Consider the following 55,077-nt stretch of genomic DNA (forward strand, 5'->3'; position numbering starts at 1 on the left):
GCATGATTTCTCAACCTTCGCCGAGGAATTGTTTCGGGCGCCCGCCACATCCTGTCACGGTTCAATCACGCGCGGCAAGTGCGCTTTCCACAATGCCAGCCATCGAGATGGCTGGCCGGCATGAATCTCATCAATATGGTGCTATAGCGGAATTGTGGTGTCCTATAAGCGACATCGAAATCCTGTCGTTCGATAATCCCCTTGGACGCAATTTGCAGAGTCGCCGACAACCTGCGAGCAGCCGTACAACTGGCGGGACGCGGGATCACCAGCTGGTGGGCAGGGGCATTCCCTCGGTGAAACCGGCGGCGCTCTGCACGCCGACGATCGCCCGCTCGTGGAACTGCGTCAGGTCACGTGCGCCGGCGTAGGTGAACGCGCTGCGTACGCCGGCGATGATCTCGTCGATCAGGTCCTCGACGCCGGGTCGGGTGGGGTCCAGATACATCCGTGCCGAGGAGATGCCCTCCTCGAACACCGCCTTGCGGGCCCGGTCGTACGGGCTGTCGTCGGCGGTACGGGCGCTTACCGCGCGCGCCGACGCCATTCCGAAGCTCTCCTTGTACCGCCGACCGTCCGGCTCGGTGTAGAGGTCGCCGGGGGACTCGTAGGTGCCGGCGAACCAGGAGCCGATCATCACGTTCGACGCGCCGGCGGCGAGCGCGAGCGCCACGTCGCGGGGGTGCCGAACGCCGCCGTCGGCCCAGACGTGCCGGCCCAACTCCCGGGCCGCCGTCGAGCAGTCGAGCACGGCGGAGAACTGCGGCCGACCCACCCCGGTCATCATCCGGGTGGTGCACATCGCGCCCGGACCGACGCCCACCTTGATGATGTCGGCGCCCGCCTCGACCAGGTCACGTACGCCCTCGGCGGTGACCACGTTGCCGGCCGCCACCGGGACGCCCGGGTCCAGCTTGCGGACCGCCCGCAACGCCGAGATCATCCGCTCCTGGTGGCCGTGCGCGGTGTCCACCACAAGCGTGTCCACACCTGCCTCCAGCAGCGCGGCGGCCTTGCCTGTGACGTCGCCGTTGATCCCGACCGCCGCCGCGACGCGCAGCCGACCCCGGTCGTCCACGGCCGGCGTGTAGAGGGTGGCCCGTAGCGCGCCCTGCCGGGTCAGCACCCCGACCAGCCGACCGTCGGCGTCCACCACCGGGGCGAGCCGTCGCCGGCCGGCGGAGAGCAGGTCGAAGCCGGTACGCGGGTCCGCGTCCGCCGGAACGGTGTGCAGCTCGGTGGACATCACGTGCCGCAGTTGGGCGAACCGGTCCACGCCCAGGGTGTCGGCCTCGGTGACCACTCCCACCGGCCGACCGGCCTCGTCGACCACGATCACCGCGCCGTGCGACCGCTTCGGCAGCAGGTGGATGGCGTCGCCGACGGTCTCGGTGGGGCCCAGGGTGATGGGTGTGTCGTAGACCAGGTGGCGCTGCTTGACCCAGGCGACGACGTTCGCGACGACCTCGATCGGGATGTCCTGCGGGATCACGGCTATCGCACCCCGCCGGGCCACCGTCTCGGCCATCCGCCGCCCGGCGACCGCAGTCATGTTCGACACCACAAGCGGGATGGTGGTGCCGGTGCCGTCACCGGTGGACAGGTCCACGTCCAGCCGGGAGCCGAGGTCGGAGCGGGCCGGCGCCATGAAGACGTCGGTATAGGTCAGGTCGTGCGCGGGGGCCGCGCCGTGAAGGAACCGCACCCGGCCATCATTCCCGGCCACGGCCGTCCCCGCCCGCCTCGGTGCCGCAAACCACCCCCGCCGAGCCCTCGCAGGCAGGACGAAGTGGCAGGACCCGGGTCAAAGCAGGTCAGGAGATGGTGCAGATGGGTGCCCCGGCGGTGATCACGGCACCGACCTCGGCGGTGAGCCCGCTGACCGTACCCGGCTTGTGGGCGTGCAGCGGCTGCTCCATCTTCATCGCCTCCAGCACCACCACCAGGTCGCCCTCCGCCACCGTGTCGCCCTCGGCAACCGCGATCTTGACGATGGTGCCCTGCATGGGAGACGTGAGCGCGTCGCCGCCGACAGGTGCGCCCGTCGTGGCCCCGCCCCCGCGCCGGGTCGGCTTGCGGGAGGCGGGTGCCGCGGTGGTCGTACTCCCGCCGAAGCCGGCGGGGAGGCTGACCTCGATGCGCTTGCCGCCCACCTCGACCACGACGGTGTCGCGTTCGGCCGGCGCCTCGACGCCGCCGGCGGCGGCGGCGAACGGCGGCACGGTGTTGTGGAACTCGGTCTCGATCCACCTGGTGTGCACGGTGAACGGTTCGGCGGTGAACGCCTCGTCCCGCACGACCAGCCGGTGGAACGGCAGCGCGGTGGCCATTCCGTCGACGACCATCTCGTCCAGCGCGCGGCGGGCGCGCTCCAACGCCTCGGTCCGCGTCTCACCGACGATGATCACCTTGGCCAGCAGCGAGTCGAAGTTGCCGCCGATCACGTCGCCGGCCGAGATGCCGGTGTCCACCCGGACGCCCGGGCCGGTGGGCAGGCGCAGCGTGGTGACGGTGCCCGGCGCGGGAAGGAAGTTGCGGCCCGGGTCCTCGCCGTTGATGCGGAACTCGATGGCGTGCCCGCGCGGCGTCGGGTCCTCGGTGATCCGCAGCTTCTCGCCGTCGGCGATCCGGAACTGCTCGCGGACCAGATCGATGCCGGCGGTCTCCTCGGTGACCGGGTGCTCGACCTGGAGCCGGGTGTTGACCTCCAGGAAGGAGATCGTGCCGTCCTTGCCGACCAGGTACTCCACAGTGCCGGCGCCGTGGTAGCCGGCCTCCCGGCAGATCGCCTTGGCGCTGTCGTGGATCTGGGCACGCTGGGCGTCGGTGAGGAACGGCGCGGGCGCCTCCTCCACGAGCTTCTGGTGCCGGCGCTGCAGGGAGCAGTCCCGGGTGCCCACCACGATCACGTTGCCGTGCTGGTCGGCGAGGACCTGCGCCTCGACGTGCCGGGGCTGGTCCAGGTAGCGCTCGACGAAGCACTCGCCCCGACCGAACGCCGCGACCGCCTCGCGGGTGGCCGACTCGAAGAGTTGGGGGATCTCCTCCATGGTCCGGGCGACCTTGAGGCCGCGCCCGCCACCGCCGAACGCGGCCTTGATGGCGACCGGCAGTCCGTGGTCGACGGCGAACGCCATCACCTCGTCCGGGCTGCCCACCGGGTCCGGGGTGCCGGGGACCAGCGGGGCGCCGGCGCGCTGGGCGATGTGCCGGGCGGTCACCTTGTCGCCCAGGTCGCGGATCGCCTGCGGGGTGGGGCCGATCCAGGTCAGCCCGGCGTCGATGACCGCCTGGGCGAAGTCGGCGTTCTCACTGAGGAAGCCATAACCCGGGTGTACGGCGTCGGCGTCGGCGCGGGCGGCGATGTCGAGCAGCTTGTCGATGCGCAGGTACGTCTCGGTCGCGCTGTCCCCGCCGAGCGCGTACGCCTCGTCCGCGAGCGTCGCGTGCAGGGCGTGCCGGTCGGAGTCCGCGTACACGGCGACGCTGCCCAGGCCGGCGTCACGGCAGGCGCGGATGACCCGGACGGCGATCTCGCCGCGGTTGGCGATGAGTACCTTGCGCACCTTCGTGGCTCCTCCCGGCAGGTTACTGACCGGGAGTGTATCGGCCACCCGCGCCGACCCTAACGATCGCTCAGTGTGGGTTGCGGCACTGAAGTTAGTCAAACTTGGCTATTACGCTTGTGTGGTGTCTGCGACTCGGATGATGATTCTCGGCCTGGTGCGGTGGATGCAGCCCGTGCACGGCTACGACGTGCGCCGCGAGCTGTTGAGCTGGAGCGCCGACAAGTGGGCGAACGTGCAGCCCGGCTCGATCTACCACGCGCTGCGCAAGCTCACCGAGGAGGGGCTGCTCCGTGCGGTCGCCACCCAGCAGGTCGGCGCCCGTCCGGCCCGGACCACCTACGAGGTGACCCCCAAGGGCGAGGACGAGTTCGAGACGCTGCTGCGCAACTTCTGGTGGAACCTCAGCGAACCCTCCGACCCCTTCGCGGTGGCCTTCTCCTTCCTGCCCGCCATGCCCCGCGCCGAGGCCGCGGCGGCCCTGCGCAACCGCGCCAACCTGCTGCGCGCCGGCGTCGAGTCGATGCGCGCGTCCCTGGAATCGGACTGGGTGCGTAACCGCAAGCCAGTGCACGTGGGTTGGATGTTCGAGCTGTGGGCGGCGCGGGCGGAGGCGGAGATGGGCTGGTGCGAGCGGATCGCGGAGCGGATCGACTCCGGAGTGTCGTACCTGCCTGCTGAGCTGGAGAACGTCGACGGTTGGTCGGGGTGGAAGGACGGGCGCGAGGTCCCCCGGCCGACCACGTCGGAATAATCAACGTTGACTAAAAAAGCTATATCGCGTTAGCCTGCTGGCGGCACAGCGGGGGAGTGCGCCGTCCGGCGTCGTCCCACTCGACGGCCGGCACGACCGGCCCGACCGACCAGGAGCAGAAATGATCGAGACCAGGGGGCTGCGGAAGTCGTTCCGCTCCCGCGCGGGTCGAGAGACGAAGACGGTGGACGCCGTACGGGGCGTCAACCTGCAGGTCGCCGAGGGTGAGATCTTCGGCTTCCTCGGCCCCAACGGCGCCGGCAAGACCACCACGCTGCGGATGCTCGCCACGCTCATCGAGCCGGACGGCGGCGAGGCCACCATCGCCGGCGCCGACCTGCGCAAGGACCCGGCGGAGGTGCGGCGTCGCATCGGCTACGTCCCGCAGGGCGGCAGCACCTGGGACGAGTCCACCGCCCGCGAGGAACTGGTCCTGCACGCCCGGATGTACGGCATCGGCAAGGCCGACGCGCAGCAGCGCGCCGTCCGCGCGCTGGAGGCCTTCCAGCTCACCGAGTACGCCGACCGCAAGTGCAAGACCTACTCCGGCGGCCAGCGTCGGCGCGTCGAGATCGCGCTCGGCATCATCCACGAGCCGAAGATCGTCTTCCTGGACGAGCCGACCACCGGCCTCGACCCGCAGAGCCGCGCCCACATGTGGGACGAGATCCGGCGACTGCGCAGCGACGGCATGACCGTCTTCATCACCACGCACTACCTCGACGAGGCCGACGCGCTCTGCGACCGGATCGCGATCATGGACAACGGCGAGGTCGTCGCCGAGGGCACCCCAGCGGAGCTCAAGCGGGAGATCTCCGGCGACGTCGTGCTTGTCGGTCTCGACCTGGCCGCCACCCCGCAGGCCGCCCAGGCGCTCGACGGCGAGTCGTACGTCAACAAGCTGGAGACCGCCGACGAGGGCGGTCTGCGCCTCTACGTCGACGAGGGCGCCACCGCCATTCCCCAGGTGCTGCGCCGACTCGACCACGCCGGGCTGGAGCTGCGCTCGATCGAGCTGCACCGGCCCAGCCTGGACGACGTCTTCCTCACCAAGACCGGCCGCTCGCTGCGCGAGTCCTGACCACCGGAGAGACGACTCATGAAATTCGCCCGTGACACGTGGCTGATCTTCCAGCGGCAGATCCAGCTTCTGCTGCGCAACCCGGTCTGGGTCTTCGTCGGCGTGTTCCAGCCGGTGATGTACCTGCTGCTCTTCGCCCCGCTGCTCAAGCCGGCCCTGAACGCGCCCACCCAGGCCGCCGCCTACAAGATCTTCGTACCGGGTCTGCTGGTGCTGCTGGCCATCTTCGGCGGCCTGTTCCAGGGCTTCGGTCTGATCGCCGAGCTGCGCGCCGGCGTCATCGAACGGTCCCGGGTCACCCCGATCAGCCGGCTCGCCCTGCTGCTCGGCCGCTCGCTGCGCGACGTGGTCTCGCTCATCGTGCAGGCCGTCATCATCACCCTGCTGGCGCTCCTGTTCGACCTGCGGGTGTTCATCGGCGACCTGCTGCTCGCGTACCTCATGCTCGCCCTCATCGCGCTCATGACCTCTGCCGTCTCGTACGGCGTCGCACTCAAGGTCAAGAGCGAGGACGCGCTGGCCCCACTGATGAACACCGTGGCGCAGCCGGTGCTGCTGCTCTCCGGAATCCTGCTCCCGCTGACCTTCGCGCCGGGCTGGTTGCAGGGCATCGCCGACTGGAACCCGTTCTCCTGGGCTGTCGACGGCACCCGGGCGCTCTTCGCCGGTGACCTGGGCAGCGACAAGGTCTGGCAGGGCCTCACCATCACCGCGGTCCTCGCCGCGCTGGGGGTCTTCTGGGCCGCTCGTCAGTTCGCCCGCAGCGTCCGCTGACGTTTCGGCTCCTCCCCGGAATCGGGGTGTCCCTCGTTGCGAGGGGCACCCCGATCTCCGTGTGCGGCGAGGTTCAACGCACCCGGGCGAGGGTGAGGCCGTCGGCGATCGGCAGCATCACCGGGTCGACCCGCACGTCGGCGAGCACCTCGTCGTTGAAGGCGGCGATCGCCCGGTCGTTCGCGTCGCGCGGGGCGATCACCCGCCCGCCGCGCAGCACGTTGTCGACGGCGATCACCCCGCCCGGCCGCATCCGGGGCACCAGCTCGGCCCAGTAGACCGGGTATCCCGTCTTGTCCGCGTCGATGAACGCGAAGTCCAGGTGACGCTCGTGCGGCAACTCCCGCAGCGTCTCGCCGGCCGGGCCGATCCGCAGGTCGATGCGGTCCTGCACGCCCGCACGGGCCCAGTACCGCCGGGCGATGCCGGTGAACTCCTCCGAGATGTCGAAGCACGTCAAGCGCCCGCCGTCGGGCAACCCCCGGGCGATGGCCAGCGCCGACAGGCCGGTGAACGTGCCGACCTCGACCGCCTGCCGTACGTCCAGCAGCCGGGTCAGAAACGTCAGGAACGCGGCCTGCTCCGGCGCCACCTGCATGGAGGCGTGCTCCGGCAGCACCGACCTGGTCTCCTCGGCCAGATCCCGGATGATCTCGTCCGGTGGTGCGCCGTGCGCTACCAGGTAGGCGTGCAACTCATCGGTCAGCGGGATCGACTTGGTGGTCATGAACGGACGTTACCGATCGGCTCGACCGATTGGCCGCCCGGCGCGACAGTTGTCCACAGGTCCGTGATCTGCAGCCCCAGTTCGGCGAGGAGCCGACGCAGCAGCGGCATCGACAACCCGACCACGGTCCCCGGGTCGCCCTCGATCCGCTCCACGAACGGCCCACCCAACCCGTCGATCGTGAACGCGCCGGCCACCGCCAGCGGCTCACCGGTGGCGACGTACGCGGCGATCTCGTCGTCGCTGATGTCCGCAAAGTGGACGGTCGTCGAGGCGACCGCCTCCGCCCGACGCCCGTCGGCAACGTCGATCAGACAGTGCCCGCTGTGCAGCACGCCGCTGCGCCCCCGCATCCGCAGCCAGCGCCGGGTGGCGTCCGCCGGATCCGCAGGCTTGCCGAGAATCTCCCCGTCGAACGCGAGCACCGAGTCGCAGCCGATGATCAGGGTCCGCTGACCGGTCCCGGTGCTGGCCGCTTTTCCGGTCCCGGTGCTGGCGGCACTTCCGGTCCCGGTGCTGGCCGCTTTTCCGGTCCCGGTGTCTTCGCTTGCGCTGGCGGCCGGACTCAGCCGGGCCAGCACCGCCAAGGCCTTGAGCCGAGCCAGCTCCAGACACAGGTCCTCGGCCCGATCGGTCACCACAACGGATTCGTCCACCCCGCTGACCAGCACCTCCGGCTCGATGCCGGCGGCCTGGAGAGACTTGCGACGAGCAGGGCTGGCCGAGGCGAGCACGAAGCGGTGCGGCAGAGAATCAGACACCAGCCCGACGTTACCGGCTCACCACCCGACACACCGGTCCACCCGCCCGCGCCGCTCCCCGCACGGTCCCGCGCCCTTGATCGACTCGACTTCCTGGATAACGCGGTATCCCGCTCACCCGGACACCCCTATTTCAAGGAACTCGAGTCGATCAGCGACTGATCCGGGGTGGCGGATCATCGCCGCGCCGCCGACGCCGCGCCACCAGCGCCCATCCGATACCAACGGCCGCGATCGCCGCGAGAGTGACCAGGCCGCGAACTTGCGCGCCATCATCATCGCCGCCAGGCCGAGCCTCAGCCGGCGCGGTCGGGCCAGCGTCGGCCGGAGCGCTCACGGACTCAAACCCCAACGGGGGTACGTCCGCAGTCAGCGCCGCCACGAGATCGATCACGCCGTACCCGTACTCGTCGTCCCGACCAGGCGGACCCTTGTCGATGGCGGTGGCCGTGAGCCGATGCGCCACCTCCTGGGCAGGCAGGTATGGGTACTTGGACCTGATCAACGCCGCAGCCCCAGCCACGATCGCCGTGGCGCTCGAAGTGCCGGTGCCCTTCGAATACTTTCCGCCGTAGCTGGTGCTGTAGATATCTACCGCCGGTGCCGTCACGTCGACTTGCGGTCCGGTTGCAGAGAAAGCAGCGTGTCGTCCAAGACGATCAACGCCACCCACGGCGATCACGTCCTCCTCGTTGGCTGGGTATGAGAGAGGCTGATTTGGCACATTCCCGGCGGCGGCCACGATTACGATATTCGCTGCGATTGCGGCCTCTACTGCTCGGACGAGTCGGGGTGTCGACGCTCCTCCACTGGAGATGCTTATGACTTGAACATTCTTAGATATGGCGTATTCGATAGCTGCAGCAAGATCGTCTGCTTCCCCGAAATTGTCGGAGGTGGAGGCCATTATGGGGAGAATCTTGGATCTAGGGGCGATGCCGAGTGCGCCTGTAGCCCTACCGCTTGCTGCGATTAGTCCTGCCATGCTCGTGCCGTGACTGTTCGAGTCTTTGCGGCCATCTCCTGAACCCCCAGCGACAGTGTCGATCCCTGCAAGCAGGTTTTCACTAAGGTCGGGGTGAGGGTCGACGCCAGTGTCGGGCACCGCCACAACGATTCCGTCACCTTTGCTGATCATCTGCGCCTCGGCAACCTTCAAGAATGTGAGGTGCCACTGATCGCTTCGGATTGGCTCGACATCGGCTTGTGCTGGAGTAGTGATGACGGAGCATGAAAATTGTTCCGACGTAAGTCCAATTAGCAAGATCAGCGCGGTAGCTGTGACCTTAACAAGAACTGACATTACCGATTAAGCCCGATGGCTGGCCCTGGGTCAATAGGTCCGTCATCGTTTGGCGGGCGGACCACCGGCGCTACCCCCTTATCGGTCTCCCACGGATGATCGGGATCCCAACGGGAGGTGCTGTTGTTGTCTGCCTGCCTTCGGTCGTGGGGCCGAAGAGGGGCCGCCTGGGCTCCGGAGGAGGTTGTCATCCCCGGGCCGCCGCCCATTGGTGAGATTCCAAACGTTGCCGGGGAGCCGCGGCCTGATCCAGGTCGAGAACCCGCGCCTCCGCTCGGCGCTGTGCCCGCTCCGCCACCGCCAATGACGCCGCCGACTGGGTTGACCCGGCGGGGCGAGTTTTGGATTGAATTAGGTTGACCCGCGCCTATGCCTGGTATGCCTCCAATGAGGCCTCCTGGTGGCATGGGCCGACCGGCGGTCGGGGTTGTCGGGCGTTGAGCAGGATTCTCGGTTCCGATCTGCTGATTGGTGCCTAAAGGGCGCCGTGAAGTCAGGTCTCCGACAGGCCCGACCGGGATGCCGGGCGTCAGGCCCGTAGATGCTGTAGGTGGTGCCAACGGAGGAGTTCCGGGCCCAGGTAAGTTGAGGTTCGTCGAGCCCGGCATCAAAGTTGAACTTGTTCCACCGAGCACCGGGCCCACCCCTGACGGCGCCTGAACAGGCGCAAGCCCAGCGGAGGGCACGTTTCCCGCCTTCGTTGGAACGGTGGCCGGTGTCATCGGTATAGCGACGATGGGCGGAATGACTGGACCCTGAGCGCTGGTGCCGTAAGTATCCGGATCGTTCGGCTGGTGCCCGGCTCGTCGGGGCGGCGGCGGGGGTTTTTGGAGAGTGGCTTGGGCTTGTTGGAGTTCGCCGCTGAGGTTGAACATCATCGACCGCGCCTGAACATTCAGCCGTTCCAGCTCGCCGTCGGTCACCGGTGGGTCGACGACCCGGTTGCCCATGATCGCTTTCGGGTCGGCGGCCGTCGCGTCGTACGCCTGCTTCTGGTGGAGCTTGGCCGCGTACTCCTCGTGGATTTTGCGAAGCTCGGCGCGGGTGGTGCCGATGGCCTGGGTGGCGGCGGACAGCGCGGTGTAGTTGGCCGCGGCGGCGTCGTGGGTATGCCGCACCTTGGCGATCAGGTCGTCGAGCTGGGCAAGGTACGTGCCGGAGGCCGCGCTGGTTTCCGGGGGCCACGCTTCGGCGAGCCCGCGCCGGTACTCCTGGAGTCGGCCGAGGTGGATCTGGGCCAGGTCACAGACCTTGCGCCAACCGGCGACCTGTTTCCAGTGGTTGGTCGTGTCGTGGTCCTGGAGGCACGCCCACATGCTGTTGACGTCCATCAGGTGCCAGGCGGTCTGGCCGGCGGTGCGGCCGTTGCCTCGTTCGATCATGGCAGGACCACCGGCCTCTGGCTCTCGGGGCCGGTGGGGTCGGTAAGCGTCGGGGTCCGGCCGCCGGGCAGGACGGTCCCGGGGTCGGCGAGGGCCCGTTGGACGTCCACGGCGCGGGCGGCGGAGAAGGCGTCGCTGTCGGAGTACTGGGTGGCGACCCGGTCGGCGACGGCGGCGAGGTGGCCGGTCGCGCCCCGGACGGCGTACACCATGTCGGCTGTGGCCTGCTGCGTCTCGTGGTGGGCGTGCAGGAAGGTGACCAGCTCGACGAACGCGTCGCAGGGGTTGGGCACCTGCGCGGACATGTCGTCGGCGATGTACGACAGGTGGGGCGCGTAGTTGCGTTCGACCTCGGCGGCGAGCCGGTCGGCGAACTCGCGGAGCTGGCGGATGTCGGCCTCGATGCCGCCGTAGCTGTGCAGCCAGGGGGCCGGCTGGTCCTCTTCGGGGATCATCGATCCTCCCTATCCGTCACGACACCGTTTCCCTGAGTGAGATTAACGGCTGGACGCCACTCTGGCAGCCCCCGCGTGGCGGATCGGTCAGCGGGGAAGGCCGGAGGCACGCCAGGTGGCGCGACCGGCCGGGCGGCCGCTGCGGGCCCACGCGGACGTGGTCGCCGGCGCGGGGGCGGCGGCCGGGCGGGACCGCACGATGACCGCACCGACCAGAGCGGCCAACTCCTCGGCGGTGGGTACGCCGCGAACGACCCGGAACAGCGGCTCTTCGGCAGACATGCCGCCAGGGTACGCGGCCCGACGTCATCCGAAGCGCACAGTGGCGTGCCGGCGGTGTGAGCGTCGGCGGGTCCGGGTACCGTCTCAGCGATGTCGAACGCGCTTCCCCAACTCGTCGCTGACCGATACCGGCTTCTGTCGCCGCTCGGCCAGGGTGGCATGGGTCGGGTGTGGAAGGCGCGCGACGAGGTGTTGCACCGCGACGTCGCCATCAAGGAGTTGGTGCCGCCGCCCGGCCTCACCGACGAGGAACGCCGCGAGATGCGGGAGCGTTCGCTGCGCGAGGCGCGGGCCATCGCCCGGCTCAACCACGTAAACGTGGTCCGCATCTTCGACGTGCTGCGTACCGACGGCGATCCGTGGATCGTCATGGAGTACGTGGCGTCGAAGTCGTTGCAGGACACCCTCGCCGAGGACGGGCCGGTGTCGGTGGCCCAGACCATTGAGATCGGCCTCGGCGTGCTGGGTGCTCTCAACGCGGCCCACAAGGCGGGCGTCATGCACCGCGACGTCAAGCCGGGCAACGTGCTGCTGGGCGACGACGGCCGGGTGGTGTTGACCGATTTCGGTCTCGCCACGATCCCGGGTGACCCGAATGTCACACGCACCGGCATGGTGCTCGGTTCGCCCGCGTACATCTCGCCGGAGCGGGCGCGGGAGGGCACCGCCGGTCCGGAGGCCGACCTGTGGTCGCTGGGCGCGACGCTCTACGCGGCGGTCGAGGGCAAGTCGCCGTACGCGCGGCCGTCCGCGATCGCCACGCTTGCCGCGCTGGCGACCGAGCCGATGCCGCCGCCGAAGAACGCCGGCCCGCTGAAGCCGGTGCTCAACGGGCTGCTCCAGAAGGACCCGAAGGAGCGGATCACCGCCGAGGTGGCCGAGCGGCTGTTGCGCCGTGCCGGAGGCAAGCGGGCACGGGGGATCTCCCTGCTCGACGGCGTACGCCGGCCGGGGCCGAACGGTCCGCGCGAGCCGCGACCGCCGCTCGTGCCGGCGCCGCGCCCGGCGGAGGAGAGCGCGGCCCGTCCGGTGTCGCCGCCTGCGCCGCGTACCCCGCCGCCGGTCGCCGCCGCTGCCGCGACGCCCGCTGTCGACGCCACGCCGACGGAGGTCGTGCCGGCCGACGCCGACCCGACGGCGGCGGTGCCGGCCGAGCCGACCGCGAAGATCGACAGCCCGGCCGCGCCCGAGGCCGACCCGACCGCGGTGGTGCCGTCCGAGGGGGACACCACCGACGACGGTACGACGGAGGCCGACGACGAGCCGACGGCAGTCGACGGCCCGCCGGTGACGCCGGAGCAGCGCAAACCCTCGACGCCCACGTCGGTGATGCCCCCGGTGAGTCCGGCCGGGCGCGCGGCGGTGCCGGCATTCGACGGTACGAAGCCGAACAACACCCGCCGCAACGTGCTGATCGGGGCGCTGGTGGCCCTGCTGCTGATCGGCCTCGTGGTGATCGTGCCGATGCTGACCAAGGGCGACGACAACGAGACGCCGCAGGTCGCCCCGACGACCGGGGCGGCCGCGTCATCGGCCCCGGCGCAGTCCTCCGCTCCGGCCGCGCCGCCGCCCACCACGGGCGCACCGAGCGCGACGCCCTCGGCCACGCCGTCGGCCGACCCGAACGCGCTGCCGGCGGGTTGGAAACTGTACAGGGGGCCGACCTTCTCCATTCCGCTTCCACCCGGCTGGAGCGGCCGTCAGACCAGATCGGACACGGTCGTCTTCAACCAGCCCAACGGGCCCGGCATAATGCTGGTCCAGTGGACCCCCACCCCGAAGAAGGACGCGGTCGCCGACTGGAAGGCGATCGAACCTGCCCGTCGGGATCTGGTCAGCAACTACCAGTTGGTGGGCAGCATCAAGGCCTGCGACTGGTACCGGACCTGCGCCGACTGGGAGTGGCTGGAGACCCGGGACAACACCCGCATCCACGTGCGCAACCGGGGCTTCGTAACCGCCACCAACCGGGGTTTCGCCATCCGGTGGGAGATCGCGGAGAAGGACTGGCAGGCCAACCTCGCCAACTTCGACCAGGTCGTCAAGGGCTTCGTGCCCGACCGCAGGAACTGAGCACCGCCGCGAGATCCATTCGCATGTTCTTGCGTCGTTCGGGGTATCTGATCTCCAACGACGGAGGGAGGTGCGACATGGGTCACCGATACAGGAACGCCCGGCCCCGGCTGGCACTGTGGATGCTCGTCGCACTCGGCGATGTGGCACTGCTGCTGATCAGCGTTGGGCTTCCGGTACTCGTCGCGCTGTTGGGCGTCGTTGCCATCACCGTTGGTGCGGTGGGCGTCCGGCGGCTCAGCCGGCGGGACGCGCTGGTCCGCGAGGATGCTCCGGTGATGGTGCCGGTGATGAGCCGACGGCGGGCCTGACCCGTACGCGGTGGCGTGGCGGCAGCCGGACCGATTGTCGACCGTTGTGGTGACCGTCGATCCCGCTGCCGCCAACCGCCCGATCAGGTGTTGTTGGCCAACGCGATCAGCCGGGTGCGGTCGCCGTTCCAGTAGTTGCGGTCCACGTTGCCGCTGATTCCGGAGACGGCGCCGCTGCTGGTGTACTGCCAGAAGCTCCACACCGGAGCGCCGGCCGGGAGGGCGCCCGGCGTGCTCGACCAGCGGGCCAGCCAGAGCGGGTGGTTGGCCCACGGGCCGGTCCAGCTGCCCGTGCACTGGTTCCACCAGCTCGTGGTGGTGTAGATGACCGCGTACCGGCCGGTGCGGGAGCGGTAGGTGTTCAGGAAGTCCTGCACCCAGTTGCGCATCCCCGTGGTGCTCAACCCGTAGCAGTAGCCCCCGCTGTACGGGTTCGCCTCGATGTCCAGTGCGGCCGGCAGGGTGCGGCTGTCGGCCGACCAGGCGCCGCCGTTGGACGCCAGGTAGTTGGCCTGGGTCGAGCCGGCGGAGATGTTGGGCCGGGCGAAGTGGTACGCGCCGCGGATGACTCCGGCGTTGTACGAGTTGACGTAGTTCGCGTTGAAGGAGGAGTCCTTGACGCTTGTGCCCTCGGTCGCCTTGATGAAGGCGAACTGGATGCCTGCGTTGCGGACGCTCGTCCAGTTGATGGTGCCCTGGTAGTGGGAGATGTCGACGCCGGGCGTGGTGGCCGCCGCCGCCGGGCCGGCGGTCGCGACCAGTGTCGCCGCCGCGGTGGCGAGGACGGTGAGGCCGGCCGCGAGCGCGCGGCGCAACGATGATCTGGTACGGGCCATGAGGTGCCTCCAGGGACGCGGTCTATTGACGACCATCTTTGGAGGTAACTGCCCTAGATCACAAGAGTTGTTGAAGAAAGTTTCATCGACGGCCGTCGTTCCTCCCGGCGACCGGAGCCGGAACAGTCAGCGCAGGGTGGCCGGGTCGAGCTGCCAGCGGAAGGGTTCGACCATCGTCAGCGTCTCGCCGGGCTTGGCCACCTGGTCCTCGACGTAGTGCTCGCCGTCCAGCCGGAACAGCCGCAGCGAGTGATCGTCGCCGTCCTGCTCGACCAGCAGGTACCAGGGGATCCGCGCGATGGCGTAGAGCTGCATCTTGACCAGTCGGTCGGCGGCCGCGTTGCCCGGCGAGACGATCTCGCAGACGAGCGTCACCTCGGGGGCTTCCACGACCGTGCCCTCGTCGTCGGTATCGGCGACGATCACGTCCGGGATGGCGATCCGGTCAACCCCGAGCCTTACGTTGACCGCTCTAAAGACCGCGAAGCCGCCTGCGGCACGCTCGACGTGGTCCGCCAGGCGCCGAGACACCAACTGGTGCCGCTTGCTCGGGACCGGGCTCAGAAGCAGGCTCCCGTCGAGCAGTTCGATCCGGTCCGGCGTCTCACCGAGAGCGAAGTAGTCGGCCTCGGTCCAGGGGCCGATGTGGTGTTCCAAGGGAACCGGTTTCATCTGCATCACCTCAGTCCCCGCTCAGTCTCACGCGTCGCGAGCCGATGCCTCGGGAGCGACACGGAACGCCGCCGGTAGGCTCGCGCCCCATGATGTCGATCGACGGGCTGGGCGATCTGTGGGACACGCTGTTCGGCGCGCAGCCGGACCCGCCCCCGCTGCTGGTGTTGATAACCGCCGCGGTCGCGCTGGTGGTGGTGTCCACCCGGCTGCCGTGGCGGATCGCCCGCAACGCCATCACCATCGCCCACGAGGGCGGGCACGCGCTTGTCGCCCTGCTCACCGGTCGCAAGCTGCGCGGCATCCGGCTGCACTCGGACACCTCCGGCCTGACGCTCTCCGCCGGTCGGCCCACCGGGCCGGGCATGATCCTCACGCTGCTCGCCGGCTACGTCGCCCCGCCGCTTGTCGGGTTGGGCGGCGCCTGGCTGCTCGGCGGCAACCGGATCACGCTGCTGCTCTGGGTCGCGGTGGTGCTGCTGCTCGCCATGCTCGTCATGATCCGCAACGCCTTCGGCGTGGTGTCGCTGCTGGTCACCGGAGCGGTGGTGCTCGCCGTCTCGTGGTACGCCACGCCGCAGGTGCAGGCCGCGTTCGCGTACACCGGGGTGTGGTTCCTGCTGCTGGGCGGGGTGCGACCGGTGGTGGAGCTGCAACGGCTGCGCTCGCGCGGCCGGATGCCGGCCTCCGACGCCGACCAGCTCGCCGGGCTGACCCCGTTCCCGGCGTTCTTCTGGGTGGTCCTCTTCGCCCTGGTCAACCTGGTCGCCCTGGTCGCCGGCGCGCTCCTGCTCACCGGCTCGATCCTCACCGACGCCGGCCTGACGCTCTGACCTCACCGGCAGCGCTCTGACCCCGGCCGGGCCGCGCCGGACCGAGTACGGCCGCGGGGCCTACCGGCCGCCGCCCCGGGCACCGGCCGCGCGGGCGGGCAGAATGAGGCCATGCGATACGTGATCATCGGGGCGGGCGCGGTCGGCGGAACAATCGGCGTACGGCTGGAGCAGGCCGACCGGGACGTGACGGTGGTGGCGCGCGGCGCGCACCTGGACGCGATCCGGGAGCGTGGTCTGACGTTGCGGCAGCCCGACGGTGACGTGACCGCCCGGCTCGCCGCCGTGGACGGTCCGGGCGACCTGCCGCTGCCGGCCGACACGGTGCTGGTGCTCACCGTCAAGTCGCAGGACACCGAGGGCGCGTTGGCGGCGTGGGTGGACGCGCCGGTCGCCGGTGGTGGCACGGCCGGCGAGCGGCTGCCGCTGCTCACCGCGCAGAACGGGGTGGCGAACGAGCGGGCCGCCCTGCGGCTCTTCGCCGACGTGCACGCGGTCTGCGTCTGGCTGCCCGCCACCCACCTGGACCCGGGCGTGGTGGTGGCCAACGGGCACCCGCACCCCGGGATGCTCCACCTCGGCCGCTACCCGGGCGGCGCCGACGACACCGACCGGGCGATCGCGGCCGACCTGACCGCCGCCGGCTTCGTCGCGCCGGTACGGGAGGACGTGCTGCGCTGGAAGTACGGCAAGCTGCTCAGCAACCTCGGCAACGGCCTCCAGGCGCTGCTCGGGCAGGACATCCCGGACGCGCTGGCCGAGCGGGTACGCGCCGAGGGCGTCGCCACGCTCGCCGCCGCGCGCATCCCGCACACCTCCCCGGACGAGGAGAGGGCCGAACGCGGCGACCTGGTCCAGCAGCGTCCGGTCGACGGCGCGGACCGCTCCGGCGGCTCCACGTGGCAGAGCCTCGCCCGGGGCGCCGGCTCGACCGAGGTCGACCACCTCAACGGGGAGATCGCGCTGCTCGGGAGGCTGCACGGCGTACCGACACCGGCAAACGTGGCAGTGCAGCGGGCGGTACGCCGGGCGGTCCGGGAACGGATCGCGGCCGGCGCGTTCCCGCTCGCCGAGCTGGAGAAGATGATCGCCTGACCGGGGCAACCGACGGCCCCGCCCGGCGCGTGTTCCCTGCGACCGACACGGGGAGGTAGCGGGTGCCGGACGTCGACGGGTTCGACGAGTTCTACCGGGGGAGCCGACAACGGCTGCTCGGGTTCGTCTACGCCCTCACCGGCGATCGCGTCGAGGCCCAGGACGCGGTGCAGGAGGCGTACATCCGGGCCTGGCAACGCTGGTCGACGATCAGCGGGTACGACGACCCGGAGGCGTGGGTGCGGGTGGTGGCGAGCCGCATCGCGGTGAGCCGCTGGCGCAGTCTGCGCAGCCGTGCGCGCGCCTACCTGCGGCACGGGGCGACCGAGACCGTTCCGGGGCCGGGCACCGACACGGTCGCGGTGGTCGCCGCGCTGCGTCGACTGCCCGAGGAGCAGCGCACCGCCATCGCCCTGTACTACCTGATGGGGATGCCCGTCGCCGAGGTGGCGCGGGAGACCGCCGCCCCGGTGGGCACGGTCAAGGCCCGGCTCTCCCGTGGGCGGACGGCCCTCGCCGGCCTGCTCGCCGTCTCTGACCTGGAGGAGGCCACGGATGCGTGACGACGACCTGGCATTCGTCGAACGGGTCCATCGGGACCTGCGTGACGTGACATGGCCGGAGCCGGAGGAGATCCGGGCGACTGCCCGCAGGCGCAGGCGTCGCACTGCCTCGTTGGCGGCGGTCGCGGTGCTCGTGGCGGTGACGGGCCCGGCGTACTACATGAAGGACCGGCCGGAATCTCCGCCCACGGCGGCCATGCGGGTGCCTGTCGACGCCGGCCCCGTCCGGGCGGAGATCCCACTCGACTCCCTGCTGGCTGTCACCGAGGTGCCGGTGAAGAACGCCGTGCAGCTCGGCGACGCGGGCCTCGGTGAGGTCGTCCGACTGGATCCGACGTTGCAGAGGTGCGGCGATGACCGTGGAGTGCCGGCGGTGCCCGCGTACTCCCGCTACTCGCGGTCGCAGACCCTGTTGTCACCGACGAGGGACGGCAGGGCACCCGCCCGGGTCGAACTCAGCCAGGACGTGTACCGGCTCGATCCGCTGGTGAGCGCGCGACTCTTCACGCACCTGAGGGCACTGCTCGACGCCTGCCCCGAATGGCATGTCGTCGAGAACGTCGTCGCCGCGGGCGAGACGACGCCGAACGAGAGCAGGCACGCCTGGGAGACGGCGGCGAGCAGCTTCGCCGGTGACGAGTCGGTTCTGGTGCGGCACGTGCCGTTCGCCCCGCGTGGCCCGGCCTCCGGAAGGACGCTCCAGCGCTCCAGCCCGGTCGCGATGACAGTCGTGGTCCGGGTCGGCGACCTGGTAACGGTGCTGGTGCCCGACCCGGGCCTGGGCCTGGGCGACGCGGATCTGGAGGCGCTGGGCCGTACGGCCGCTCGACGACTGTGCCCCGCCGCCAACCCGGCCTGCTGACCCTTCCTGATCCGCGCAACGTCAGGGACGGTGCTGCCCCCCAGCGTCGGGAGGCGGCACTTTCCCGACGTCGCGCGGGTCAAGCGAGGAGATCAGAGCGGGATGTTGCCGTGCTTCTTCGGCGGCAGGGTCTCGCGCTTCGTGCGCAGCACGCGGAGCGCCCGGACGATCTGGGTGCGCGTCTCGTGCGGCGGGATCACCGAGTCCACATACCCGCGTTCGGCCGCCACGTACGGGTTGGCCAGGGTGTCCTCGTACGCGGCGATCTTCTCGGCCCGGACCGCGGCCGGGTCCTCGGCGCCGGCCAGCTCGGAGCGGTAGAGGATGTTCACCGCGCCCTGCGCGCCCATCACGGCGATCTGGGCGGTCGGCCAGGCGAAGTTCAGGTCCGCGCCGAGGTGCTTGGAACCCATCACGTCGTACGCCCCGCCGTACGCCTTGCGGGTGATCACGGTGACCTTCGGGACGGTCGCCTCGGCGTACGCGTAGATGAGCTTCGCGCCCCGGCGGATGATGCCGTCCCACTCCTGGCCGGTGCCGGGCAGGAAGCCGGGCACGTCCACGAAGGTCAGCACCGGGATGTTGAACGCGTCGCAGGTGCGCACGAAACGGGCCGCCTTCTCGGAGGCGGCGATGTCAAGCGTGCCGGCGAAGTGCATGGGCTGGTTGGCGACCACGCCGACCGGTCGACCCTCCACCCGGCCGTAGCCCACCACGATGTTCTGCGCGTAGAGCGGCTGGACCTCCAGGAACTCCCCGTCGTCGAGGACGTGCTCGATGACCGTGTGGATGTCGTACGGCTGGTTCGCCGAGTCCGGGACGAGCGTGTCCAACTCACGGTCCTCGTCGGTGATCGCCAGGTCCGCGGGGGCCTCGAAGACGACAGGCTCGTCGAGGTTGTTCGACGGCAGGTACGACAGCAGGGCCTTGACGTAGTCGACAGCGTCGTCCTCGTCGGTGGCGAGGTAGTGCGCGTTGCCGCTGCGCGTGTTGTGCGTGCGGGCCCCGCCCAGCTCCTCCATGCCGACGTCCTCGCCGGTCACCGTCTTGATCACGTCGGGGCCGGTGATGAACATGTGCGAGGTCTGGTCGACCATCACGGTGAAGTCGGTGACCGCCGGGGAGTAGACCGCGCCGCCGGCGCAGGGGCCCATCACCAGCGAGATCTGCGGGATGACCCCGGACGCCCGCACGTTGCGGAAGAAGATCTCCCCGTACAGGCCGAGCGACACCACGCCCTCCTGGATGCGGGCGCCGCCGGAGTCGTTGATGCCGACCACCGGGCAGCCGATCTTCATGGCGAGGTCCATCACCTTGACGATCTTCTCGCCGAAGACCTCGCCCAGCGAGCCACCGAAGACCGTGAAGTCCTGGGCGAACACGCACACCTGCCGGCCGTCGACAGTGCCGTAGCCGGTCACCACGCCGTCGCCGTACGGGCGGTTGCGCTCCAGCCCGAAGGCCGTGGACCGGTGCCGGGCCAGCTCGTCCAGCTCGACGAAGGAGCCCTCGTCGAGCAGCATCTCGATCCGCTCGCGGGCGGTCTTCTTGCCCCGCGCGTGCTGCTTCTCGACCGCACGCGCCGACCCGGCGTGCACCGCCTCGTCGACCCGGCGCTCCAGGTCCGCCAGCTTGCCCGCGGTGCTGTGGATGTTGGTCCCGGTCTCGGTAGTCACCCTGGGAATATAACGATGGTTCAGGTCGGCGCTGCTGTGCAGTACGCCTCAGTACCTCCCTCGGTCACCGCCGTAGGCTGACGGGATGCCGGGCTCCCCGTACACGAATCTGGACCGACCGCCGCTGTCGGCGGCCCGGCTGCGGCGTGCGCTTGTCGCGCCGAACGGACCGTGGGCCCGCCTGGAGCTGTACGCCGAGACCGGCTCCACAAACGCGGACGTGGCGGAGGCCGCCGCGGCGGGCGAGCCGGAGGGCCTGGTCGTCGTCGCCGAGCGGCAGAGCGCCGGCCGTGGCCGGCGCGGTCGGGTCTGGCAGTCACCGCCGCGGGCGGGAATCACCACGAGCGTGCTGCTGCGGCCCGGCGAGGCCGTGCCGGACCGCGACTGGCCGGCGGCGCCACCCACGGGGTACGGATGGCTGCCCCTGCTCGCCGGCGTCGCGTTGGTCGAGGCGGTGGCCCGGTTGGCCGAGTTGGAGGCCACCCTCAAGTGGCCCAACGACCTGCTCATCGGCGATGCCAAGTGCGCCGGCGTGCTGGCCGAGGCGGTGCCCGGCCGCTCGCCGGCCCAACCGCCTGCGATCGTCCTCGGCATCGGCCTCAACGTGACCCTGCGCGCCGACGAGTTGCCGGTGAACCCGACCGGGCTGCCGGCCACCTCCCTGCAACTGGCCGGCGCGGTGGCCACCGACCGGGATCCGCTGCTGCGGGCTCTGCTGCGGTCCCTGGCCGAGTGGTACGACCGCTGGCGTTCCGCAGGCGGGGACGCGGTGGCCAGCGGCCTGCGCGACGCCTACCTGGCGGCCTGCGCGACTGTCGGCCGGGAGGTGCGCGTCCTGCTTCCCAACGGCGAGTCGCTGACGGGCACCGCCACCGGCGTGGACTCCGACGGCCAACTCCTGGTCACCACCGCCACCGGCGAACGCGCCCTGGCCGCCGGCGACGTCCTGCACCTGCGCTGACCGCCCGGCAAGTGCAAGATCACGGACAGCGGGTGGGGCCGCGTGGTGGATGTCGTGGTGGGCTTGGGGGGTTTACGGTCTGCGCGTCAAGTAAATGGCGTTGGAGGTAGTCGTGGCGTTTCCCGAAGACGTGCTCACGAAGGACGAGCACGTCGTGCTGCACCTGCACCCGCACTGGAAGGCGCTGATCCGGCCGATCGCGGTGCTGGTGCTGGCCATCGCCGCGGTGGTGGTCGGCGTACTCCTGCTGCCCGAGAGCAGCGGTGGTTCGATCGCGCTGGCCGTGATCGGCGTGATCGGCCTGGTCGCGGTCCTCTGGCTCGGTCTGTGGCCGTTCCTGGTCTGGCGTACCACCCACTACCTGTTCACCAACGAGCGCGTGCTGCTCCAGCAGGGCGTCTTCTCCCGGGACCGGCGGGACCTCCCGCTCACCCGGATCAACGACCACTCGATGAACCAGCACTTCTTCGAGCGGCTGCTCGGCTGCGGCACCCTGACGATCGAGTCCGCCGGCGAGCGCGGCCAGTCGGTGCTCGCCGACGTGCCGGGTGTCAGCCGGGTGCAGACCACCCTCTACGAGCTGGTCGAGGCGCAGCACGACAAGCACTCGCTGGGCGACGGGGAGATGCGCGACATCCTCGCCGACATGCGCGAGGGCAAGCCGCTGCGCGACACCACGAGCTGATCGCGATCGGCCCTGACCGTCCCGGCCCGAGCGCCGGGGCGGTCAGGCGCGCTGTTCGACCCCGGGCTGCCCCGCAGCCGCCGATGGCCCGGCCTCGGCCTCGACCGGCCCGGTTTCGGCTGGTCCGGCCTTGGCTGGCCCACTTTCCGATGGTCCGGCCTCGGCCGGTCCGCTCCCCGACGGGCCGGCCTCGGCCGGTCCGCTCCCCGATGGTCCGGCCTCCGACGGGCCGCTCCCCGACGGGCCGGCCTCAGCCGGTACGCCCTCCGCCGGGTCGCTCTCGGTCGGTGTGGCCTCGGGGTTCGTCTCGACCGGGCGTAGCGCGAACCAGCCACGGAAGCGCGTACGCAGCACCTCCTGCTCGGGCCGGTTGTCCGGGCCGAGGCGGAGCATGGTGCCGGTGAGGATGACGGTGCCGAGCCCGGGGCGGGCGGACGACGGGCGGGCGCCCATCACGTCGACCCGGACGGCGAGGCGGTCCCCGGCGCGTACCGGGGCGAGCCACCGCAACTCCTCCAGACCGGGGGAGGCGTCCGCCGCCGCACGGGACAGCAGGTGGTCGACGTACGCCCGCATGAAGAGGCTCACCGTGTAGAAGCCGCTGGCGATCACGCCGCCGTGCCGACTGGCCTCGGCCAGCTGCGGGTCGACGTGGTACCACTGCGGGTCGAAGCGGCGGGCGAAGGCAAGCATCTCGTCGCCGTCCACGGTCACCGTCCCGAGGTCGACGGTGAGCCCCGGGACGAGATCCTCGAAGAACAGCTCGGCGGGCGCTCCGGTGCCGGAGCGGGTGGCGGGAGGCGTCACCGGCGGGGCGAGCGACGGGTGCCGGCGTGCAGCTCCGCGGCGAGTTCCGCGTCCAGGTCGGCGTGCATACCGGCGGTCAGCGGTGTGGGCCGTTGCTGGGTGGGAGCGGCGCCGGTCGGGCCGGGCGTCGGGTCGGGGCGGTCACTGGACTGCGCCTCTTCCAGCTCGGAGACGGATTCGGCCAGCTCGGCGACCGGGTCCATCTCTGCCAGGGTGTCCCACTCGTCACGCGGGATGTCGTGCCAGGTGGGCTCGGCCTTCGTCTCGTCCTCAGCCGGCGAGACGGGCTGGAAGACGAAGGTCCGGTACGACCAGAACCGGAAGAGCGTGCCCAGCAGGACACCTGCGGTCTTGGCCACGTTCAGTGCGAGCAGGCCATGGACGCCGAGGCCGTACTTGGCCGCCGCCACGGCGCCCAGTTCGATGAGCAGGCCGACCCCGTTGAACAGGAAGAACAGGACGTACTCCCGACGAAGCGCGGATTTCGGGCGATCCCGGTACGTCCAGTGACGATTCATCAGATACGACGTGATCGTGGCGACCAGGGTCGCGATCACGTTCGCCTTCAATTGACCGTTGACGAAAACGGTAAGTGCAAGGGCATTGAACACCGCGTAATTGATGACGGTGTTGACGCCGCCGACGATGCCGAACTTGAACGCCTCGTGGATGAACTTCTGCCAGCGCTCAGGCAGCAGACGGACAAGACGCATGCGAAACACCTTAGGGCAGTCGGTGAAGCCGGCGATCACCGGCCGGACGAGGTGGGCGGCAGGTCACGCCCCGTGGTCCCGGTCGTGCTCCACCTGCGGAACGATCGGAGTTCCCGCTTCGACGAAGACGAACCGCCGGTAGGACCAGAATCGGAACAGTGTCCCGAGGCCCGTGCCGACGACGAAGCTGGCGATGTTGTCGGCGAGCTGCGTCTGGAACACGGCCGGCCAGATGCTGCCGAGCCCGTACCGGCTGATCGCGAGGCAGGCCACCGCGATGCCGAGGCCGACGGCGTTGAAGAAGAAGAACAGCGCGTACTCCCGCGCGGGGTTGCTGCGCTGTCGGTGCCGCCAGGTCCAGAACCGGTTGCCGATGAAGGCGAAGGTCGCCGCGATCACTGTCGAGATCGTCTTCGCGGTCACCTGCTCCATGCCCCGCGCGGTCGTCAGGTAGTTGAAGAGCGCGAAGTCGATGAGGAAGGCGATCCCGCCCACGGTGGCGAACTTGCTCAGCTCACGTACGAGGTGACCGAAACGGTCGAGCAGTCCGCGGATCAGACCCGGTCGGGTCTGCCGGGGACCCGGTTGCTCCCCGGTCATCGTGGCGGCCACGGGGCGAGCCTACCGGCTGTCGGCCAGTCGGCGGGGTAGCAACGGCGACCGGACATCGTCGCTCGTGCCGGCCCTTTCGCCCGGTACGCCGCAGGTGAACGCAGCGTAACCACCGGGGAGGACTGACGCGCCTCGGAACGGGAATCCCCGCACCGGTCGGCCGGGCGGTTGGCGGCCCGACCGCAAAGCGCGTCGACCGGGGTGCACAACAAGATTTGCGTGAAACTGCGCAGGAAAGCGGGTATCAGATCGTGATGCCGCAGCGTGGCCGTATCTTGTGCAGTTCTTCACAACCCGTCCCACTGTCTAGGAAGGCTGCCCGGTTTACGCTGAGGCCAATCCCAGGTTTCCACGAAGGCGGCGCGCGGCGTCGCTCAGACTCGTGCATCCCATAGATCGGTCAGCGTCGACCACAAGGAGATGTGTCATGGTTGCTCCGGCTGTAGTGCGGGGTATCGATCAGGCCCCGACGTCCCATCCGAAACTGCTTGCCTGGGTCCGTGAGGTCGCGGAACTGACCACCCCCGACCGGGTCGTGTGGGTGGACGGGTCGGACGAGGAGTGGCGTCGCCTCACCGATGAGCTGGTCGAGGCCGGCACCCTCATCCGGCTGAACCCGGAGAAGAAGCCGAACTCGTTCTACGCGCGCACCGACCCGACGGACGTCGCCCGGGTCGAGGAGCGCACCTACATCTGCTCCGTCGACGAGGCGGACGCCGGCCCCACCAACAACTGGATGGCGCCGGCCGAGATGAAGCGGACGATGACCGAGTTGTACCGCGGGTCGATGCGCGGACGCACCATGTACGTCATCCCGTTCGTGATGGGCCCGGTCGAGGCCGCGAGCCCCATGTTCGGTGTGGAGATCACCGACAGCCCGTACGTGGTCGCCTCGATGCGCATCATGACCCGGATGGGCGCCCGCGTCCTCGAGGCGATGGGCGACGACGCCGACTTCGTGCACGCGCTGCACTCGATCGGCGCCCCGCTCGCCCCGGGCCAGCAGGACGTGGCGTGGCCGTGCAACGAGACCAAGTACATCTCGCACTTCCCGGAGACCCGGGAGATCTGGTCGTACGGGTCCGGGTACGGCGGCAACTCGCTGCTCGGCAAGAAGTGCTACTCGCTGCGGATCGCCAGCGTGATGGGCCGGGACGAGGGCTGGCTCGCCGAGCACATGCTCATCCTGAAGATCACCTCGCCGGAGGGCAAGGTCCACCACATCGCCGGCGCCTTCCCGTCCGCGTGCGGCAAGACCAACCTGGCCATGGTGGAGCCGACCATCCCGGGGTGGAAGGTCGAGACGATCGGCGACGACATCGCCTGGATGCGGTTCGGCCCGGACGGCCGCCTCTACGCGGTCAACCCGGAGTACGGCCTCTTCGGCGTCGCGCCCGGCACCGACTGGAAGACCAACGCCAACGCCATGCGGACGCTGGACCGGGGCAACTCCGTCTTCACAAACGTCGGCCTCACCGACGACGGTGACGTCTGGTGGGAAGGCATGGGTGAGCCGCCGGCGCACCTGATCGACTGGAAGGGCAACGACTGGACGCCGGACAGCGACGGCCTCTCCTCGCACGCGAACAGCCGGTTCTGCACCCCGATCACCCAGTGCCCGATCCTCGCCGACGAGTACTTCGACCCGAACGGCGTGCCGATCGACGCGATCCTCTTCGGTGGTCGCCGCAAGGACACCATCCCGCTGGTGACCGAGGCCCGTGACTGGGTGCACGGCGTCTACATGGGCGCGACGCTCTCCTCGGAGACCACGGCCGCCGCGTCCGGCGCGGTGGGTGTGGTCCGCCGCGACCCGATGGCGATGCTGCCGTTCATCGGCTACCACGCCGGTGACTACTTCCGGCACTGGATCGAGATGGGCAAGGGCACCGACGGCGACGAGGCGAAGCTGCCGAAGATCTACTACGTCAACTGGTTCCGCAAGGACCCCGACGGCTCGTTCCTGTGGCCGGGCTTCGGGGAGAACTCCCGGGTGCTCAAGTGGGTCGTCGAGCGGATCGAGGGCACCGCCGACGCGGTGGAGACCCCGGTGGGCATGGTGCCGACGCCGGACTCTCTTGACGTCGAGGGCCTGGACATGACCCCGGAGGACGTCCGGATCGCGCTCAAGGTCGACCCGGACGAGTGGCGCAACGAGCTGCCGATGATCACCGAGTGGTTCGAGAAGTTCGGTGACAAGCTGCCCGGCGTGCTCTGGGCCGAGCTGGACGCGCTGCGGGCCCGCCTGGACGCCGTACCGCCGCGCCAGGTGTGAACATCGCCCGCCGCGGGCAACAACGGATCCCATGAGGACGGCCGCCGAGACCGAGGTCCGGCGGCCGTCCGCCGTCCGGGTGCTCACCTTCCTGCTCGCGACGACGGCGGCGGCCACCGTCGTGGTCGAGCTGCTCAACTGGTGGTACGCCCCGGAGCAGGGCTTCGGCCTGGCCGTACGCACCGGCTGGGCGATGCTGCGCTCGTTCGGGTTCCTGCTGCTGATCGGGCACGTCCGCCGGGGCCGCACGGTGGCCCGCCCGTTCGGGCTGATCCTCGCGGTCACCACGATTTTCGCCGTCGGCCGGCTGATCGTGCCCCGGCAGGGGGTGCCGCCGCTGCCCGGACTGCTCGGCTTCGCCGTCCTGACCGCGCTCTGTGTGACTGTGGTCTGGCTGCTCTACCGCTCGTCGGCGCTCGCCGGGCATCTCGTCCGGCACCGGCCCCGACTGGTCATCGACAAGGCCGGCATCTCGTGGCGGGAGACCCCGCCGCGCCGACCGCAGGCCAGCGGTTGGCTGCTGACCAGCCGGGTCGCGGCGTTCACCTACAGCCCGTTGATGCTGGTGCCGGCGTTGGTGGCGACAGGCGCCATCCTGGACGATCGCCTGTCCGCCGTACCTGCCGTGCTGTTCTGGTTCGGCGCGGGCATCGCGGCCAGCTACGCGGTGCTGTTCTGCACCGCGTTCCTGATGCGCGGCAAGGACTGGGCGCGTGGCCTGCTGGTCGTGGTCACGCTGGCCGTCCTCGCGGTGGACCTGCCGCTGTGCTGGTGGCTGCTGGGCGTGGACGGCCTGGTCCGCGACGGCGCCCCGCTGGTGGCCGCCGCCGCACTGGCCCTGTACGGCCTGCGCCGCGCGGCCCGCGCCCCGGATGCCGCCGCCCCGGTCTGAGGGGCGCGCAGGGCGTCCGCCCGTGCCCTGAGGCGAGTGGGTCGGGCCCTTCGCGGATGCTGTAGAGCTGCCCCAGTCGTGGGGCGGCTTCCGCCGCGTGGGAAACCACCGTTCGCTCTCTCCAGATCCGGCGTCGACCTCCCCTCGCGAAAGCTGTGCCCGTCCGCGCCGGCGCCCCGGTTGTGGGGCAGCTCGACAGGCGCTCCCCGGTCCTCCGGTCCCCGCGCAGGTCGCGCTTCGGCGCGGCTCGGCCGTGCGGCATCGGTCCGGCTGCGCCGGCAGGGGGCAGGATGACGGGTGGCGTCGGTCACAGCGGTCGACGTCGGCGACGCGGGCGGATCGCCGGACGGGGCAGGAGCGGGCCGTCCGCCGAACGGAGGGAGGCGCGCGGTGAGCGACGAGTTCGACGTGGTGGTGGTGGGAGCGGGGCCGGCCGGAGCTGCGGCCGCGCTGACGGCCCGCCGGGCGGGCGCCAGCGTGTTGCTGCTGGACCGGGCCGACTTCCCCCGGGACAAGGCCTGCGGCGACGGGATCGCCGCGCACTCGGTGGACGTGCTCGCCGAGCTGGGCGTGACCGAGGCGGTGGCCGGGTACGCGCCGCTGCCCGCGCTGCGGATGGTCTCCCCGGGCGGTCAGGCGGTCGCTCGTGCGCTGCCCCGGCCCGCGTACACCGTGCCTCGGGAGGTCTTCGACGCGCGGCTGGTGGCGGCTGCGGTGGCCGCCGGCGCGCAGTTGCGCCGGCACAGCGTCCGCCGGGTCCAGCCGCGCGCCGACCGGGTGGTGCTCGACGGCGAGATGTCCGGTCGGGTGGTGGTGGGAGCGGACGGCGCCGGGTCGGTGGTACGCAGGGCCCTCGGGCACCCGGTGAACCCCGACCGGCACCTGGCGCTGGCCATCCGGGGGTACGCTCCGGCGCTGCCCGGCCCACCCGAGCAGCTCATCGTCACCTCGAAGGCGCGCTGGCCGGCGTACGCCTGGTCGTTCCCGATCGGCGACGGGCGGGCGAACGTCGGGTACGGGGAGGTGCTGCGCGGCGAGCCGCTGAGCCGGGCGTACCTGCTGGACCGGCTGGCCGCGCTGCTGCCCGGCACCGACCTGTCGACGGTGACGGCGCTGCGCGCCCACCACCTGCCGCTGTCCACGCACCGGCCGACGCCGGGCCGGGACCGCACGCTGCTGGCCGGCGACGCCCTCTCGTTGATCAACCCGTTCACCGGGGAGGGCATCTTCTACGCGCTGCTCTCCGGCGCGCTGGCCGGTGCCGCGGCGGCCCGTACGCCGGAGGCTGCGGCACGTCGTTACACCGTGGGTCTGCGTCGTCGCCTGGGCACCCATCTGCGGCACAGCTCGGTGGCCGCGTCGTTGGCGCGACGGCGGCGGGTGGTCGACGCGGCGGTCCGCGCGGCCCGCCGGGACGACCGCGTCTTCGACGATGTGGTCGAGTTGGGGCTCGGCGACGGGCGGCTCACGGCCCGTACGCTGGGCATGATCGGCATCGAACTGTCCGCCGGGGATCGCCCCCGAAAGGGGTGATCCTGCGGGCGGGTCGCTACGCTGCTAGGTGATGACGCTGCGGAACCTTATCTACTCCGTGTACGAGCGCCGGCTCACGGCGAAGCTCGCGGGCAAGCCGGTGCCCCGACACGTCGGGGTGATGTGCGACGGAAACCGCCGGTGGGCGAGGGAGATGGGCTTCGTCGACCCCAACGACGGGCACCGGGTCGGCGCGGCGAAGATCAAGCATGTCCTCGGCTGGTGTGACCAGGCCGGCATCGGGCACGTGACCCTCTACCTGCTGGCCACCGACAATCTGCGCCGCCCGGCCAGCGAGCTGGACCCGCTGCTGCAGATCATCGAGGACCTGGTGGTGGAGCTGTCCGAGGAGGGCAACCCCTGGCGGCTGCGCATCGTCGGCGCGCTGGACCTGCTGCCCGCGCAGACGGCTGCGGCGCTCAAGGCCGCCGAGGAGCGCACCCGGGACCGCAGCGGCGGCGCGGAGGTCAACATCGCGGTCGGCTACGGCGGCCGGCGGGAGATCACCGACGCGGTCCGTTCGCTGCTGCTGGAGCACGCCGCCTCCGGCGGCACCATCGAGGAGCTGGCCGAGGTGCTGGACGTGGAGCACATCGCCGAGCACCTCTACACCCGCGGCCAGCCCGACCCCGACCTGGTCATCCGCACCAGCGGGGAGCAGCGGCTGTCCGGTTTCATGCTCTGGCAGTCCGCGCACTCGGAGTTCTACTTCTGCGAGCTCAACTGGCCGGATTTCCGGCACATCGACTTCCTGCGCGCGCTGCGCTCGTACGCCACCCGCCAGCGCCGGTACGGCGCCTGAGCCCGGTCGGGGGCGGGAGTCGGCCCGGTCAGGGCAGCCGGGTCAGGGCCCGGGTGAGGAAGTCACCAAGTGCGGCCGGGGACTCGATGGTCAGGTCGGCGGCGTTGGCCACCTCCTGACCGGTCTCCGGGTTGGCCACTGCCACGCAGACGCCGAAGAAGTCCGGGTCCGCCTCGGCACGGGCGCGCAGCGCCGCGAACGCCTTGATGTCCGAGACGTCGTCGCCGAAGTACCAGGCGCCGGTGGCGCCCTGGACCACCTCGCCGATCACCATGCCCTTGTCCCGGTCGACCGGCGGTTTGAGTTCCAGCACCATCCGCCCGGCCTGCACCCGCAGCCCCAGCCGGTCGGCCTGCGCCTGCCCCCACTGCTGCACGGTCCCGCCGAGCTGCGGCGCGGTACGCCAGTGCAGCGCGACCGAGAGCCGCTTGAACTCGACGAGCGTGCCGGGTGGCAGCTCCGCACGGGCCAGATCGGCCAGCTCGGCCATGGTCGGCACCCACGGCAGGGCGGTGGGCTCGGTGACGGTCTCGCCACCGGAGTGGCTGTGCTCCAGCCCGTACAGGCCGTAGAGGTCGACGCCGCTCAGCTCGCCGAGGCGGTCCCGGAGGAAGTCGACGGGCCGCGCGGAGACGATCGCGATCCGCTGCACCACCGGGGCCAGCGCCTCGATGGCTGCCAGGGCGTTGGGCGCGGGGCGGACCGCCGTCGGGTCGTCGTCGACGGGCGCGAGCGTGCCGTCGAAGTCGAAGAAGAGCACGGTCCCCGCCGCCCGGCCGGCAGTGACCTGCCATGCCTGATCGGCGTTCAACGGGGTCCTCGGCTGGTGGTTGCCCAGATTCAACGGCGGCACGCGCGTCAGCGTACCCCGGCGTTGGGGGCTCATTCCTGGCCGAGCACCACCGCTCGGCGGCGTGCGGTCAGCGTTCGGCGGCTCCTCGTCCGCGGCGTCCGAACGGCACCACCGCCGCGTCCTGCCCGTGGTTGAGCAGGTAGCCCTCCACGAAGCCGGTGTTGCGGTCCCCGGTGTGGGTCTCGATGTCGTTGAGCCGTGCCACCAGGAACTCGGTGAGCGCGCTGATCCGGTCGTTGAGACGCTCGTGCAGCTCCGCGACGACGGCCAGGATGACCGCCGTGCCGGCGCTGGTGAGCGCGAGAAGGTTGACGAGCAGCGGCAGCTGCCCACCGTTGACCGCGAGGGTCACCACGTTGCCGGTCGCCCACAGTGTCATCGACACCGTGGCGACCACGACTGCCCACCACTTCAGGGTCATGGACAGACCCCTCCTTATGTCCCGCAGGGCTGGGTTCGGCCTTGTCCCGTCCCCCCGCCGATGACGAGCCCAAGCAGTACGAGTACGGACGCTAGCGTGCCCGTTGTGGCCCCGGAGCGAAACGAATGAACCTGACCAGGCGTTCTTTCGCCATCTGAGGAACTACCCTGCCTGATTGCCCCTATTTCGGACATCGACCGGCAACGTTGGGCGGTATGCGAGGTATCTAATGGTTTCGCGGATGTGGAACTTCTCCGCGTCCGACACGTTCGGGTCGACGAGGCGGCGCAGGAGGGCCTCCACGTCCGGGTCCATCGGAGGGGCCGGCTGGCCGGCGCGGGGGCCGCTCGCGGTGCGGTCCCAGCCGAGCGCGGCGAAGGCGGCGGCGGGGTTCAGGCCCAGGCCCTCGCAGAAGGCGACGACACGTTCGGCCTCGGGGTCGCTGGCCCAGTCCCCGCGGACCCACCGATTGATGGTCTGCCGGGAGACGCCGGTACGTCGGGACACCTCGGTGCCGCTCCAGGCCCGCGTCGCCCGCGCCTCTTCGAGGGCGCGCCGGACGAAGGTGGCGAAGGCGATCTTTCGCGCATTGGCCGTCTCGGTCACCCCGTGACGGTACGGCCAGCCGGGCGCGGGCGTACGCCCAGGCACGCTGCTGTCACGCGGACGTGACGGCACTCTCGGATTCGCGGTAAACGATCCAGCACCGCTCTGGAGGGGTGTCACCCGGGCAGAATAGATGCCCGTAGTGGCGAATGTAAGCGGACGAAAAGCTGATACTGTCACGCTCATGGGACAATCTACGGTGTGTCACGTGCATGAGACGATTGGTGCTCACATGCGTCACGCCCCCGGTGCCGAGGGGGTGTGGTGACCGAGCTCGCCACCCGAGCCCAGGCCTTCGGGCTGATCGCCGAGGGAGTGGCCGCGGGGCTGAGCGCCCCATGGCGCCTCTACCTCGCCCGAGGCTGCCGATACCTGTCGCTGAGCGTCGGCGACCGCACCGAATGGAACGCCTGGCGTACCCATCTCGGCTGCCCCGAGTTGAGCGTCCGGGTCTACGACGCCGGCGGGGAGATCCGCCGGTCCTCCGTGGCCGAGGTCGTGCTGGACGGCTGCCGGATCAGCGTCGAGCTGGTCGAGGAGGTCAGCACCGACGACCTGGACCGGCTGCTGGTCGCGGATCCCACCGCCGACCCCACAACTGTCGAGCCGGAGGAACGATGATCCGGCGTCCGGGCCGGGCCGGGGCCGCCCGATGAGCCCGTTCCTCGTGGTCTTCCTCGTCCTGGTGCTCGGTGCCACCAGCTACGCGGCCGGTCGCCTGCACGGGCAGCTCAGCTACCGCATCGGCTACCGCTTCGGCTACCGGCAGGGCTACTTCGACGGCGACCGGGGCGCCTGGAACCGGCGCCGACGCGACGCCCAGGCGGCGATCGCCTCCGCCCTGTCGGTCTCCTCGGCGGGAGCCGTCCGCTCCGCCGGCACGGTGGCCCGCCCCGGCACCACGTACACCGGCTCGTCGTTCACCGCGCCGGCCGCCCCGATCACCGGGCGGCACCCGACCGGCACGCTCGTTCGACGGACCGGCTGAGCCGGCCGGCGGGCCGCCGCGAGCGGTCCCGCCGACCGGCGCGGAGAAGACGCGGTGCGTCGTCCGCGGCGGACACGCACCGTCGGGGCCACGTCAGACCGGTGACGGTGGCCCCGGCCGGCCGGGATGCGCGCAGGGGGCATGCATCCCGGCCGGCTCGCCGCCCTTTCGCCGCCGCGGGTCCCGGTCGCCGGTGTCGTCGGCCCGTCCGGGCGCCGGATCGACCGTGGCGACGACCTGCCGGGTCATCCGACCGGGCGGTGTTCACGTGGTCGTTCCCGGTGATCCACGATCGCCCCTAGCCGGGACGGTCCGCCGCCGCTAGCGTCTAGGCATGGCACGGGGTTCTCCCGAGCCAGCCGGTCCGCCCGGATCTGCGACCTCGCACACGGGGTTCCGCATCCGACCCCGTGTCCCCGGGCACCGGACGAGGCGGAACACGGGTGGCCGGGTGCCCATCCGTCGGAGCAGGCCTGTGACGACTCGCCGTACCACCGCCGGTGCCGACCAGATCCCGGCCGCGACTGCCACGACCCGCCGTGCCCCCCGGAGCCGCCGTACGGCGGCAACCGCGCCGGCCGACCCCAAGGAGCCGCGACCAGCGGGCCAGGCGTTCGTTCTGGACACGTCAGTGCTGTTGTCCGACCCGGCGGCGTTCCACCGCTTCGCCGAGCACGAGGTGGTGCTCCCGCTGGTGGTGATCACCGAGTTGGAGGGCAAGCGGCACCATCCGGAGCTGGGCTGGTTCGCCCGGCAGTCGCTGCGGATGCTCGACGAGCTGCGGATCCAGCACGGCCGGCTGGACACGCCGGTGCCCGCCAACGACGTGGGCGGCACGCTGCGGGTCGAGCTGAACCACACCGACGACGGGGTGCTGCCTCCGGGGTTCCGCACCGAGAGCAACGATGCCCGGATCCTCTCCGTGGCGCTCAACCTCGCCGCCGAGGGGCGGGAGGTCACACTCGTCAGCAAGGACATGCCGCTGCGGGTCAAGGCCGCCTCGGTGGGCCTGCGCGCCGACGAGTACCGGCACGGTCAGGCCGGTGACCCCACCTGGACGGGCATGTCCGAGCTGGATCTGAGCGAGGAGCAGATCTCCGCGCTGTACGCCGGCGACACGCTCGACCTCGACGAGGCGGCGGGTCTGTCCTGCCACACCGGCCTGGTGCTGCACTCGGGGCGCGGCTCCGCGCTGGGCCGGGTACTGCCGGACAAGTCGGTGCGGCTGGTCCGCGGCGACCGGGAGGCGTTCGGCCTGCACGGCCGCTCGGCCGAGCAGCGCGTCGCCCTCGACCTGCTGCTCGACGAGACGATCGGGATCGTCTCGCTGGGTGGGCGGGCCGGCACCGGCAAGTCGGCGTTGGCGCTCTGCGCCGGGCTGGAGGCGGTGATGGAGCGTCGCCGGCACAAGAAGGTGATCGTCTTCCGCCCGCTGTACGCCGTCGGAGGTCAGGAGCTGGGCTACCTGCCCGGGTCGGAGTCGGAGAAGATGTCGCCGTGGGCGCAGGCGGTCTTCGACACGCTCGGCGCGGTGGTGCACGAGAACGTGCTGGAGGAGGTCACCTCACGCGGCATCCTCGAGGTGCTGCCGTTGACCCACATCCGGGGTCGGAGCCTGCACGACGCCTTCGTGATCGTGGACGAGGCCCAGTCGCTGGAGCGCGGGGTGCTGCTGACCGTGCTGTCCCGGATCGGGCAGGGCTCCCGGGTGGTGCTCACCCACGACGTCGCCCAGCGGGACAATCTGCGGGTCGGCCGACACGACGGCGTGACGGCGGTGATCGAGGCGTTGAAGGGTCATCCTCTCTTCGCCCACGTCACGCTCAGCCGGTCGGAGCGGTCGCCGATCGCCGCGATGGTGACCGACCTTCTGGAGGACATCCCGCTGTGATAGGGCTTTTATAGGCTTTCGTCCGCATTCTGGCTGTGGCGCAGATCACAAACCTGCCGGTTGGTTTCCCATCAGTCTCACTGTGCGCGATGGTGTCCCACGAGCGCCCACGCACCACAGGCATCGTTGGTGATCGTTCGTCCAGGCTCTGGGCGGCATCGGTGACGGTCGGTGCGTCGGCGCGACCGGCTCACCGGTCGGGGCGCTCACGGCACGGCTGTGGGCCCACGTGGTCTGCGCCGCGCCGTGTCCTTGCCCCCGACGAAGGGACACTTCGTGAGTCGGCTGTGGAGCCGGTTGGGCGCCCGTACGGCCGCTGTCGCGCTGCTCTCCGTGGGCGTCGCCGGTGGCTTCTACCTGGGCGAAGATCGGGAAACCCAGCAACAGGGCCTGACCGCGCAGGTCGGCGCCGAGGTCGACCGGGTCGACTTCGCCTACCAGCGCGAGCGCCAGGCCAGCCACCAGGTCGCGTTCGCGCGGCAGCGGGCCGCGGAATACCAGGCGAAGCTGCGGGCGGCGCAGGCCGCCAAGGAGGCCGCCGAGCGGGCTCGCAGGGCCGAGGCCGCCGCGGCGTCCCGCAAGCGCGAGCGCGAGGCCGCCGCCAAGGACGTCGCCAAGCCGTACGAGGGGCCGATCCCGGCGTCCTGCGCGGAGTACAGCGGCAATCGCAAGATCGGCTGTGCGCTGATGCTCGAGGCGGGCTTCGGCATCGCCGAGTTCCCCTGCCTGGACAAGCTCTGGAACAAGGAGAGCGGCTGGAACCACAAGGCCAGCAACTCCTCCTCCGGCGCGTACGGCATCCCGCAGTCGTTGCCCGGCAGCAAGATGGGCTCGGTCGCGGACGACTGGCGGACGAACCCGGCCACCCAGATCAAGTGGGGGCTGGGCTACATCAAGGGCCGGTACGACACGCCCTGTGGCGCCTGGAGAAACTTCCAGAACAACGGCAACTACTGACGTCGTCGACCGGCGGGGCGGGTGGTCATCCACCCGCCCCGCCGTCGCGTACGCCGGGCAAGCGGGCGGGACGTGAGTGGCGGTCGGCCCCTTTTGCTGATAGCAGTTGGGGGGTGACCCTGCACCCGTCCAACGGCGACCCCTACCGGTTCGGCACCGAGGCGTTCTACGCCGCGCTCGGCCGGGCCTTCGTCGCCATGTGCGCGGTGGTCCCGTTCCTCTTCCTCATCGAGGCCGTCGACCAGGGGCTCGCGTTCGGCCTGGACGCGACCGCCGGCATCATCCCGCACCGCATCGACGGCCTGGACGGCGTCTTCTTCTCGCCGTTCCTGCACCACGGCTTCGACCACCTCTACAGCAACAGCATCCCGCTGATCCTGCTGGGCACCTTCGTGCTGGCCGCCGGTGCCCGCCGGTTCCTCTGGTCGACCCTGATCATCATCCTGGTCAGCGGGCTCGGGGTCTGGTTCACCGGCTCGCCCAACTCGGTGGTCGTCGGCGCCAGCGGGGTGATCTTCGGTTACCTGGGCATCCTGCTCACCCGGGGCATCGTCGAGCGCAGTTGGTGGAACTTCGCCGTCTTCCTGCTCGTCGGTCTGCTCTACGGCTGGCAACTGGTCGGCATCCTCCCCACCGACGAGCGGATCTCCTGGCAGGGCCACCTGTTCGGGCTGCTCGGTGGGGTGGTGGCGGCGATCCTGTTCCGCCGTCGCCGGCCGACCGTGGACGGCTCGGACTACTCGGGTTCCCCCCTCAGCCTGCCCTGACCCGCTTCTCGGCGCGCCCCTGGGACATGCTTGCCCGACCGCTGCACCGCGCCTACGGTCGAGATCAGCAAGCGTTGATCCGTGAGCGGAAAGCGACGGTACGCCATGCGCGAGGTCGATGTCGCCGTGATCGGGGCTGGTCCAGCCGGCCTCTTCGCGGCGTACTACGCCGGTTTCCGAGGGCTGTCCGTCGCGGTGATCGACGCGCTTCCGGAGCCGGGCGGCCAGGTCACCGCCATGTACCCGGAGAAGCTGATCCTCGACGTGGCCGGCTTCCCCGCCGTGAAGGGCCGCGACCTGGTCGCCAACCTGGTCGCCCAGGCCGCGCCGTTCGGCCCGCAGTACCTGCTCGGCACGAGGGCCGAGAAGCTGTCGTACGCCGATGACCGGCCGGTGCTCGGCCTTGCCGGCGGCGAGCAGCTCGGCTGCGGCGCGGTAGTGGTCACCGGCGGGCTCGGCAGCTTCAGCCCACGCCCGCTGCCCTGCGCCGACGGCGCTCCCGGCGCCGGCATCGTCTACTTCGTCACCGATCCGGCCGAGCTGACCGACCGGGACGTGCTCATCGTCGGCGGCGGCGACTCCGCCTTCGACTGGGCGCTGGCCCTGCAACCGCTGGCCCGCTCGGTGACCCTGGTGCACCGGCGGGAGAAGTTCCGGGCGCACGCCTCGACCGTCGCCCGGGTGCTGTCGCTGCCGGTGCGGGTGGTCGTCAACGCCGAGGTCACCCGCCTGCTCGGGGACGCCACGGTGACCGCCGCCGAGGTGACCGTGCGCGGCGGCGAGGCGGAGACCCTGCCGGTGGACACGGTGGTCGCCGCCCTCGGCTTCACCGCCGACCTGGGCCCGCTCGCCGAGTGGGGTCTCCGACTGGACCGCCGGCACATCCTGGTGGACAGCGCCATGGCGACGAACCTGCCCCGGGTCTTCGCGGCCGGTGACATCACCGAGTACCCGGGCAAGGTGCGGCTCATCGCCACCGGCTTCGGCGAGGCCGCGACGGCCGTGAACAACGCGGCGGTGGCCATCGACCCGGACGCCCACCTGTTCCCCGGGCACTCCTCCGACGCGGGCTGACTGTCGGTATCGGACACTGACCGGTCCGTGTCCGGATCGAGACGGGTCGACCGGACCCTGGGGGTATGACGGGGCCCGAGAAAACACGCGATGGCGCACCGACGACGCTGGCGTGGCTCTGCCACCCGGCCACGCTGCTGGCCCTGGTGGTGTTGGTGGTCAACGACCATGTGTTGAAGGCGGCCTTCCCCGGCCTGGTGACGGGCAAGCTGAGTGACGTCGCGGGCCTGGTGCTGACTCCGCCGTTGGTGGCGGTGCTGTTGACGTTGCTGGTGCCGCGGTTGCCGGCCCGGGCCGCCGCGCTGGTCGGTCTGGTCGCGGTGGGTGCCGGGTTCACGGTGGTGAAATCCAGTGGGTACGCCGCCGAGCTGGCCTCCTCGGCCTGGACCGTGCTGGGGGGGCCGTCGCTGGTCCGGGCCGACTGGACCGACCTGTTCACCCTGCCGGCGCTCGGCCTGGCGTGGTGGAGCTGGAGCCGGGCCCGGCAACGGCCAGTTCGGCACCGGGCGGCCCGGCTGGTCCGACTGCTGGTGGTGCTCCCGCCGGCGGTGTTGGCGGTGGCCGCCACCAGCGCGGTCCAGTACCCCTACGCGCTCGGCACGGCGCTGCTGGACGGCCGCCCGGCGATCTCGGTCGGCTCCGGCACTGATCTGACCCCGTGGCCGGCGAGCGTCGCGGAGGGGATGTGGTCGGTCAGTGACGACGGTGCCACCACCTGGCGGTCGGCCAGTGAGGACGAGCAGCCACGACTACCAGGCGAGGGGGTTGGGCAGCGGCAGGCCTGCGTGCCGACCGAGCCTCGACGGTGCTACCGGGTGGTCACGGGCCACCTGCGGGTGGAGCAGAGCGACGACAGCGGCGCGAGTTGGCGGGTTGCCTGGGAGGTGTCGGATGCGCGCCGCGAGGCGTTGGCCCGCGGTTCTGCGAACCCGGGCGACATTCGCCAACACTTCGCCTCTCGCGATCTGGTCGTCTTCCCCGTCGCCAACGGTGGCCACGAGGTGCTGGTCGCCAACGGCCGCGACGGCTTCGTCCACCGGCGAGCGGACGGTGGGTGGCGTCGGGACGGCTTCCTGGGTGCCAAGCACCTTGGCCCAATCGACGATCCGCCCGCGCTCGACGGTGGCGGGCCCCTCCAACGACAGACGGATCTGCTGCTCGCGGTCGCGCTCGCGTTGACTCTCGGGTGTGCCGTCACGGTGGTCGCTGGTCATCTGGCGATTCGCCGCTCCGGTGGCGGACGATGGTGGGGGATCGTCGGGGCTGGGGCGCTGCTGCTCGCCGGGTCCGTGCTCGGAGCCGTCTGGTCCCGCGACGACGACTTCGATACTGTCCGGGACCTGCTGTTCGTCGTCCTGCCGTTGGACGCGCTGACGGTGCTGGTGCTGCTCATCGTTGCCGGAATCCGGGGAGCGCCCTCTGCGTGGGTCGAGCGGGCTCTGGGCAACCTGTTGCTCACTGCGCTCCTGGCCGGGCTGCCGCTGCTGGGCTGGTTGGCTGGCACCCCGGCGCAGACCCGGGTCGCGGTGCCATTGGCGCTGTTGGCCATGGTGTTGGGTCTGCTGGTGGCCGTCCGCAGCGCCGATCTTGTCGATCCGACCATGCCGCGTGGCCGGCGGAACGGGCCGCCCTACCTAACCGACCCTCCCTACCTTCCCGACCCGCAATTGCCCACGCCGCCGCGAGTGCCGCCCCGCGTCTGATGGTCCAAGAAGCGCCGGCCATGCCGGCAGGGGAGCTGGCGCGGCAGATCTTGGACACTTTCCGTCAGCCGCTGACGGAAAGTGTCCAAGATTGCCAGCGCTGGCGGGTGAAGCGGCCCGAGGTCGTGCCGCACGGGAGCCTCTGGTACCTGTCCGTCAGTCGGCGGTCAACTCGCCGCGACTCGTCCCCGACCTACGGGCGTTCGGCGGTCAGGCCCCTTCGAATAGATCATCTAGGTGAACGGTGTGCGCCTGGTCCACCCGACGAACCGAGTGAACAGCGCCTCTGGTCCGGGCATGTCGTCGGGGTTGAGCCGCACCAGGTCCCCGGTCGCGTCGAACAGATATCCCGCCATCTCGACGGCCAGCCCGACCAGGTCGTCGTCGTACGCCGCTCGCAGGGTCAGGCGGGCGGACGGGCACGGCCAGGTGCCGCAGCCGCGCCGGCAGACCCAGATCGGGCGGACAGGCGCGTGTCCTACGGCGATCGGAGGGCGACGAGCAGGGGTTGCGTGGGGCGACGACATGCCCCCATCGTCGTGCAGCAGGTTACCTGCGTCAACAACGAACACCAACAACGTCCAGCGTTGGTACTCAGCTATCACACGTTGTTGCCTACCGTCAAGGACATGGACCTGGTCGGCGTTGCGGAGATCCGAGAGATGCTCGGCGGGATCAGCCGGCAGCGGGTCAGCATCATCGCGAACAGCAAGGGGTTCCCCGACCCGGTTGCTGTGCTCGCGATGGGCAAGGTGTGGCGTCGGCGGGATGTCGCCCGTTGGATCGCTGAACATCGCCCCAGCCAGGACTGAGCCCACACGACAGCAGGAGTCCCGGTCACCCGTGCTGGGTGCCGGGGCGTCTTCGTTCTACGGCTGGGTCAGCGGCGGGCGGGTGGCGCGAGCGCGGCGATCAGCACGGCCACCATGGTCAGCGCGGCCCCGAGCAGGGTGTTCACGCCGGGGTGCGAGGCTGCGGTGGGCAGCACCAGGTCCAGTAGGACCGCCCCCACGATCTGGCCGGCGATGGTGGCCAGGCCGAGCAGCAGCACACCGGTGAACCGCACGATCGCGGCGGCGATCGCGATGAACACGATGCCGATGGGTCCGCCCAGGTAGAGCCACGGCTCGCTCGGCAGGTGGCCGGTCGGCCAACCGCGTACCGCGAGGTCGATGGCGAACGCCACGAGCAGGGTGACCGTGCCGACGGCGAAGTTGACGAGCGTGGCGGTCAACGCGCTGTCGGCCGCCGCCCGGACCCGTCCGTTTACCGCCTGCTGCCAGGCCGTGCCCACGCCCGCGACCAGCGGCAGCAGGGCCAGCGCCAGCGCGCCCGGAGCGCCGAGCCGGTCACCGACCGCCAGGCCGACCGCGAGCACGGTGAGGACCGCGCCGGCCAGCCGTTGCCGGGTCACCGGCTGCCGGCCGGTCGGCCCGATGCCGGCCCGGTCCACGGCGAGGCTGCTGCCGGACTGGCCGGCTACCACGGCCACGGTGAACACCGCCACGCCCAACGTGCCGATGGTGAGGCCCTGGGAGGCCACCAGGAACGCGCCGCACATCCCGCCCAGGCACTGCCAGGGCCGGAGCGAGCCCGCCGCGAGGGCACGACGCAGCGCGGTCAGCCCCCGTCGCCCACCCGGGGTGGCGGGCACCAGCACGAGGAGCACCACCAGGCCGATGCCGAACGAGACCACCGCGGCGGCGAAGCCGTCGGCCAGGCGTACGCCCAGCTCGCCGTTGATCCGGGACTGCACCGCCACCGCGACCCCGGAGACCGACGCCAGCGCGACACCGAGAATCCGGCGGGTGGCCGACAGCGTCTGCGGGGTCGCCGTGTCGGTGCCGCTCACTCCTGCTCGGCCAGCGGACGACCGTCGAAGTCGACAGCGGAGTAGAGGGCCAGCTTCTCCAACCGGTGGTACGAGTCGATCACCCGGATGGTGCCGCTCTTCGAGCGCATCACGATCGACTGGGTGTACGCGCCGCCGGCCCGGTACCGCACCCCGCGCAGCAGGTCCCCCGAGGTGACCCCGGTCGCCACGAAGAAGCAGTTGTCCCCGGTCACCAGGTCGTCAGTGGCGAGCACCCGGTCCAGGTCGTGCCCGGCGGCGAGCGCCTTCTCCCGTTCCTGGTCGTCCTGCGGCCAGAGCTTGGCCTGCATCGCCCCGCCCATGCACTTCAACGCGCAGGCCGAGATGATGCCCTCGGGCGTGCCGCCGATGCCCATCAGCACGTCGACGTCCGACTCGCCCCGGGCCGCCGCGATGGTGCCGGCGATGTCGCCGTCGGAGATGAACCGGATGCCCGCCCCGGTCCGGCGGATCTGGGCGACCAGGTCTTCGTGGCGGCTGCGGTCCAGCACGCAGACCGTCACCTCGGACACGTCGGTGCCCTTGACCTTGGCGATCCGGCGCAGGTTCTCGGCCACCCCGGCGTTGATGTCGATCACGTCGGCGTACGCAGGGCCGACGGCCAGCTTCTCCATGTAGAAGACCGCGCTCGGGTCGAACATGGCACCCCGCTCGCTGACGGCGAGCACCGCCACGGCATTCGGCATGCCCTTGCTCATCAGGGTGGTGCCGTCGACCGGGTCGACCGCGACGTCCACCTCCGGGCCGGTGCCGTCGCCGACGTGTTCGCCGTTGAAGAGCATCGGGGCGTTGTCCTTCTCGCCCTCGCCGATCACCACGACGCCGCGCATCTGAATGGAGTTGATCAGCTTGCGCATGGCATCGACGGCGGCCCCGTCGCCGCCTTCCTTGTCGCCCCGGCCGACCCAGCGGCCGGCGGCCATCGCCGCGGCCTCGGTGACCCGGACCAGGTCGAGGGCGAGGTTGCGGTCGAGATCCTGTGGGATCCGCGTCCTGGTGTTCGTCATGACGGCTGCTCCTCCTCGCGACGGTGCGGGGACGGCCGGCGGCGGAGCGGTCCCGCTGCCGGCTTTGTCGCTGATCCTCACACGATGGCCGACCGGGCGTCGGCGCGGGGCGGTGATGGGCCGGATACCGCCGGTCGGGCGGCTGCGAAGATGACGGGGTGGATCCCGCACAGCCTGCCGATCGCGTACCCGCCGACCGCACGCCGCCCGACGGCCAGCCGCCGGTCGACCACCCCGTCGGCGCCGAGCCCGCCGCCACCGGCCCGACGGCGCCGGCCGTCGGTGAGCCGGCCCTTGTCGCCGGTGAGCCGGCGCCGGCTGCCGGTGCGCCCGCCCCTGTCGCTGGTGAGCCGGCCTTGGCTGCTGGTGAGCCCGCGCCGGAGGCGGTGGGGCAGCCGTCGGCGGCCGGGCCGGTGCCGGGTGACGCCGCAGGCGGGCCCGCCGCCGCCGCGGGGACCGGTGAGCGGCCCGCGCCGCCGCCGCGGGTGGCAGCGGCGGCGACCAAGGCCGAGCGGTCGCCCAAGGACATGGCGATCTCGCTGCTGGTGCTGCTGATCCCGATCGCGCTGCTGCTGGCGTTCTACCGGGGTTTCCTCGGCGGCGACCAGGCCACCACCGTCGATCCGGCTCCGGCGATCGAGCAGGCGCGGTCGGCGAACACCTTCCCGGTGAGCGAGCCGCAGGGGCTCGCCTCCGGCTGGCGTACGGTGAGCGCCCGCTACCAGACCGTCGAGGGCGGCGCGAACCTGCGGATCGGCTACCTCACGCCCGAGGGGCGAGGCGTCCAACTGTTGCAGAGCAACGTGCCGGTGGAGCAACTGCTCCCGGCCGAGCTGACCGACCAGAGCCAGCCACAGGGCCCGACGGAGCTGGCCGGGCGCACCTGGCAGCGCTACACCGCCCGGGGGAACCAGCAGGCGCTTGTCCTGCTGGAGCCGACCCGCACGGTGCTCGTCGTCGGTGATGCCCGGGACAACGAGCTGCGCGATCTCGCCGGCGCGCTGCGCTGACAGTCCGACATCGATACGCCCCCGCGTCGGTCGTCACCGCGCTGGGCGCGCAGGCCAAGGCGCTCCCGTTCACCGCCAGGCTGGACCCGCAGGGCCGCCTCACCGAGCTGGTCATCTCGGTGCCGGCCGCCGGTGAGACCGCGGCGCACGACATCAAGATCGGGTACGCGGGCTACGGCACCGGCACCGGCGCGAAGAAGCCGCCGGCGGACAAGGTCGTCGAGGCCTCGGCGGAGACGTACGAGCTGTTCAAGTAGGTAGGCACGACGGATCGGGGTGGCCCTCGGCCACTCCGATCCTGCTTTTCGGCACAGATTGGCGCGAGCAACCGGACAGAAAGGGTGATTGTCCGACGCGTCGAGAGGGAACAAGGAGGGGGCGACCCGGGCGCGCTGCTCGGCCCGGATCGCGCGGCGTGGCCAACGGTGCTGCCGCGCCGCCCGGTTTCCGGCGCCGACCAGGTCGTCGGGTGACCCCCTTGGGAGACACGTATGACTGTTCGACGACTCAGTGCCGGCCTGGTAGCCGCCGCTCTGTTCACGCCCGCCCTGGCCGCCTGCGCCGGCGGTACGACCGGCACCGCCGGATCGACCGCGTCCCCGACGGTGAGCGCGTCCGGCGCGCCCAGCGCGTCCGGAGGTGCGCCGGTGTCGGGCGACGCCAAGCAGGCGCTGCTCGACTCCACCAAGGAGATCAGCAACGGCAACTTCCGGTTCACGCTCTCCGGCGCCGGTTCGACGGCCGAGGGGCAGGTGCACCAGCCGAGTCAGAGTGCCGCGATGAAGTTCTCCATCGGCGGCCCCTCGTCCGACCTGGCGATGAAGCTCGACGTGATCCACGCCAAGCCGGACAGCTGGGTGAAGCTGGAGCTGACCGGCCCCACCGCCGACAGCCTGCCCGCCATCAAGCAGCTCAACCTCGGCAAGTACCAGCACCTCGACCAGGCGCGCATCAAGGGCAACAAGAACCTCGGCTTCGACTTCGAGAAGGTCGACCCGGCCGGCAGCGCGGTGCTGACCCAGGGCATCACCGAGGTCCGCAGCACCGGCACCGGCACGTACGCCGGCACCATCGACGTGACCAAGGCCGCCGAGGCCGGTTCGCTGAACGCCGCCACGATCGCCGCGCTGGGCACCCAGGCGAAGACCGTCCCGTTCACCGCGAAGGTCGATCCGCAGGGCCGGCTCAGCGAGCTGGTGCTGCAACTCCCGGCCGGCGGGCAGACCGCCGCCCAGGAGATCCGGATGACGTACTCCGACTACGGTTCCGCCACCGCCGCGCAGAAGCCGCCGGCGGACCAGGTCGTCGAGGCGCCGGCCGAGCTCTACAGCCTGTTCAACTGATCGTCGTACGTCGGTGGGGCGGCTCCGGTCGCCCCACCGGCGGTTCCCGTCTCCCGGCCTGCGATCAGGAGGTGGGGTCCTGGCGGGCGGCGTCGATCCGTGCCCGGGCGCCGTCCAACCAGCGCTGGCAGATCACCGCCAGCGCCTCGCCGCGCTCCCAGAGCGCAAGCGACTCCTCCAGGGACGTGCCGCCGGCCTCCAGCCGCTCGACCACCGAGGCCAGTTCGGCGCGGGCCTGCTCGTAGCTGAGCCGCTCGTCCGGCCCGGCCTTCGTGTCGTCAGTCATCGCGTCCATCTCAGCACACCCCTGTCCGGGTCACCGCGTCGCCACGTCACCGTCGACCGTCGCGGCCAGCTCGCCGTCGGCGAGGCGTACCCGCAGCGGGTCGCCCTTGCCGACCTCGGTCGCCGCCCGCACGACGTGCCCGTCGGCGCGTTGCACGATCGCGTACCCCCGGTCGAGGGTGGCGGCGGGGGAGAGGGCGCGCAGTCGGGCCAGGGTGTGCCGCAGGTCGTCGTCGGCGCCGGCGAGCCGGTGGTCCAGGCAGCGGCCGGCGCGCTGACGCAGCGCGGCCAGCTCGGTCGCGCGGTGCTCCACCATCACCTGGGGCCGGGCCAGCACCGGCCGGGACCGCAAGCTGTCGAGGCGGTGGGACTCCCGGTCCACCAGGTTGCGGACCGCCCGCTGGAGGCGGTGTCGGGCCTGGCCGATGAGGCGTACCTCCTCGGTGAGGTCGGGGACCACGCGCTTGGCCGCGTCGGTAGGGGTGGAGGCGCGCAGGTCGGCGACGTAGTCGATGAGCGGCGCGTCCGTCTCGTGGCCGATCGCGCTGACCACCGGGGTACGACAGCCGAACACGGCCCGGCAGAGCGCCTCGTCGGAGAACGGCAGAAGGTCCTCGATGCCGCCACCGCCCCGGGCGATGATGATCACGTCGATGCTCGGATCCGCGTCCAGCACCTTGAGCGCGTCGATGATCTGCGGCACGGCGGACGGGCCCTGCACTGCCACGTTCACCGTCCGGAACTCCACGGCGGGCCAGCGTCGCCGGGCGTTTGTCAGCACGTCCCGCTCGGCTGCCGACGCGCGGCCGGTGATCAGCCCGATCCGGCCCGGAAGGAACGGCAGTCGTCGCTTGCGGGCCCGGTCGAACAACCCCTCGGCGGCGAGCAGCTTCTTGAGCTTCTCCAGCCGGGCCAGCAGCTCACCGAGCCCCACCTGCCGGATCTCGTCGGCCCGCAGGCTCAGCGTGCCCCGCGCGGCGTAGAACTCCGGCTTGGCGTGCAGCACCACGCGGGCGCCCTCACGCAGCTCCGGCGCGCCGGCGTCCAGCACGTCGCGGTTGGTGGTGACGGTCAGACTCAGGTCGGCCGACGGGTCACGCAGGGTCAGGAAGACGGTGGTGGCACCGGGACGGCGGCTGATCTGCGCCACCTGACCGTCCACCCACACCCAGCCCAGCTTGGCGATCCACGCTCCGACCTTCTGCGAGACGACCCGAACCGGCCAGGGCTCCTCCGCGCTGCTGCGCGCAGCTTCCCCACTGCCCCCACTCACCGCACTCACCCGCCCACCCTACGACCACCCCCGCTGGGGGTCGGGGTCCGGGCCGGGGTCTGGGTGGGCACGTACGATGGGGGAGTGACTGATCTCCGGACCGGCAAGCGCGTGCTCCTGGCCAAGCCCCGCGGCTACTGCGCAGGTGTGGATCGCGCCGTGCAGACCGTCGAGGAGGCGCTGAAGCTCTACGGCGCCCCGATCTACGTGCGCAAGCAGATCGTGCACAACAAGCACGTCGTGCAGACGCTGGAGGCCCAGGGCGCGATCTTCGTGGAGGAGAACGAGGAGGTGCCCGAGGGCGCAACCGTCATCTTCTCCGCGCACGGCGTGGCGCCGGAGGTCTACGAGCAGGCCCGGGAACGCTCCCTGAAGGCCATCGACGCGACCTGCCCGCTGGTCACCAAGGTCCACCAGGAGGCGAAGCGCTTCGCCGCCGAGGACTACGACATCCTGCTGATCGGCCACGAGGGGCACGAGGAGGTCATCGGTACCGCCGGTGAGGCGCCCGCGCACATCCAGCTCGTGGACGGTCCGGACGGCGTCGACAAGATCACCGTTCGTGACCCGGAGAAGGTCGTCTGGCTCTCCCAGACCACGCTCTCGGTGGACGAGACGCTGGAGACGGTCGCCCGGCTCAAGACCCGCCTGCCGCTGCTCCAGTCCCCGCCCAGCGACGACATCTGCTACGCCACGTCCAACCGGCAGCACGTCGTCAAGGAGATCGCCCCCGAGTGCGACGTGGTGATCGTCGTCGGCTCGACGAACTCCTCCAACTCGGTGCGGCTGGTCGAGGTCGCCCTGGACGCCGGCGCCCGCGCCGGTCACCTGGTCGACTTCGCCCACGAGATCGACGACGCCTGGCTGACCGACGCCCGTACGGTCGGGGTGTCCTCCGGCGCGAGCGTCCCGGAGGACCTGGTCAACGATGTGCTGACGCACCTGGCCGCACGCGGGTTCGCCGACGTCGAGGAGATCACCACCGCCAACGAGCGGCTCGTCTTCTCGCTTCCCCAGGAGCTGAAGCGCGACATGAAGGCCGCCGCGGCCCGCGGCTGAGCACCTTCGGGCGACGGCGGGCACGACGCCCCGCCGGGGCCTCAAGCGGCGATCACGGCGGACCGCCGTGCCGCCGGGCCTCAAACGGCGATAACGACGGATCGCCGTGCCACCGGGGCGCAAGCGGCGATCACGGCACCGCCGTGCCGCCGCGGCCGCAAGCGGCGGACCGCGGCGGGAACGCCGTGCCGTCCCGGTGCGTCGAAGGCGGCATGAGGACATTTCGGCTCGTCGTCCCCGCCCTGGTCGTCTGCGCGGCGCTGAGCGCCTGCGGTGGGACGGACGGCCCCGCCACCCCCGGCACGCCCTCGACAACGAGCGACCAGCCCACCTCGGCGTCGTCGAGCACTCCCACCCCGGCGACCACACCCTCCCCGCCGCTCAAGTCGCCGGGCGGGCCCACCGTCCCGCCTCCGGTCGGCGCCACCGAACTCACCGGCACGATCACCGCCGGGGTGGAGCCGAACTGCCTGCTGCTCGACGGGTACCTGCTGGTGGGTGGCCCGCGGGACGTACTGGCCGCCGGCGCCCGGGTGACCGTCACCGGCCGGGTGGAGACGGGCACGATGACCACCTGCCAGCAGGGCACGCCGTTCGTCGTGGAGGGCGCCCACCGCAGCTGACGACCACGGCGCCCGGTCAGCGGTCGGCGTCGTCCAGCAGCTCCGGTGCCTGCGGCTGGCGCGGGGTCAGCTCGATCTGGGCGGGGGTCGCCAGGTCGTCGTCCGAGACGCCCAGCTCGGCGAGCTTTCGGGCGCTGACCAGCACCCGAGCCTCCAGCGAGCCGACCGCCCTGTTGTACGCGGTCACCGCGCCGGCCAGCGACGAGCCGAGCTTGCCCACGTGGTCACCGAGGGTGGAGAGCCGGCCGTACAGCTCCCGGGCGAGGGTGTGCACCGCCAGCGCGTTGCGGGCCAGCGCCTCCTGCCGCCACGAGTAGGCCACCGTGCGGAGCAGGGCGACCAGGGTGGCCGGCGTGGCCAGCACCACGTTGCGGGTGAACGCGTGCTCCAGCAGCGTCGGGTCGCGTTGGAGCGCGACGTCGAGGAACGGGTCGGCGGGCACGAACAGGACCACGAACTCGGGCGAGCTGTCGAACGCGGTCCAGTACGACTTGGCGGCCAGGGCGTCGACGTGCCCCCGCAGGTGCCGGGCGTGCGCGTCGAGGTGGGTGTCCCGGCCGCGCTCGTCGCGGGCCTCCATGGCGGTGAGGTACGCGTCGAACGGCGCCTTCGCGTCCACCACCACCGACCGGCCGCCGTGCAGGCGCACCACCAGATCAGGGCGGACGACCTGGTCGTCGGTGGCGGCGGTCACCTGCTCGGAGAAGTCACAGTGCTCCAGCATGCCGGCCGCCTCGACGATCCGGCGCAGTTGGTGTTCACCCCAGCGGCCCCGCACCTGCGGCGCGCGCAGCGCGGCGACCAGCTGCTTGGTCTCGGTGCGCAGCTCCCCGGAGACCGCGTTCATCGAGCGGACCTGCTCGCGCAGCTCGGCGTACGCGTCGACCCGGTCGTGCTCCAGCTCGGCGACCCGCTGCTCGTAGCGGCGCAGGCTGTCGTGCAGCGGCGCCACGGCACGGGCCACCGCCTCCTGCGACTGCGCGGTGGCCTCGTAGCTCAGTGCCCGCATGGACTGCTCCAGCCGCCCCTCGCCCTCCCGGGTCGCCGTCAGGGTGGCATCCAGTCTGGCGATGTCGGCCGCCGACCGGGACCGGGCCGCGAGCCAGCCCACCGCCCCGCCGGCGCCAAGGCACACGATCACCACCAGCAACGTCGAGACGTCCATCACCGGAGCTTGCCAGACGGGTACGACGTGACACCCGGGGGTACGTTCGATGGCATGGAACTTGTGCTGTGCCTCGCGGTCGTGGTGATCGGCGCACTCGGTGCCGCGGCGCTCGTGCGCGCTCAGGGCACCGCCCGTCGGCGCACGGAGCTGGGCGACGCTCGCGCCGAGGCGCACCGCTGGTACGAGCGCCTCGGCGGCCAGCTGTTGACCCTGCAGGGCGACGAGCCGGCGGTCCGCCAGGCGCTGGCCGACGCCGGTGAGCGGTACAACGCGGCGGGTTCGCAGTTGGAGCAGGCGCGTACGCCGCACCAGTTCGCGCTCGCCCGGGAGACCGCGCTGGAGGGGCTGGCGTACATCCGGGCGGCGCGGACCGCGCTGGGGATCGATCCGGGCCCCGAGGTGCCGGCGCTTGCCGCCGCGCGGGGCGTCGGGCAGCTCACCAAGGAGCGCGAGGTCGACGTGCAGGGGCAGACCTTCCGGGCCGGCCCGCAGCCCGGTCGTCAGACGCCCTACTACTACCCGGGTGGCCGGTACCAGGGCCGGCCGGTGCCGGCGGGCTGGTATTCGACGCCGTGGTGGAAGACGGCGTTGGGCGCGGGGGCCGGTGTGCTCGGTGGCATGTTGATCGCCGATGCGCTGTTCTCGCCGGCCTTCGCCGACCCGGGGTACGGCTACGACCAGGGCTACCAGGAGGGCTTCGGCGACGGCGCCGACTACGCCGACGACCAGGGTGCCGATGGCGGCGACCAGGGTGGCGACGCCGGCGACCAGGGTGGCGACTTCGGCGGTGGCGACCAGGCGGGCGACTTCGGCGGCGGAGACTATGCCGGCGGTGACTTCGGCGGCGGGGGTTTCGGTGGCGGCGACTTCGGTGGCGGTGACTTCGGCGGTGGCGACTTCGGTGGCGGTGACTTCGGTGGCGGCGACTGGTGAACACCGCTGACTGAGGCCGCCGAGTGGTGAACGTCGCCGGCTGACATGTGGAACGGGCCCCGGTCGTGGTGACCGGGGCCCGTTGCCGTCCTGCCTGATCAGCCGGTGTTGCGCATGCCGGCGGCGATGCCGTTCACAGTGGTGAGCAGCGCCCGCTCCAGGGCCGTGCCGTCGCTCGGGGCGCGTCGGCCACCCGGGGCGGTGGCCACCGCACGGCCGGCCGCGCCGGACTCCCGGTACTGCCGCAGCAGCGCCACCTGGAGGTGGTGCAGCGGCTCCAGGTAGGTGTCCCGGACGGCCAGGGTGCGCTGGAGCACCGGCGAGTTCTCCAGCAGAGCGGGGGAGGCGGTCACCGCCAGCACCTCGCGCTTGGTCAGCTCGTACTCCCGCTCGATCTGCTCGAAGATCGGGTGCAGCTTCTTCGGCACGAGGGTCTCGACGTACCGGCGGGCGATGCTGAGGTCGGTCTTGGTCAGCATCATCTCGACGTTCGACAGGAACGTGCGGAAGAAGTGCCAGTTGCGGTGCATCTCGGCGAGGACGTCCGCCAGGCCGGCCTCGCGGGCGGCGGCCAGCCCGGAGCCGACGCCGAACCAGCCCGGCACGATCTGCCGGGTCTGCGTCCAGCCGAACACCCACGGAATGGCCCGCAGCCCGGACAGCCCGGCACCGGTGTTGGGGCGCTTCGCCGGCCGGGAGCCGATGTTCAGGGCGCCGAGCAGTTCGGTGGGGGTGGACGCCCAGAAGTACGCGGGCAGGTCCGGATCCTCGACGAGGGTGCGGTACGACCGGAACGCGGACTCGGAGACCACGTCCATCGTCGCGTCCCAGCGTTCCAACATCTCGGCCGGCTGCCGGGGCGCGGTGTGCAGCAGCGTCGCCTGGAGCACCGCGGCGAGGGTCAGCTCCAGGTTCTCCCGCGCCAGCGAGGGCAGGGTGTACTTGTCGGAGATGACCTCGCCCTGCTCGGTCACCTTGATCGCCCCGTCAAGCGTGCCGTACGGCTGGGCCAGGATCGCCTCGTGCGTCGGGCCGCCGCCGCGCCCGACCGTGCCGCCGCGGCCGTGGAACAGCCGCAGGCGTACGCCGTGCCGGGCGGCCACGTCGCGCAGCGCGCGCTGGGCCCGGTGGATCGACCACTGGCTGGTGGTGATCCCGGCCTCCTTGTTGGAGTCCGAGTAGCCGAGCATGACCTCCTGCACGTCGCCGCGGGCCGCGACGAGCGCCCGGTACGCGGGCAGCGACAGCAGCTCGTCGAGGAGTTCGCCGCCCGCGTTCAGCTCGGCCGGGGTCTCCAGCAGCGGCACGAAACCGATCCGGGCCCGGCCGCTGTGCACGTCGACCAGCCCGGCCTCGCGGGCGAGCAGCACGGCGGCGAGCACGTCGTCCACGCCCATGGTCATCGAGATGATGTACGACTCGATCACCTCGGTGCCGAACCGGTCCTGCGCCTCGCGGATCGTGCTGAACACGTCGAACGTCTTGCGGGCGCTCTCGGTGAGCGGGGTGTCCAGGGTGGACAGCGGTCGACGGCCGGTCAGCTCGTCGGCGAGCAGCTTGGTGCGCTCCAACCGGCTCAACGACGGGTAGTCGGACACCTCGCCGACGGCCGCGTACAGCTGGGTGAGCACCTCGTGGTGCTTCTCGGCGTGCTCCCGGACGTCCATTGTCGCGAGGTGCAGGCCGAACGCGGAGACCGTACGGATGGTGGAGGCCAGCCGGCCGACGGCGGTGAGCTGCCCGGCGTTGCGGGCCAGCGAGGCGCGCAGCAGGTCCAGGTCGGCGATCAGCTCGGCGGAGCCGCGGTAGTCGCGGCCGGGAACGTGCGCGGTGCCCTGGCGCAGGCGCTGCCGGGTGTTGGCCAGCTTGGCCTTCACGCAGCGCGCCTTGAGCCGGTACGGCTCCTCGGCGTTGACCCGACGGAAGCGCTGCGCCACCTCGGGCAGCGCGTCGAGGTCGGCGGCGAGGCTTGCGGAGAGGTCAAGCGACACCCCGCGCAGTCGGCGGGACACCGAGACCTCGTTGATCAGGTGGTCCATGGCCTTCTCGGTGGCCGCGATGCCGTGCTCGTGCTGGATGGTCAGCACCTCGCGGGTGACCGCCGGGGTGACGAACGGGTTGCCGTCGCGGTCGCCGCCGATCCAGGTGCCGAAGCTCAGCGGGCGGGCCGTCGGCGACGTCTCCACGCCGAGGGTGCGCAGCGTGTCGGCCAGGTCGTCGAGCACCTGCGGGGCGGCCTCGGCGTACAGGTCGCGCAGGTAGTAGATGGCGTTGCGGGCCTCGTCGGTCGGGTCGGGCCGGTCGAGGCGCAGCTCGTCGGTCTGCCACATCAGGTCCAGCAGTTCGGCCAGCCGGCGGTTGGCCGGGCCCTCGTCGCTGGCGCCGTAGAGGATCGCGTTTGCGGTCTCGGTGTCCAGCTCGTCGGCGATGGCCCGCAGCTTGGACAGGATCGAGCGGCGGGCCGCCTCGGTCGGGTGGGCGGTGAAGACCGGCCGCACCGCCAGCCGGCGGGCCGCGGCGGCGATCTCCTCGGCCGGCACCCCCCGCTCGGCGATCATCTTGGCCGCCTGGTCCAGCCAGCCGCCCTGCACGGCGCGGCGGCGACGCAGGTCCCGCGCGCGGTGCACCTGTTCGGTGATGTTGGCCAGGTGGAAGTAGGTGGAGAAGGCGCGGGCCAGCTTGGTGCCGGTGGTCACGTCGAGCCCGCCGAGCCGCTGGGCGGCGGCCGGGACGTCGGAGCGGACCTGGGCGCGGATCTCCTCGACGAGGTCGAGCAGCGGGCGGCCCTCCTGGCGGGCCAGCGTCTGGCCGAGCAGGGTGCCGAGTCGGCGGATGTCAGCGCGCAGCGCGGCGTCCGGGCCGTCGTGGTCATGCTGGTCGGTCACGATGCGCTCCTTACGTGAGTACGAAGGACAGCGCTGTCCGACTCCCTGGATGGTATCCGCGCCGGGCCGGCTGGCAGGAGGGGCTCTCCGCATACCGGGCCGTGACACGGAACACCTCGGAGATCACTTCAGGGTCTTGCGCCGGTGGTCGCCCGACGCCCCCGGACCCGGGTCGCGCCGAGCAGGGCGGCAAGCGCGAGCACCGCCCAGAGCACCAGGCCGGTAAGCGGCCAGCCGATCGAGCGTCTGTCGAAGTACACGGCCGACTTGATCAGGTCGGTGGCCAGGCCGGGGACGTTCCACAGGTGCATGCCGCGCAGCCAGGTGGGCAGGAACTCGGGGGCGTAGATGCCACCGGAGCCCGGGTTGCCGAGCACCACCAGCAACAGGATGACCAGCCCGGTGCCGAGGACGCCCAGCCAGCCCTGGACCGCGGCGGCGACCATCGCGGCGGCGAAGGCGGCCAGCATCCCGGTGCCGGCGACGGCCGGCAGGTCGTGGTGCCAGACGTCCAGCACCGGGCCGACGATCACCGCCCCGACGATGCCGAGCACCACGCTGTAGACGGCGAGCGCCCCGATGCGCAGTCCGGCGCGGCGCAGGGTGCGCGGGGCGGTGCCGGCGGAGATGCCGAGCACTGTCGAGGCCAGGTATCCGCCGAGGACGTATCCGATGGCCAGGTAGAAGGGGACGAGGCCGCGGGGGTCGGTGCCGGCCACCGGCACCTCGTCGGTCACCCGCAGCGGTACCCGGGCCTGCTGGGCGGCGCTGGTGAGCACCTGGATGACCAGGTCGGTGGCGGCCGGTGCTCCGGCGCTGGCGGTGGTCAGGACGAGCCCGCCGTCGGGGGCGGCGCCGAGTACCGCGTACACCTTGCGGCTGGTCAGGCCGTCGTCGGCGGCGCCCGGGTCCGCGTACTCGATGGCTTTGATCTTGTTGGTCCGGTCGCGGACGGCGGCCAGGATCGTGCGCGCGGGCTGGTCGCCGGCCGCCACGCCGACCGGCACGTCGCGGGGGTGGGGCTGGTGCAGGGCGCCGACGTACGCGGCGATGAAGGCGGTGGCCAGCGCGAGGGTGCCGAGCAGCAGGCCGGCGGTACGGGGGAGCCAGTCACGTACCCGGACCTCCGGCGCCTCGTCCACCAGGCCAGCCTAAGGGGGTGTTTGCCCTGCTTGTGGTGTTTCTGCAAGCGGAAAACCGCTGGTGTCGGGCGTTAGCGTCTGATCATGGTGTCGCCGAGCTATCCCGCCAAACCGAAGCCGGGCGACCGGGTCGCGGTCGTCTCCCCCTCCGCCGGACTGCCGGCGCTCTTTCCCCACGTGTACGAGTTGGGACTGCGCCGGCTGCGCACGGAGTTCGGGCTGGAGCCCGTGGAGTACCCGACGACCCGCGAGCTGGGGGCCGCCCCGCGCGATCGGGCCCGCGACCTGACCGCCGCCTTCGCCGACCCGACGATCACCGCGGTGCTCGCCACCGTCGGCGGGGACGACCTGATCACTGTCACCCCACACCTCGACGACGACGTGCTGCGGGCCAATCCGAAGCCCTACTTCGGCTACTCCGACAACACCAACGTGCTCAACCACCTCTACCGGTTGGGGATCGTCGCGTACCACGGCGGCTCGGTGCTTGTGCACCTCGGCCGGTCGGGGCGGCCACACCCGCTGACCTTCGACTCGCTGCGCGCCGCCCTGTTCACAAGCGACTGGTACGAGTTGTCACCCGCCCGCGAGTGGGGCGACCGGCCCAACCCGTGGACCGAGCCGGAGACGTTGGCGCACGAGCCGGAGATGCTGCCGGGTGAGGGCTGGCGCTGGCAGGGGCCGGCGCGGGTCGTACAGGGGCGCACCTGGGGCGGCTGCCTGGAGATCGTGCACTGGCTGCTGGCCGCCGACCGGGTGCCGAGCGTCGACGAGCTGACCGGGTCGGTGCTGGTCGTCGAGACCTCGCAGGAGATGCCCAGCGCCAAGGAGGTCTTCCGGATCGTGCGGAACCTGGGGGAGCGGGGCCTGCTCGCCGCCTTTCCGGCGGTGGTCGTCGGCCGCCCGAAGGCCTGGGACTTCGGCAAGCCGCTGACGGTGCCCGAGCGGCGGGCCTGGGGCGAGGCGCAGCGGGACGCCATCACCCGCGCCCTGGCGCCCTACAACCCGGACGCGGTGGTGGTGTTCGACGTCGACCTCGGCCACACCGACCCACAGTTGATCATCCCGTACGGCGGGGAGATCCGCGTCGACGCCATCGAGGGCCGCATCGCGGTGCGCTACTGACCCCACCGGCGATACGAGCAATTTTCTTCAAGACCGTGGACGGACACGCCGGGAGGATGGTTCACGTCGGTCCGGAGGCCGCTCCAGCGGGGCGGCCCCCCGGGTACGCGGACCTGTTCGGGGAGGTCCGACGCCCCGGCCGGGCCTTGAGCGGGCCGCGTTCGCGCGTGCCTGAGGAGGTGCCGCACGCCCCCCGTGCGGCACCTCCGACCGCCCTCGGTCAGGCCGCTCCGGCCGGGTCTTCGACGCTCGGGGTGAGCAGGCGGCGCAGCCGGGCCGGCGGGTGGCCCACCTGCTCGCGAACCACCCGGGTCAGGTGTGCCTGGTCGGCGAAGCCGTACTCGCTGGCGAGCGCGCCGAGCGGCCGACCGTCGGCCTCGGCGAGCGTGTCCAGCACCGCACGGACCCGCAGCCGGTTGCGGTAGGCGGTCAGGCTGCTGCCGGTCATTCGTTGGAACACCCGGCTGAGGTGGTGCGGTGAACTGCCCACCTGCCGGGCCACCTCGTCCAGACCGATCGTGAACCCGGAGTCGGCGAGCACCTCCCGGGCCTGGTCGGCGAGCCGCCGGTGCGCGGCAAGCGTCGCCGGCCGTCGACGGACGGCCCGCTCCACCTCGGCGCCCGGGTCGTCGGCGTTGAGGGCGCTGTGGTGCAGCAGGCGGGCCAGGAACCGGTGGAGTCGCTCGGCCATCTCGAACCCGTCCAGCCCACGCCGGAACTCGGCCACCAGCAGGCGGTGCGCCAGGTCCAGGGTGGCATCCGACGTACCGGCCCAGCCGTCCCGGCCCAGCCAGCGCTCGGCGTC

Annotated in this window: 57 protein-coding genes (2 of these 57 only partly in view); 30 read left to right on the forward strand and 27 right to left on the reverse strand. The window is 71.4% G+C overall.

Annotation, left to right across the window (positions count from 1 at the left end):
• The 3 genes from MILUP08_RS05545 to MILUP08_RS05555 all read right to left on the reverse strand — a co-directional run.
• A protein-coding gene (locus MILUP08_RS05545) for a CAP family protein (RefSeq protein WP_007455549.1) crosses the window boundary here: on the reverse strand, window positions 1–4 show its start. It extends 494 nt beyond the left edge of the window; the window shows 4 of its 498 coding nt (coding positions 1–4); its start codon is at window positions 2–4; its stop codon lies off the left edge, out of view.
• A gap of 261 nt (window positions 5–265) precedes the next feature.
• Window positions 266–1,705 (reverse strand): GuaB1 family IMP dehydrogenase-related protein, encoded by a 1,440-nt coding sequence (locus MILUP08_RS05550; protein WP_039905431.1) that lies wholly within the window; start codon window positions 1,703–1,705, stop codon window positions 266–268.
• 109 nt (window positions 1,706–1,814) lie between these two features.
• Window positions 1,815–3,566, reverse strand: coding sequence for an acetyl/propionyl/methylcrotonyl-CoA carboxylase subunit alpha (locus MILUP08_RS05555; protein WP_007455555.1), 1,752 nt, complete (start codon window positions 3,564–3,566; stop codon window positions 1,815–1,817).
• A 139-nt stretch (window positions 3,567–3,705) separates the two neighbouring features.
• Between MILUP08_RS05555 and MILUP08_RS05560 the strand changes: the two genes are divergently transcribed.
• From MILUP08_RS05560 to MILUP08_RS05570, 3 genes are all read left to right on the forward strand, one after another.
• Window positions 3,706–4,320, forward strand: a complete 615-nt coding sequence (locus MILUP08_RS05560; RefSeq protein ID WP_039905434.1) for a PadR family transcriptional regulator — start codon at window positions 3,706–3,708, stop codon at window positions 4,318–4,320.
• Between the two features lie 121 nt (window positions 4,321–4,441).
• Window positions 4,442–5,401 (forward strand): daunorubicin resistance protein DrrA family ABC transporter ATP-binding protein, encoded by a 960-nt coding sequence (locus MILUP08_RS05565; RefSeq protein WP_007455561.1) that lies wholly within the window; start codon window positions 4,442–4,444, stop codon window positions 5,399–5,401.
• An 18-nt stretch (window positions 5,402–5,419) separates the two neighbouring features.
• Window positions 5,420–6,175: an ABC transporter permease gene (locus MILUP08_RS05570; RefSeq protein ID WP_007455563.1), complete on the forward strand. Its 756-nt coding sequence runs from the start codon at window positions 5,420–5,422 to the stop codon at window positions 6,173–6,175.
• A 73-nt stretch (window positions 6,176–6,248) separates the two neighbouring features.
• Here MILUP08_RS05570 and MILUP08_RS05575 read toward each other — a convergent pair whose 3' ends face one another.
• From MILUP08_RS05575 to MILUP08_RS05600, 6 genes are all read right to left on the reverse strand, one after another.
• The gene (locus tag MILUP08_RS05575; protein WP_007455565.1) at window positions 6,249–6,902 is read right to left on the reverse strand and encodes an O-methyltransferase; all 654 of its coding nucleotides are present in this window, start codon (window positions 6,900–6,902) and stop codon (window positions 6,249–6,251) included.
• Entirely contained in the window at window positions 6,899–7,663 is a 765-nt protein-coding gene (locus MILUP08_RS05580) for a Maf family protein (protein WP_007455567.1), read from the reverse strand. The genes MILUP08_RS05575 and MILUP08_RS05580 overlap by 4 nt, the downstream gene beginning before the upstream one ends.
• Before the next feature lie 151 nt (window positions 7,664–7,814).
• Window positions 7,815–8,966 (reverse strand): S8 family serine peptidase, encoded by a 1,152-nt coding sequence (locus tag MILUP08_RS05585; protein ID WP_039905439.1) that lies wholly within the window; start codon window positions 8,964–8,966, stop codon window positions 7,815–7,817.
• Window positions 8,966–10,348, reverse strand: a complete 1,383-nt coding sequence (locus MILUP08_RS34390; protein WP_007455573.1) for a hypothetical protein — start codon at window positions 10,346–10,348, stop codon at window positions 8,966–8,968. Before MILUP08_RS34390 ends, MILUP08_RS05585 begins: the two co-directional genes overlap by 1 nt.
• Window positions 10,345–10,803, reverse strand: a complete 459-nt coding sequence (locus tag MILUP08_RS05595) for a hypothetical protein (RefSeq protein WP_007455575.1) — start codon at window positions 10,801–10,803, stop codon at window positions 10,345–10,347. The genes MILUP08_RS34390 and MILUP08_RS05595 overlap by 4 nt, the downstream gene beginning before the upstream one ends.
• An 87-nt stretch (window positions 10,804–10,890) precedes the next feature.
• On the reverse strand, window positions 10,891–11,085 hold the full coding sequence (locus tag MILUP08_RS05600) for an acyl-CoA carboxylase epsilon subunit (protein ID WP_007455577.1): 195 nt from the start codon (window positions 11,083–11,085) through the stop codon (window positions 10,891–10,893).
• A gap of 90 nt (window positions 11,086–11,175) precedes the next feature.
• On the opposite strand from MILUP08_RS05600, the gene MILUP08_RS05605 reads away from it, so the two are divergent.
• A complete protein-coding gene (locus MILUP08_RS05605) occupies window positions 11,176–13,158 on the forward strand; it encodes a serine/threonine-protein kinase (protein WP_007455579.1) in 1,983 nt (660 codons plus the stop codon).
• 77 nt (window positions 13,159–13,235) lie between these two features.
• Complete coding sequence (locus tag MILUP08_RS05610) at window positions 13,236–13,469, forward strand: hypothetical protein (RefSeq protein WP_007455581.1); 234 nt, start codon at window positions 13,236–13,238, stop codon at window positions 13,467–13,469.
• A gap of 83 nt (window positions 13,470–13,552) precedes the next feature.
• On the opposite strand, the gene MILUP08_RS05615 is transcribed toward MILUP08_RS05610, so the two are convergent.
• Both MILUP08_RS05615 and MILUP08_RS05620 read right to left on the reverse strand, forming a co-directional pair.
• Window positions 13,553–14,305 (reverse strand): GH25 family lysozyme, encoded by a 753-nt coding sequence (locus MILUP08_RS05615; protein WP_007455584.1) that lies wholly within the window; start codon window positions 14,303–14,305, stop codon window positions 13,553–13,555.
• 126 nt (window positions 14,306–14,431) lie between these two features.
• Window positions 14,432–14,977, reverse strand: a complete 546-nt coding sequence (locus MILUP08_RS05620; RefSeq protein WP_007455586.1) for a Uma2 family endonuclease — start codon at window positions 14,975–14,977, stop codon at window positions 14,432–14,434.
• Window positions 14,978–15,066: 89 nt separating this feature from the next.
• Between MILUP08_RS05620 and MILUP08_RS05625 the strand changes: the two genes are divergently transcribed.
• The 4 genes from MILUP08_RS05625 (at window position 15,067) to MILUP08_RS05640 (ending at window position 18,330) form a co-directional block, all read left to right on the forward strand.
• Window positions 15,067–15,810 (forward strand): M50 family metallopeptidase, encoded by a 744-nt coding sequence (locus tag MILUP08_RS05625; RefSeq protein WP_007455587.1) that lies wholly within the window; start codon window positions 15,067–15,069, stop codon window positions 15,808–15,810.
• A 111-nt stretch (window positions 15,811–15,921) separates the two neighbouring features.
• Window positions 15,922–16,905 (forward strand): ketopantoate reductase family protein, encoded by a 984-nt coding sequence (locus tag MILUP08_RS05630; RefSeq protein WP_007455589.1) that lies wholly within the window; start codon window positions 15,922–15,924, stop codon window positions 16,903–16,905.
• 62 nt (window positions 16,906–16,967) lie between these two features.
• Window positions 16,968–17,468 (forward strand): SigE family RNA polymerase sigma factor, encoded by a 501-nt coding sequence (locus tag MILUP08_RS05635; RefSeq protein ID WP_007455592.1) that lies wholly within the window; start codon window positions 16,968–16,970, stop codon window positions 17,466–17,468.
• The gene (locus tag MILUP08_RS05640) at window positions 17,461–18,330 is read left to right on the forward strand and encodes a hypothetical protein (protein ID WP_007455597.1); all 870 of its coding nucleotides are present in this window, start codon (window positions 17,461–17,463) and stop codon (window positions 18,328–18,330) included. The genes MILUP08_RS05635 and MILUP08_RS05640 overlap by 8 nt, the downstream gene beginning before the upstream one ends.
• A gap of 92 nt (window positions 18,331–18,422) precedes the next feature.
• Here MILUP08_RS05640 and MILUP08_RS05645 read toward each other — a convergent pair whose 3' ends face one another.
• Window positions 18,423–20,006, reverse strand: a complete 1,584-nt coding sequence (locus MILUP08_RS05645) for an acyl-CoA carboxylase subunit beta (protein ID WP_007455606.1) — start codon at window positions 20,004–20,006, stop codon at window positions 18,423–18,425.
• 85 nt (window positions 20,007–20,091) lie between these two features.
• On the opposite strand from MILUP08_RS05645, the gene MILUP08_RS05650 reads away from it, so the two are divergent.
• Together MILUP08_RS05650 and MILUP08_RS05655 are read left to right on the forward strand one after the other, a co-directional pair.
• A complete protein-coding gene (locus MILUP08_RS05650) occupies window positions 20,092–20,967 on the forward strand; it encodes a biotin--[acetyl-CoA-carboxylase] ligase (protein WP_007455607.1) in 876 nt (291 codons plus the stop codon).
• A 112-nt stretch (window positions 20,968–21,079) separates the two neighbouring features.
• On the forward strand, window positions 21,080–21,652 hold the full coding sequence (locus MILUP08_RS05655; protein ID WP_007455608.1) for a PH domain-containing protein: 573 nt from the start codon (window positions 21,080–21,082) through the stop codon (window positions 21,650–21,652).
• A gap of 42 nt (window positions 21,653–21,694) precedes the next feature.
• Here the strand turns inward: MILUP08_RS05655 and MILUP08_RS36300 are convergent, their stop codons facing one another.
• The 3 genes from MILUP08_RS36300 to MILUP08_RS37360 form a co-directional block, all read right to left on the reverse strand.
• Window positions 21,695–22,459 carry a MaoC/PaaZ C-terminal domain-containing protein gene (locus MILUP08_RS36300; protein ID WP_007455609.1) on the reverse strand — a complete coding sequence of 255 codons (765 nt, stop codon included), beginning with the start codon at window positions 22,457–22,459 and terminating at the stop codon, window positions 21,695–21,697.
• Complete coding sequence (locus MILUP08_RS05665; protein ID WP_007455610.1) at window positions 22,456–23,172, reverse strand: GtrA family protein; 717 nt, start codon at window positions 23,170–23,172, stop codon at window positions 22,456–22,458. Before MILUP08_RS05665 ends, MILUP08_RS36300 begins: the two co-directional genes overlap by 4 nt.
• Window positions 23,173–23,235: 63 nt before the next feature.
• Complete coding sequence (locus tag MILUP08_RS37360; RefSeq protein WP_039907343.1) at window positions 23,236–23,772, reverse strand: GtrA family protein; 537 nt, start codon at window positions 23,770–23,772, stop codon at window positions 23,236–23,238.
• Between the two features lie 439 nt (window positions 23,773–24,211).
• On the opposite strand from MILUP08_RS37360, the gene MILUP08_RS05675 reads away from it, so the two are divergent.
• From MILUP08_RS05675 to MILUP08_RS05690, 4 genes are all read left to right on the forward strand, one after another.
• Window positions 24,212–26,059 carry a phosphoenolpyruvate carboxykinase (GTP) gene (locus MILUP08_RS05675; RefSeq protein WP_007455613.1) on the forward strand — a complete coding sequence of 616 codons (1,848 nt, stop codon included), beginning with the start codon at window positions 24,212–24,214 and terminating at the stop codon, window positions 26,057–26,059.
• Window positions 26,060–26,090: 31 nt separating this feature from the next.
• Window positions 26,091–26,951 carry a hypothetical protein gene (locus MILUP08_RS05680; RefSeq protein WP_007455615.1) on the forward strand — a complete coding sequence of 287 codons (861 nt, stop codon included), beginning with the start codon at window positions 26,091–26,093 and terminating at the stop codon, window positions 26,949–26,951.
• Between the two features lie 390 nt (window positions 26,952–27,341).
• A complete protein-coding gene (locus MILUP08_RS05685) occupies window positions 27,342–28,484 on the forward strand; it encodes an NAD(P)/FAD-dependent oxidoreductase (RefSeq protein WP_007455617.1) in 1,143 nt (380 codons plus the stop codon).
• Between the two features lie 31 nt (window positions 28,485–28,515).
• A complete protein-coding gene (locus MILUP08_RS05690; protein ID WP_007455619.1) occupies window positions 28,516–29,286 on the forward strand; it encodes an isoprenyl transferase in 771 nt (256 codons plus the stop codon).
• A gap of 28 nt (window positions 29,287–29,314) precedes the next feature.
• On the opposite strand, the gene otsB is transcribed toward MILUP08_RS05690, so the two are convergent.
• The 3 genes from otsB to MILUP08_RS05705 all read right to left on the reverse strand — a co-directional run bounded on the left by otsB (window position 29,315) and on the right by MILUP08_RS05705 (window position 31,166).
• Complete coding sequence (gene otsB / locus MILUP08_RS05695) at window positions 29,315–30,139, reverse strand: trehalose-phosphatase (protein WP_039905444.1); 825 nt, start codon at window positions 30,137–30,139, stop codon at window positions 29,315–29,317.
• 67 nt (window positions 30,140–30,206) lie between these two features.
• Window positions 30,207–30,560 carry a hypothetical protein gene (locus MILUP08_RS05700; protein WP_007455622.1) on the reverse strand — a complete coding sequence of 118 codons (354 nt, stop codon included), beginning with the start codon at window positions 30,558–30,560 and terminating at the stop codon, window positions 30,207–30,209.
• A gap of 162 nt (window positions 30,561–30,722) precedes the next feature.
• On the reverse strand, window positions 30,723–31,166 hold the full coding sequence (locus MILUP08_RS05705; protein WP_007455624.1) for an XRE family transcriptional regulator: 444 nt from the start codon (window positions 31,164–31,166) through the stop codon (window positions 30,723–30,725).
• 264 nt (window positions 31,167–31,430) lie between these two features.
• Between MILUP08_RS05705 and MILUP08_RS05710 the strand changes: the two genes are divergently transcribed.
• The 7 genes from MILUP08_RS05710 (at window position 31,431) to MILUP08_RS33645 (ending at window position 38,546) form a co-directional block, all read left to right on the forward strand.
• Window positions 31,431–31,787, forward strand: coding sequence for a hypothetical protein (locus MILUP08_RS05710; protein ID WP_039907344.1), 357 nt, complete (start codon window positions 31,431–31,433; stop codon window positions 31,785–31,787).
• 31 nt (window positions 31,788–31,818) lie between these two features.
• On the forward strand, window positions 31,819–32,154 hold the full coding sequence (locus MILUP08_RS05715; RefSeq protein ID WP_007455629.1) for a hypothetical protein: 336 nt from the start codon (window positions 31,819–31,821) through the stop codon (window positions 32,152–32,154).
• Window positions 32,155–32,629: 475 nt separating this feature from the next.
• A complete protein-coding gene (locus MILUP08_RS05720; protein ID WP_039905447.1) occupies window positions 32,630–34,045 on the forward strand; it encodes a PhoH family protein in 1,416 nt (471 codons plus the stop codon).
• 276 nt (window positions 34,046–34,321) lie between these two features.
• Window positions 34,322–35,002, forward strand: coding sequence for an aggregation-promoting factor C-terminal-like domain-containing protein (locus tag MILUP08_RS05725; RefSeq protein ID WP_007455633.1), 681 nt, complete (start codon window positions 34,322–34,324; stop codon window positions 35,000–35,002).
• Window positions 35,003–35,115: 113 nt separating this feature from the next.
• Window positions 35,116–35,769 (forward strand): rhomboid family intramembrane serine protease, encoded by a 654-nt coding sequence (locus tag MILUP08_RS05730; protein ID WP_007455636.1) that lies wholly within the window; start codon window positions 35,116–35,118, stop codon window positions 35,767–35,769.
• Window positions 35,770–35,874: 105 nt separating this feature from the next.
• Entirely contained in the window at window positions 35,875–36,843 is a 969-nt protein-coding gene (locus MILUP08_RS05735) for an NAD(P)/FAD-dependent oxidoreductase (RefSeq protein ID WP_007455637.1), read from the forward strand.
• A 65-nt stretch (window positions 36,844–36,908) separates the two neighbouring features.
• Window positions 36,909–38,546 (forward strand): hypothetical protein, encoded by a 1,638-nt coding sequence (locus MILUP08_RS33645; protein ID WP_007455638.1) that lies wholly within the window; start codon window positions 36,909–36,911, stop codon window positions 38,544–38,546.
• A gap of 233 nt (window positions 38,547–38,779) precedes the next feature.
• On the opposite strand, the gene MILUP08_RS05745 is transcribed toward MILUP08_RS33645, so the two are convergent.
• Complete coding sequence (locus MILUP08_RS05745) at window positions 38,780–39,073, reverse strand: hypothetical protein (RefSeq protein ID WP_007455639.1); 294 nt, start codon at window positions 39,071–39,073, stop codon at window positions 38,780–38,782.
• A 102-nt stretch (window positions 39,074–39,175) separates the two neighbouring features.
• Here MILUP08_RS05745 and MILUP08_RS05750 point away from each other — a divergent pair, with 102 nt between their 5' ends.
• Window positions 39,176–39,358: a GNAT family N-acetyltransferase gene (locus tag MILUP08_RS05750; RefSeq protein ID WP_039907349.1), complete on the forward strand. Its 183-nt coding sequence runs from the start codon at window positions 39,176–39,178 to the stop codon at window positions 39,356–39,358.
• A 68-nt stretch (window positions 39,359–39,426) separates the two neighbouring features.
• Here MILUP08_RS05750 and MILUP08_RS05755 read toward each other — a convergent pair whose 3' ends face one another.
• Window positions 39,427–40,398: a DMT family transporter gene (locus MILUP08_RS05755; RefSeq protein ID WP_007455642.1), complete on the reverse strand. Its 972-nt coding sequence runs from the start codon at window positions 40,396–40,398 to the stop codon at window positions 39,427–39,429.
• A complete protein-coding gene (gene glpX / locus MILUP08_RS05760; RefSeq protein ID WP_007455647.1) occupies window positions 40,395–41,426 on the reverse strand; it encodes a class II fructose-bisphosphatase in 1,032 nt (343 codons plus the stop codon). Before glpX ends, MILUP08_RS05755 begins: the two co-directional genes overlap by 4 nt.
• Before the next feature lie 158 nt (window positions 41,427–41,584).
• On the opposite strand from glpX, the gene MILUP08_RS05765 reads away from it, so the two are divergent.
• The 3 genes from MILUP08_RS05765 (at window position 41,585) to MILUP08_RS05770 (ending at window position 43,779) form a co-directional block, all read left to right on the forward strand.
• Window positions 41,585–42,436, forward strand: coding sequence for a DUF4245 domain-containing protein (locus MILUP08_RS05765; protein WP_007455652.1), 852 nt, complete (start codon window positions 41,585–41,587; stop codon window positions 42,434–42,436).
• 119 nt (window positions 42,437–42,555) lie between these two features.
• The gene (locus MILUP08_RS35780) at window positions 42,556–42,693 is read left to right on the forward strand and encodes a hypothetical protein (protein ID WP_007455654.1); all 138 of its coding nucleotides are present in this window, start codon (window positions 42,556–42,558) and stop codon (window positions 42,691–42,693) included.
• Window positions 42,694–42,927: 234 nt separating this feature from the next.
• The gene (locus MILUP08_RS05770; RefSeq protein WP_007455656.1) at window positions 42,928–43,779 is read left to right on the forward strand and encodes a hypothetical protein; all 852 of its coding nucleotides are present in this window, start codon (window positions 42,928–42,930) and stop codon (window positions 43,777–43,779) included.
• A gap of 64 nt (window positions 43,780–43,843) precedes the next feature.
• Here the strand turns inward: MILUP08_RS05770 and MILUP08_RS05775 are convergent, their stop codons facing one another.
• Both MILUP08_RS05775 and xseA read right to left on the reverse strand, forming a co-directional pair.
• On the reverse strand, window positions 43,844–44,065 hold the full coding sequence (locus MILUP08_RS05775) for an exodeoxyribonuclease VII small subunit (RefSeq protein ID WP_007455657.1): 222 nt from the start codon (window positions 44,063–44,065) through the stop codon (window positions 43,844–43,846).
• A 30-nt stretch (window positions 44,066–44,095) separates the two neighbouring features.
• Window positions 44,096–45,346, reverse strand: a complete 1,251-nt coding sequence (xseA, locus tag MILUP08_RS05780) for an exodeoxyribonuclease VII large subunit (RefSeq protein ID WP_007455658.1) — start codon at window positions 45,344–45,346, stop codon at window positions 44,096–44,098.
• Window positions 45,347–45,421: 75 nt separating this feature from the next.
• On the opposite strand from xseA, the gene MILUP08_RS05785 reads away from it, so the two are divergent.
• Both MILUP08_RS05785 and MILUP08_RS05790 read left to right on the forward strand, forming a co-directional pair.
• Window positions 45,422–46,396, forward strand: coding sequence for a 4-hydroxy-3-methylbut-2-enyl diphosphate reductase (locus tag MILUP08_RS05785; RefSeq protein ID WP_193376566.1), 975 nt, complete (start codon window positions 45,422–45,424; stop codon window positions 46,394–46,396).
• A gap of 212 nt (window positions 46,397–46,608) precedes the next feature.
• Window positions 46,609–47,019: a hypothetical protein gene (locus tag MILUP08_RS05790; RefSeq protein ID WP_007455660.1), complete on the forward strand. Its 411-nt coding sequence runs from the start codon at window positions 46,609–46,611 to the stop codon at window positions 47,017–47,019.
• A gap of 16 nt (window positions 47,020–47,035) precedes the next feature.
• On the opposite strand, the gene MILUP08_RS05795 is transcribed toward MILUP08_RS05790, so the two are convergent.
• On the reverse strand, window positions 47,036–48,184 hold the full coding sequence (locus tag MILUP08_RS05795; RefSeq protein WP_007455661.1) for a DNA recombination protein RmuC: 1,149 nt from the start codon (window positions 48,182–48,184) through the stop codon (window positions 47,036–47,038).
• Window positions 48,185–48,238: 54 nt separating this feature from the next.
• Here MILUP08_RS05795 and MILUP08_RS05800 point away from each other — a divergent pair, with 54 nt between their 5' ends.
• Window positions 48,239–49,120: a hypothetical protein gene (locus tag MILUP08_RS05800; RefSeq protein WP_007455662.1), complete on the forward strand. Its 882-nt coding sequence runs from the start codon at window positions 48,239–48,241 to the stop codon at window positions 49,118–49,120.
• Between the two features lie 98 nt (window positions 49,121–49,218).
• Here MILUP08_RS05800 and ppc read toward each other — a convergent pair whose 3' ends face one another.
• A complete protein-coding gene (gene ppc / locus MILUP08_RS05805) occupies window positions 49,219–52,005 on the reverse strand; it encodes a phosphoenolpyruvate carboxylase (protein ID WP_007455664.1) in 2,787 nt (928 codons plus the stop codon).
• A gap of 128 nt (window positions 52,006–52,133) precedes the next feature.
• Window positions 52,134–53,147 carry a YhgE/Pip domain-containing protein gene (locus MILUP08_RS05810; protein WP_007455666.1) on the reverse strand — a complete coding sequence of 338 codons (1,014 nt, stop codon included), beginning with the start codon at window positions 53,145–53,147 and terminating at the stop codon, window positions 52,134–52,136.
• A gap of 84 nt (window positions 53,148–53,231) precedes the next feature.
• On the opposite strand from MILUP08_RS05810, the gene MILUP08_RS05815 reads away from it, so the two are divergent.
• Window positions 53,232–54,272, forward strand: coding sequence for a S66 family peptidase (locus MILUP08_RS05815; RefSeq protein ID WP_007455668.1), 1,041 nt, complete (start codon window positions 53,232–53,234; stop codon window positions 54,270–54,272).
• A 220-nt stretch (window positions 54,273–54,492) separates the two neighbouring features.
• On the opposite strand, the gene MILUP08_RS05820 is transcribed toward MILUP08_RS05815, so the two are convergent.
• Window positions 54,493–55,077: the 3' portion of a helix-turn-helix domain-containing protein gene (locus MILUP08_RS05820; protein WP_007455670.1), read on the reverse strand. It continues 336 nt past the right edge of the window; only the last 585 of its 921 coding nucleotides appear in the window; its start codon lies beyond the right edge, outside the window; its stop codon occupies window positions 54,493–54,495.

Origin of the sequence: Micromonospora lupini str. Lupac 08 (assembly GCF_000297395.2) — a bacterium.
Classification (GTDB): domain Bacteria; phylum Actinomycetota; class Actinomycetes; order Mycobacteriales; family Micromonosporaceae; genus Micromonospora; species Micromonospora lupini.

What these genes read in the sequence shown, in the direction of transcription:
- MILUP08_RS05560 (WP_039905434.1), top strand. Translation starts at nt 3,706, where the DNA reads ATGATGATTCTCGGCCTGGTGCGGTGGATGCAGCCCGTGCACGGCTAC.
- MILUP08_RS05565 (WP_007455561.1), top strand. Translation starts at nt 4,442, where the DNA reads ATGATCGAGACCAGGGGGCTGCGGAAGTCGTTCCGCTCCCGCGCGGGT.
- MILUP08_RS05570 (WP_007455563.1), top strand. Translation starts at nt 5,420, where the DNA reads ATGAAATTCGCCCGTGACACGTGGCTGATCTTCCAGCGGCAGATCCAG.
- MILUP08_RS05575 (WP_007455565.1), bottom strand. Translation starts at nt 6,902, where the DNA reads ATGACCACCAAGTCGATCCCGCTGACCGATGAGTTGCACGCCTACCTG.
- MILUP08_RS05585 (WP_039905439.1), bottom strand. Translation starts at nt 8,966, where the DNA reads ATGTCAGTTCTTGTTAAGGTCACAGCTACCGCGCTGATCTTGCTAATT.
- MILUP08_RS34390 (WP_007455573.1), bottom strand. Translation starts at nt 10,348, where the DNA reads ATGATCGAACGAGGCAACGGCCGCACCGCCGGCCAGACCGCCTGGCAC.
- MILUP08_RS05595 (WP_007455575.1), bottom strand. Translation starts at nt 10,803, where the DNA reads ATGATCCCCGAAGAGGACCAGCCGGCCCCCTGGCTGCACAGCTACGGC.
- MILUP08_RS05600 (WP_007455577.1), bottom strand. Translation starts at nt 11,085, where the DNA reads ATGTCTGCCGAAGAGCCGCTGTTCCGGGTCGTTCGCGGCGTACCCACC.
- MILUP08_RS05605 (WP_007455579.1), top strand. Translation starts at nt 11,176, where the DNA reads ATGTCGAACGCGCTTCCCCAACTCGTCGCTGACCGATACCGGCTTCTG.
- MILUP08_RS05610 (WP_007455581.1), top strand. Translation starts at nt 13,236, where the DNA reads ATGGGTCACCGATACAGGAACGCCCGGCCCCGGCTGGCACTGTGGATG.
- MILUP08_RS05615 (WP_007455584.1), bottom strand. Translation starts at nt 14,305, where the DNA reads ATGGCCCGTACCAGATCATCGTTGCGCCGCGCGCTCGCGGCCGGCCTC.
- MILUP08_RS05620 (WP_007455586.1), bottom strand. Translation starts at nt 14,977, where the DNA reads ATGAAACCGGTTCCCTTGGAACACCACATCGGCCCCTGGACCGAGGCC.
- MILUP08_RS05625 (WP_007455587.1), top strand. Translation starts at nt 15,067, where the DNA reads ATGATGTCGATCGACGGGCTGGGCGATCTGTGGGACACGCTGTTCGGC.
- MILUP08_RS05630 (WP_007455589.1), top strand. Translation starts at nt 15,922, where the DNA reads ATGCGATACGTGATCATCGGGGCGGGCGCGGTCGGCGGAACAATCGGC.
- MILUP08_RS05640 (WP_007455597.1), top strand. Translation starts at nt 17,461, where the DNA reads ATGCGTGACGACGACCTGGCATTCGTCGAACGGGTCCATCGGGACCTG.
- MILUP08_RS05650 (WP_007455607.1), top strand. Translation starts at nt 20,092, where the DNA reads ATGCCGGGCTCCCCGTACACGAATCTGGACCGACCGCCGCTGTCGGCG.
- MILUP08_RS05665 (WP_007455610.1), bottom strand. Translation starts at nt 23,172, where the DNA reads ATGCGTCTTGTCCGTCTGCTGCCTGAGCGCTGGCAGAAGTTCATCCAC.
- MILUP08_RS37360 (WP_039907343.1), bottom strand. Translation starts at nt 23,772, where the DNA reads ATGACCGGGGAGCAACCGGGTCCCCGGCAGACCCGACCGGGTCTGATC.
- MILUP08_RS05675 (WP_007455613.1), top strand. Translation starts at nt 24,212, where the DNA reads ATGGTTGCTCCGGCTGTAGTGCGGGGTATCGATCAGGCCCCGACGTCC.
- MILUP08_RS05680 (WP_007455615.1), top strand. Translation starts at nt 26,091, where the DNA reads ATGAGGACGGCCGCCGAGACCGAGGTCCGGCGGCCGTCCGCCGTCCGG.
- MILUP08_RS05690 (WP_007455619.1), top strand. Translation starts at nt 28,516, where the DNA reads ATGACGCTGCGGAACCTTATCTACTCCGTGTACGAGCGCCGGCTCACG.
- MILUP08_RS05700 (WP_007455622.1), bottom strand. Translation starts at nt 30,560, where the DNA reads ATGACCCTGAAGTGGTGGGCAGTCGTGGTCGCCACGGTGTCGATGACA.
- MILUP08_RS05715 (WP_007455629.1), top strand. Translation starts at nt 31,819, where the DNA reads ATGAGCCCGTTCCTCGTGGTCTTCCTCGTCCTGGTGCTCGGTGCCACC.
- MILUP08_RS05735 (WP_007455637.1), top strand. Translation starts at nt 35,875, where the DNA reads ATGCGCGAGGTCGATGTCGCCGTGATCGGGGCTGGTCCAGCCGGCCTC.
- MILUP08_RS33645 (WP_007455638.1), top strand. Translation starts at nt 36,909, where the DNA reads ATGACGGGGCCCGAGAAAACACGCGATGGCGCACCGACGACGCTGGCG.
- MILUP08_RS05745 (WP_007455639.1), bottom strand. Translation starts at nt 39,073, where the DNA reads ATGTCGTCGCCCCACGCAACCCCTGCTCGTCGCCCTCCGATCGCCGTA.
- MILUP08_RS05750 (WP_039907349.1), top strand. Translation starts at nt 39,176, where the DNA reads ATGGACCTGGTCGGCGTTGCGGAGATCCGAGAGATGCTCGGCGGGATC.
- glpX (WP_007455647.1), bottom strand. Translation starts at nt 41,426, where the DNA reads ATGACGAACACCAGGACGCGGATCCCACAGGATCTCGACCGCAACCTC.
- MILUP08_RS05770 (WP_007455656.1), top strand. Translation starts at nt 42,928, where the DNA reads ATGACTGTTCGACGACTCAGTGCCGGCCTGGTAGCCGCCGCTCTGTTC.
- MILUP08_RS05775 (WP_007455657.1), bottom strand. Translation starts at nt 44,065, where the DNA reads ATGACTGACGACACGAAGGCCGGGCCGGACGAGCGGCTCAGCTACGAG.
- MILUP08_RS05790 (WP_007455660.1), top strand. Translation starts at nt 46,609, where the DNA reads ATGAGGACATTTCGGCTCGTCGTCCCCGCCCTGGTCGTCTGCGCGGCG.
- MILUP08_RS05795 (WP_007455661.1), bottom strand. Translation starts at nt 48,184, where the DNA reads ATGGACGTCTCGACGTTGCTGGTGGTGATCGTGTGCCTTGGCGCCGGC.
- MILUP08_RS05800 (WP_007455662.1), top strand. Translation starts at nt 48,239, where the DNA reads ATGGAACTTGTGCTGTGCCTCGCGGTCGTGGTGATCGGCGCACTCGGT.
- MILUP08_RS05815 (WP_007455668.1), top strand. Translation starts at nt 53,232, where the DNA reads ATGGTGTCGCCGAGCTATCCCGCCAAACCGAAGCCGGGCGACCGGGTC.